The organism is Streptomyces sp. NRRL F-5755 (genome assembly GCF_001279365.1).
In the GTDB taxonomy this organism is placed as follows: domain Bacteria; phylum Actinomycetota; class Actinomycetes; order Streptomycetales; family Streptomycetaceae; genus Streptomyces; species Streptomyces rimosus.
The window spans coordinates 1-55,452 of record NZ_LGCW01000278.1 but is presented as its reverse complement, the minus strand read 5'-3'; the positions used below and the strand labels follow the sequence as shown (position 1 = coordinate 55,452).

The 55,452-nt window shown below is 73.6% G+C and carries 47 protein-coding genes; 26 read left to right on the top strand and 21 right to left on the bottom strand.

What is annotated here, in order from left to right:
• The 4 genes from ADK86_RS27245 to ADK86_RS27230 all read right to left on the bottom strand — a co-directional run.
• Nucleotides 1-710: DUF4142 domain-containing protein (locus ADK86_RS27245; protein WP_053698989.1), on the bottom strand; the 710-nt coding region annotated here is incomplete at its 3' end.
• 144 nt (nucleotides 711-854) lie between these two features.
• On the bottom strand, nucleotides 855-1,901 hold the full coding sequence (locus ADK86_RS27240) for a TIGR04222 domain-containing membrane protein (RefSeq protein WP_053698988.1): 1,047 nt from the start codon (nucleotides 1,899-1,901) through the stop codon (nucleotides 855-857).
• Nucleotides 1,902-1,903: 2 nt separating this feature from the next.
• Entirely contained in the window at nucleotides 1,904-3,280 is a 1,377-nt protein-coding gene (locus ADK86_RS27235) for a DUF692 domain-containing protein (protein ID WP_053698987.1), read from the bottom strand.
• Nucleotides 3,281-3,477: 197 nt separating this feature from the next.
• On the bottom strand, nucleotides 3,478-4,134 hold the full coding sequence (locus ADK86_RS27230) for a LysE family translocator (RefSeq protein WP_053698986.1): 657 nt from the start codon (nucleotides 4,132-4,134) through the stop codon (nucleotides 3,478-3,480).
• 112 nt (nucleotides 4,135-4,246) lie between these two features.
• On the opposite strand from ADK86_RS27230, the gene ADK86_RS27225 reads away from it, so the two are divergent.
• On the top strand, nucleotides 4,247-5,017 hold the full coding sequence (locus ADK86_RS27225; protein WP_107088572.1) for a nuclease-related domain-containing protein: 771 nt from the start codon (nucleotides 4,247-4,249) through the stop codon (nucleotides 5,015-5,017).
• Nucleotides 5,018-5,041: 24 nt separating this feature from the next.
• On the opposite strand, the gene ADK86_RS27220 is transcribed toward ADK86_RS27225, so the two are convergent.
• A complete protein-coding gene (locus tag ADK86_RS27220) occupies nucleotides 5,042-5,995 on the bottom strand; it encodes a LysR family transcriptional regulator (RefSeq protein WP_053698997.1) in 954 nt (317 codons plus the stop codon).
• A gap of 177 nt (nucleotides 5,996-6,172) precedes the next feature.
• Between ADK86_RS27220 and ADK86_RS27215 the strand changes: the two genes are divergently transcribed.
• The gene (locus ADK86_RS27215) at nucleotides 6,173-6,538 is read left to right on the top strand and encodes a darcynin family protein (protein WP_053698984.1); all 366 of its coding nucleotides are present in this window, start codon (nucleotides 6,173-6,175) and stop codon (nucleotides 6,536-6,538) included.
• A 67-nt stretch (nucleotides 6,539-6,605) separates the two neighbouring features.
• Here the strand turns inward: ADK86_RS27215 and ADK86_RS27210 are convergent, their stop codons facing one another.
• Nucleotides 6,606-7,373 (bottom strand): aminoacyl-tRNA hydrolase, encoded by a 768-nt coding sequence (locus tag ADK86_RS27210; protein WP_053698983.1) that lies wholly within the window; start codon nucleotides 7,371-7,373, stop codon nucleotides 6,606-6,608.
• Between the two features lie 95 nt (nucleotides 7,374-7,468).
• Between ADK86_RS27210 and ADK86_RS27205 the strand changes: the two genes are divergently transcribed.
• From ADK86_RS27205 to ADK86_RS42565, 3 genes are read left to right on the top strand one after another with little or no spacing between them, the layout of a single operon-like run.
• A complete protein-coding gene (locus ADK86_RS27205; protein WP_053698982.1) occupies nucleotides 7,469-8,146 on the top strand; it encodes an AIM24 family protein in 678 nt (225 codons plus the stop codon).
• 46 nt (nucleotides 8,147-8,192) lie between these two features.
• On the top strand, nucleotides 8,193-9,074 hold the full coding sequence (locus ADK86_RS42570) for an ATP-binding cassette domain-containing protein (RefSeq protein WP_107088571.1): 882 nt from the start codon (nucleotides 8,193-8,195) through the stop codon (nucleotides 9,072-9,074).
• Between the two features lie 2 nt (nucleotides 9,075-9,076).
• Nucleotides 9,077-9,745: a hypothetical protein gene (locus tag ADK86_RS42565; RefSeq protein WP_053698980.1), complete on the top strand. Its 669-nt coding sequence runs from the start codon at nucleotides 9,077-9,079 to the stop codon at nucleotides 9,743-9,745.
• A 9-nt stretch (nucleotides 9,746-9,754) separates the two neighbouring features.
• Here ADK86_RS42565 and ADK86_RS27190 read toward each other — a convergent pair whose 3' ends face one another.
• Together ADK86_RS27190 and zapE are read right to left on the bottom strand one after the other, a co-directional pair.
• Nucleotides 9,755-11,122, bottom strand: coding sequence for an alkaline phosphatase PhoX (locus ADK86_RS27190; RefSeq protein ID WP_053698979.1), 1,368 nt, complete (start codon nucleotides 11,120-11,122; stop codon nucleotides 9,755-9,757).
• A 130-nt stretch (nucleotides 11,123-11,252) separates the two neighbouring features.
• Nucleotides 11,253-12,338 carry a cell division protein ZapE gene (gene zapE, locus ADK86_RS27185; protein WP_053698996.1) on the bottom strand — a complete coding sequence of 362 codons (1,086 nt, stop codon included), beginning with the start codon at nucleotides 12,336-12,338 and terminating at the stop codon, nucleotides 11,253-11,255.
• Nucleotides 12,339-12,445: 107 nt separating this feature from the next.
• On the opposite strand from zapE, the gene ADK86_RS27180 reads away from it, so the two are divergent.
• A complete protein-coding gene (locus ADK86_RS27180; RefSeq protein WP_063789098.1) occupies nucleotides 12,446-13,372 on the top strand; it encodes a pyrimidine reductase family protein in 927 nt (308 codons plus the stop codon).
• A gap of 156 nt (nucleotides 13,373-13,528) precedes the next feature.
• Nucleotides 13,529-14,056, top strand: a complete 528-nt coding sequence (locus tag ADK86_RS27175) for a hypothetical protein (RefSeq protein ID WP_053698978.1) — start codon at nucleotides 13,529-13,531, stop codon at nucleotides 14,054-14,056.
• Here the strand turns inward: ADK86_RS27175 and ADK86_RS27170 are convergent.
• Nucleotides 14,022-14,753, bottom strand: a complete 732-nt coding sequence (locus tag ADK86_RS27170; protein WP_053698977.1) for an ABC transporter ATP-binding protein — start codon at nucleotides 14,751-14,753, stop codon at nucleotides 14,022-14,024. The genes ADK86_RS27175 and ADK86_RS27170 overlap by 35 nt on opposite strands.
• A gap of 324 nt (nucleotides 14,754-15,077) precedes the next feature.
• Nucleotides 15,078-16,199 (bottom strand): ABC transporter permease, encoded by a 1,122-nt coding sequence (locus tag ADK86_RS27165; RefSeq protein WP_053698976.1) that lies wholly within the window; start codon nucleotides 16,197-16,199, stop codon nucleotides 15,078-15,080.
• Between the two features lie 241 nt (nucleotides 16,200-16,440).
• Here ADK86_RS27165 and ADK86_RS27160 point away from each other — a divergent pair, with 241 nt between their 5' ends.
• The 4 genes from ADK86_RS27160 (at nucleotide 16,441) to msrB (ending at nucleotide 20,310) form a co-directional block, all read left to right on the top strand.
• Entirely contained in the window at nucleotides 16,441-17,688 is a 1,248-nt protein-coding gene (locus ADK86_RS27160) for a histidine kinase (RefSeq protein WP_078952297.1), read from the top strand.
• A complete protein-coding gene (locus ADK86_RS27155; protein WP_053698975.1) occupies nucleotides 17,685-18,344 on the top strand; it encodes a response regulator transcription factor in 660 nt (219 codons plus the stop codon). Before ADK86_RS27160 ends, ADK86_RS27155 begins: the two co-directional genes overlap by 4 nt.
• 135 nt (nucleotides 18,345-18,479) lie before the next feature.
• Nucleotides 18,480-19,883 (top strand): UDP-N-acetylmuramate--L-alanine ligase, encoded by a 1,404-nt coding sequence (gene murC, locus ADK86_RS27150; protein WP_053698974.1) that lies wholly within the window; start codon nucleotides 18,480-18,482, stop codon nucleotides 19,881-19,883.
• A 19-nt stretch (nucleotides 19,884-19,902) separates the two neighbouring features.
• On the top strand, nucleotides 19,903-20,310 hold the full coding sequence (msrB, locus tag ADK86_RS27145; RefSeq protein WP_053698973.1) for a peptide-methionine (R)-S-oxide reductase MsrB: 408 nt from the start codon (nucleotides 19,903-19,905) through the stop codon (nucleotides 20,308-20,310).
• A 70-nt stretch (nucleotides 20,311-20,380) separates the two neighbouring features.
• On the opposite strand, the gene ADK86_RS27140 is transcribed toward msrB, so the two are convergent.
• Together ADK86_RS27140 and ADK86_RS27135 are read right to left on the bottom strand one after the other, a co-directional pair.
• Nucleotides 20,381-21,286: a metallophosphoesterase family protein gene (locus tag ADK86_RS27140; RefSeq protein ID WP_053698972.1), complete on the bottom strand. Its 906-nt coding sequence runs from the start codon at nucleotides 21,284-21,286 to the stop codon at nucleotides 20,381-20,383.
• 306 nt (nucleotides 21,287-21,592) lie between these two features.
• Nucleotides 21,593-23,131, bottom strand: coding sequence for a PucR family transcriptional regulator (locus tag ADK86_RS27135; protein WP_053698971.1), 1,539 nt, complete (start codon nucleotides 23,129-23,131; stop codon nucleotides 21,593-21,595).
• A 214-nt stretch (nucleotides 23,132-23,345) separates the two neighbouring features.
• Between ADK86_RS27135 and ADK86_RS27130 the strand changes: the two genes are divergently transcribed.
• Complete coding sequence (locus ADK86_RS27130; protein ID WP_053698970.1) at nucleotides 23,346-23,879, top strand: type 1 glutamine amidotransferase domain-containing protein; 534 nt, start codon at nucleotides 23,346-23,348, stop codon at nucleotides 23,877-23,879.
• A gap of 18 nt (nucleotides 23,880-23,897) precedes the next feature.
• On the opposite strand, the gene treZ is transcribed toward ADK86_RS27130, so the two are convergent.
• Nucleotides 23,898-25,781 carry a malto-oligosyltrehalose trehalohydrolase gene (gene treZ, locus ADK86_RS27125; protein ID WP_107088570.1) on the bottom strand — a complete coding sequence of 628 codons (1,884 nt, stop codon included), beginning with the start codon at nucleotides 25,779-25,781 and terminating at the stop codon, nucleotides 23,898-23,900.
• Between the two features lie 49 nt (nucleotides 25,782-25,830).
• A complete protein-coding gene (locus tag ADK86_RS27120; protein WP_053698969.1) occupies nucleotides 25,831-26,757 on the bottom strand; it encodes a GNAT family N-acetyltransferase in 927 nt (308 codons plus the stop codon).
• Between the two features lie 262 nt (nucleotides 26,758-27,019).
• Between ADK86_RS27120 and ADK86_RS27115 the strand changes: the two genes are divergently transcribed.
• On the top strand, nucleotides 27,020-27,565 hold the full coding sequence (locus ADK86_RS27115) for a DUF1707 and FHA domain-containing protein (protein ID WP_053698968.1): 546 nt from the start codon (nucleotides 27,020-27,022) through the stop codon (nucleotides 27,563-27,565).
• A 42-nt stretch (nucleotides 27,566-27,607) separates the two neighbouring features.
• Here the strand turns inward: ADK86_RS27115 and ADK86_RS27110 are convergent, their stop codons facing one another.
• Nucleotides 27,608-28,306 (bottom strand): lipoprotein, encoded by a 699-nt coding sequence (locus ADK86_RS27110; protein WP_053698967.1) that lies wholly within the window; start codon nucleotides 28,304-28,306, stop codon nucleotides 27,608-27,610.
• Between the two features lie 267 nt (nucleotides 28,307-28,573).
• Between ADK86_RS27110 and ADK86_RS27105 the strand changes: the two genes are divergently transcribed.
• Nucleotides 28,574-29,017 (top strand): hypothetical protein, encoded by a 444-nt coding sequence (locus ADK86_RS27105; RefSeq protein WP_053698966.1) that lies wholly within the window; start codon nucleotides 28,574-28,576, stop codon nucleotides 29,015-29,017.
• Between the two features lie 41 nt (nucleotides 29,018-29,058).
• Here ADK86_RS27105 and lpdA read toward each other — a convergent pair whose 3' ends face one another.
• Nucleotides 29,059-30,528 (bottom strand): dihydrolipoyl dehydrogenase, encoded by a 1,470-nt coding sequence (gene lpdA / locus ADK86_RS27100; RefSeq protein WP_053698965.1) that lies wholly within the window; start codon nucleotides 30,526-30,528, stop codon nucleotides 29,059-29,061.
• A gap of 92 nt (nucleotides 30,529-30,620) precedes the next feature.
• On the opposite strand from lpdA, the gene ADK86_RS27095 reads away from it, so the two are divergent.
• A complete protein-coding gene (locus ADK86_RS27095; RefSeq protein ID WP_053698964.1) occupies nucleotides 30,621-31,499 on the top strand; it encodes a LysR family transcriptional regulator in 879 nt (292 codons plus the stop codon).
• Here ADK86_RS27095 and ADK86_RS27090 read toward each other — a convergent pair.
• The 3 genes from ADK86_RS27090 to glgX all read right to left on the bottom strand — a co-directional run bounded on the left by ADK86_RS27090 (nucleotide 31,481) and on the right by glgX (nucleotide 37,385).
• A complete protein-coding gene (locus tag ADK86_RS27090) occupies nucleotides 31,481-32,311 on the bottom strand; it encodes a M55 family metallopeptidase (RefSeq protein WP_053698963.1) in 831 nt (276 codons plus the stop codon). The genes ADK86_RS27095 and ADK86_RS27090 overlap by 19 nt on opposite strands.
• Before the next feature lie 116 nt (nucleotides 32,312-32,427).
• On the bottom strand, nucleotides 32,428-34,854 hold the full coding sequence (gene treY, locus ADK86_RS27085; RefSeq protein WP_053698962.1) for a malto-oligosyltrehalose synthase: 2,427 nt from the start codon (nucleotides 34,852-34,854) through the stop codon (nucleotides 32,428-32,430).
• 329 nt (nucleotides 34,855-35,183) lie between these two features.
• On the bottom strand, nucleotides 35,184-37,385 hold the full coding sequence (gene glgX, locus ADK86_RS27080; RefSeq protein ID WP_053698961.1) for a glycogen debranching protein GlgX: 2,202 nt from the start codon (nucleotides 37,383-37,385) through the stop codon (nucleotides 35,184-35,186).
• A gap of 238 nt (nucleotides 37,386-37,623) precedes the next feature.
• Here glgX and ADK86_RS27075 point away from each other — a divergent pair, with 238 nt between their 5' ends.
• The 6 genes from ADK86_RS27075 (at nucleotide 37,624) to ADK86_RS27050 (ending at nucleotide 46,337) form a co-directional block, all read left to right on the top strand.
• Nucleotides 37,624-38,424: a hypothetical protein gene (locus tag ADK86_RS27075; protein ID WP_063789097.1), complete on the top strand. Its 801-nt coding sequence runs from the start codon at nucleotides 37,624-37,626 to the stop codon at nucleotides 38,422-38,424.
• A 397-nt stretch (nucleotides 38,425-38,821) separates the two neighbouring features.
• Nucleotides 38,822-39,943, top strand: coding sequence for a copper amine oxidase (locus tag ADK86_RS27070; protein WP_107088573.1), 1,122 nt, complete (start codon nucleotides 38,822-38,824; stop codon nucleotides 39,941-39,943).
• A gap of 102 nt (nucleotides 39,944-40,045) precedes the next feature.
• Complete coding sequence (locus tag ADK86_RS27065) at nucleotides 40,046-41,311, top strand: SAV2148 family HEPN domain-containing protein (protein WP_030599613.1); 1,266 nt, start codon at nucleotides 40,046-40,048, stop codon at nucleotides 41,309-41,311.
• Nucleotides 41,312-41,626: 315 nt separating this feature from the next.
• Nucleotides 41,627-45,001: a BTAD domain-containing putative transcriptional regulator gene (locus ADK86_RS27060; RefSeq protein ID WP_053698960.1), complete on the top strand. Its 3,375-nt coding sequence runs from the start codon at nucleotides 41,627-41,629 to the stop codon at nucleotides 44,999-45,001.
• Complete coding sequence (locus tag ADK86_RS27055) at nucleotides 44,994-45,416, top strand: hypothetical protein (protein ID WP_159393973.1); 423 nt, start codon at nucleotides 44,994-44,996, stop codon at nucleotides 45,414-45,416. The genes ADK86_RS27060 and ADK86_RS27055 overlap by 8 nt, the downstream gene beginning before the upstream one ends.
• Before the next feature lie 150 nt (nucleotides 45,417-45,566).
• A complete protein-coding gene (locus ADK86_RS27050) occupies nucleotides 45,567-46,337 on the top strand; it encodes an exonuclease domain-containing protein (protein ID WP_030637219.1) in 771 nt (256 codons plus the stop codon).
• A gap of 31 nt (nucleotides 46,338-46,368) precedes the next feature.
• Here ADK86_RS27050 and ADK86_RS27045 read toward each other — a convergent pair whose 3' ends face one another.
• Nucleotides 46,369-47,259 (bottom strand): aminoglycoside phosphotransferase family protein, encoded by an 891-nt coding sequence (locus tag ADK86_RS27045; protein WP_053698958.1) that lies wholly within the window; start codon nucleotides 47,257-47,259, stop codon nucleotides 46,369-46,371.
• A 321-nt stretch (nucleotides 47,260-47,580) separates the two neighbouring features.
• On the opposite strand from ADK86_RS27045, the gene ADK86_RS27040 reads away from it, so the two are divergent.
• The 5 genes from ADK86_RS27040 (at nucleotide 47,581) to ADK86_RS27020 (ending at nucleotide 54,281) form a co-directional block, all read left to right on the top strand.
• Nucleotides 47,581-48,510 carry a carbohydrate ABC transporter permease gene (locus ADK86_RS27040; protein ID WP_053698992.1) on the top strand — a complete coding sequence of 310 codons (930 nt, stop codon included), beginning with the start codon at nucleotides 47,581-47,583 and terminating at the stop codon, nucleotides 48,508-48,510.
• Nucleotides 48,507-49,511: a carbohydrate ABC transporter permease gene (locus ADK86_RS27035; protein WP_234346051.1), complete on the top strand. Its 1,005-nt coding sequence runs from the start codon at nucleotides 48,507-48,509 to the stop codon at nucleotides 49,509-49,511. Before ADK86_RS27040 ends, ADK86_RS27035 begins: the two co-directional genes overlap by 4 nt.
• Nucleotides 49,511-50,872: an ABC transporter substrate-binding protein gene (locus tag ADK86_RS27030; RefSeq protein WP_107088569.1), complete on the top strand. Its 1,362-nt coding sequence runs from the start codon at nucleotides 49,511-49,513 to the stop codon at nucleotides 50,870-50,872. The genes ADK86_RS27035 and ADK86_RS27030 overlap by 1 nt, the downstream gene beginning before the upstream one ends.
• A gap of 381 nt (nucleotides 50,873-51,253) precedes the next feature.
• Nucleotides 51,254-52,486, top strand: coding sequence for a macrolide family glycosyltransferase (locus ADK86_RS27025; protein WP_053698957.1), 1,233 nt, complete (start codon nucleotides 51,254-51,256; stop codon nucleotides 52,484-52,486).
• Between the two features lie 568 nt (nucleotides 52,487-53,054).
• Nucleotides 53,055-54,281, top strand: a complete 1,227-nt coding sequence (locus tag ADK86_RS27020) for a S8 family peptidase (RefSeq protein WP_053698956.1) — start codon at nucleotides 53,055-53,057, stop codon at nucleotides 54,279-54,281.
• Between the two features lie 92 nt (nucleotides 54,282-54,373).
• Here the strand turns inward: ADK86_RS27020 and ADK86_RS27015 are convergent, their stop codons facing one another.
• Complete coding sequence (locus ADK86_RS27015) at nucleotides 54,374-55,306, bottom strand: glycosyltransferase family 2 protein (RefSeq protein WP_053698955.1); 933 nt, start codon at nucleotides 55,304-55,306, stop codon at nucleotides 54,374-54,376.
• Nucleotides 55,307-55,452 lie beyond the last annotated feature (146 nt).

Below are 55,452 nucleotides of genomic sequence, written 5' to 3'. Positions count from 1 at the left end.
GGCGGAGGCAGCGCATACGTCGCCGATGGGGTGACGGGCGTCGGTGTGGCGGCCGGCGCGTCCAGGGACGGCGGCGGGGCCGCGGGGCTCGGCGGCGGGGAGGAGGTGGCCGCGTCCTCGGCGATCGCGTCGAAGTCGACGAAGCCGGTGCGCTCCAGGACGAGGATGTGGTCCAGGACGGTGCGGTTGGCGTCGTCGGCCAGACTCCGCACCAGCGCGTTGCGGGTGGTGGCGCGCACCTGCGCGACGACGGTGAAGACCTTGCCGTGCGCGAGCCGCAGGATGTTCGCGAACTTCCGGTCGTACGCGGCCCCGCGCGCCGCGCTCAGCTCGGCCAGCCAGTGCCGCTGCTGGGCGTTGGGCCGGTCGGGCAGCGCGAGACCGAGCTGCGCCGCCACCTCGCGTACGTGCCGGTCGAGCGAGGCGTGCCCCTCGACGAGGTGGGTGCCCGCCTCCCGTACGGACGGCACGGTGCCGCGCGCCTGGGCCTGCTGGCCCGCGGGCAGCTCCCACAGGCCCGCCAGGCGTACGCGGTTGACGAAGTCACGGTCGAGCGCGGACAGCGGGCCGAACGAGGTCGCGACGGTCTGGGTGTCGACGCCCCCGTCCTGCCCCGGCCGGCCGGCGAACGACCAGATCGGGAAGAGCAGCGCGGCCAGGGTCGCGGCGAGCGCGGTGACGACGAGGCCGGTGCCGGTTACGGATCGCATGGTGCCTCCTGATGCGGCACCGCACGCTAGTGCGCCCTGTGTCGGCCCTGTCGCCCGTTCGGGGAAGCCCCGCCAACGGCCGCCCGGCGTTGGTACGTTGACCGGTTGCTCGGGGGCCGTGGGGGCTACGGACGCCGCGGGGGATCAGCTGCCCCCGCAGCCACCACCGCCGCCGCAGGAAGAGGAACTGCTGCCGCAGCTGGACCCGGAGCTGCCGCACGACGAGCCGCCGCCGCACGACGACCCGCCACCACACGACGAACTGCCGCACCCCGACCCCGAACCCGACCCGCCGCACGACGATCCGCACCAGGCCGTGTCCGGGCTGTCGTCCGGCACGTTCCAGCCGCAGCTCGCGTTCGACGAGCCGGTCGACGTGGTGGACGACGACCCGGAGTACGGCGCCGCCGAGGCGCCCGCACCCGCCATCGAATGCTGCACCTCGGTGAGGTGGTCGCGCAGTACGTCGTCCACGAGCAGCGCGGTGCTGCCGAGCGCCACGAGCAGCGCGGCGGACTGGGTCGCGTCGCTCACCAGGTCCGCCTTGTGCGCCGTACGGAACGTCCGTACCGCCGAGACACCGGCCCGCGTCACCCGCCTGCTCAGGATCTTCCGGCACACCACACCGGTCACGGTGCCGAGGAGGGCCGCGGGCAGGACCCGGACGACGAAGGGGGTCTCTCCGTTCGCGCCGGTGATGGCGCCCGTCAAGGTGAAGAGCAGGACGAGCACGAAGCCCGTCGCACAGATCCCCAACTGCCAGGCGGCGTACCGCCGCCACGGGCGCCCGGCGCGCGGATGCCGCATCAGACCGCGCTTCGCCAGCCGGTCGCCGATCGCCTGGACGGCGGGGGCCCGCATGACGTGGCGGCGCAGGGTGTCCAGCGCGCCGTCCGGAGTCCGCGCCAGCGAGTCCAGGACGGCCGTCTCGACCGGGTCGTACGCCACCGCCTGCCGCACGGACACCACACCGGGCCCGCCCACGGCGAGCCGGCCGTCCTGGTGCATCCCGGCGATCGCGGCGTCCGCGACCCGGGCGGGGCCGCCGGCGAGGAAGGCGATCTCCCAGAGTTCGTGTGCGGTCGCCTTGCGGCGCTCGGGGCGGGGCGTCGCACGGACGACATGGACGGTACGGGCGACGAGCAGCAGCGAGGAGGCGGCGATCACCAGGGTCACGAGCAGCGCGAGCATGTTCACCACCCCCGGCCCAGGGCGAGCCGTGCGGCCCGGACGAGCCGGTTCCCGGGCCTGCCCGGCGGTTTCGGCCCACAGCGGTCCCGCCACCACTGCGTCAGCTGACGGCGCGCGTCCGGGTCGGCGGGCCGGTTCTCGGCCAGCAGATGCACGGCGAAGTCCATGGCGTCCTGGCGGTAGCCGCCCTTCATGGGCCGGTGCCGCGCGTAACCGAGGAAGCCGGGCCGGTAGTCCGCGCCGAGGATGCCCGGCAGTTCGGGCGCGACCTTGGCGACCACGGAGGCCCGCTTGTCGGCCAGCGCCCGGCTCTGCACGAGCAGCCGCCGCCGGTCGAAGCCCTCCGGCGCCGGCGTCCCGGCCACCAGCGCGGAGAGCAGCGCGGCCTGCGCGACGGCCAGGCGCTGCCGGGCGGGGGTGGTCGTGGCCGGGTCGGTGGTCGGGACCGGGCGGATGGCTGTGGCCGGACCGGTGGTCGGGGCCGGGCCGGTGGCGGGACTGCCTTCCGTCGCGGGCTCCTGTGCGGCCCCGGACCCCCGGCGTGCCGGGACCGTCGGAGCCTCCTTCATCACCGTGCGGATCATGTCCAGTTCCTTGGCGAGTTCGCCGGTCGCGGGGAAGTTCTCGTCGCGCTCCAGGAGGACGCCGGGAGGGGTGGTGCGGGCGCAGAGTTCCGCCAGTACGTCCAGGACAGGGCGGGTCACCGGGTGGGCGTGGGTGTCGTGCCAGACCCCGTCCCGCTCGATCCCGCCCGCCACGTGCACATACGCGATGGCCTCGACCGGCAGCTCGTCCAGTGCCGCGGCCGGGTCCTCGTTCCGGTTCACATGATTGGTGTGGAGGTTGGCGACATCGATGAGCAGCCGTACGCCGGTGCGCTCGACCAGTTCGGCGAGGAACCGCCCCTCGGTCATCTCCTCGTCGGGCCAGGCGACCAGCGCCGCGATGTTCTCCACGGCGAGCGGCACGGGCAGCGCGTCCTGCGCGATGCGGACGTTCTCGCAGAGCACGTCCAGCGCGTCGCGGGTGCGGGGCACGGGCAGCAGGTGCCCCGCCTCCATCGCGGGGGAGGCGGTCAGCGGGCCCCCGGCCCGTACGAACGCGATGTGCTCGGTGACCAGCGGCGCGCCCAGCGCCTCGGCGCGTTCCGCGAGCGCGGCGAGCCGGGCCGGGTCCGGGCGTTCGGCGCCGCCGAGCCCGAGCGAGACGCCGTGCGGCACCACCGTCGTGCCCCGCTCGCGCAGTGCCTGCAAGGCGGGTGGGAGATGACCGGGACAGAGGTTCTCGGCGACGACCTCCACCCAGTCCACGCCGGGCAGTTCCGCCACCTCGTCGGCGATCTCGGGCCGCCAGCCGATGCCCGTACCGAGATGTTCCATGGGTCCCCCTCCCACTCGTGCACCCCCGTGGTGTTGGGTAGTCATCGCCCCGCCGGCCGGGAACCAATCCCGAAGGCGGCGGGTTCAGAGGATGATTTGAGCTTGCGACGGCGCATGCCACCGGGCGAGCGGCCCGGCCCCCGTCCCGCGCCGCGTCCACGGCGACGCGACGCCGTACGCCCCGCGTTCCGTATCGCTCAGCGCGCGGTCTCGACTCCGACCGCGGCGCCCAGCGCGAGCAGGACCCCGCCGGTTGCCTGGTCCAGGCGGCGGCGGACGCGGGGGCGCTGGAAGAGGGCGCGCGCCCGGTGCACCGCCAGGGCGATGCCGCCGAGCCAGAGCAAGCCCAGCAGGACGTGGACGGCGACCAGCAGCAGCGTCGTGGCCACGACCGGCGAGCCGTGCGGGATGAACTGCGGCAGCAGCGACATGTACACGACCCCGACCTTCGGGTTCAGGACATTCGTCAGCAGGCCGGTGCGGAACGCCCGCAGCGGCGTCTGCCGGCCCGCGTCGGCGATGCCGGATTCCGGGCCGGCGCCTTCCGGCCGGTCGCCTCCCGGTGCGCGGCGGCGCGCGCTGCGCAGCGCCTGGAAGCCCAGCCACATCAGGTACAGCGCCCCGGCGATACGCAGCGCGTCGTACGCCGTCCGCGACGCCGACAGCATGGCGGTCAGCCCGACCGCGCCCGCCAGCCCCCAGACGACACAGCCCGCGGCGATGCCCAGCGCGGAACACAGCGCCGCCCGCCGCCCCGAGCCGAGGGAGGTCCGCAGCACCACGGCGAAGTCCGGCCCCGGCGAAACGGTCAGCAGGACGGCCACCGCGGTGAAACCTATGAGAGAGGAGAACACGGAAGATAACCGTACGTTGTCCGCTGACCTCGGCTTTCCCGGGGCCCGGCGGTCGTACCCCTTGCCCGGGAGCCGGGTGCCTGCTCCCATGGCCATCGGGGGGTGAGGGGACATGAGCGACATCCGTCATCAGCCCGGCGCGGAGGACGGGTCAGGGGCCCAGGTGCCCGCCGACGCCGTCACGGACCTCGGTGCCGAGGGGACCGGGGAGGGGAAGCGGGAGGCGCGGTACGCGAGCGACCCCGACCGGCTGTTCCTGCCGCCGGACGACGATCTCGCCCCGAACCGCCCGGGAGAGGCCCTGCGGGTCCGCCTCGCGGAGGAGCCGCGCGCGAGGGCCGCGCTGTGGTGGGCCCGCCTGCTCGGCCGGCGCCCGCCCCAGGACGACTGGCACCGGCAGCTGCTCGGCGAACAGGCCGTCGGTACGGCCCTGGACCTGCTGACGGCGGGCGGCTGGTACGTGATCCACTCCGTGCCGATGCCGCCCGCGGCGGTCATCGGCCATCTGCTCATCGGCCCCGGCGGCGTGCTGTGCGTCGGCACCCACTACGTGCGCGGCGCCCGGGTGCGGGTCGCCGAGGACGCCGTCCGCGTCAGCCGCGGCCACCAGGCGTTCCCGTACGTCCGGGACATCCGGCAGGAGGCCCGGCGCGCCTCCTACGTGCTGACCCGGAGCTGCCGCTTCCGCGTCGAGACCCGGCCGGTGCTGGCGTTCGTCGGCGCGGCGGACGTGACCCTGGACCCGGCCCTGCGCGGCGTACGGGTCCTGCGGGACGAACGCGAGGTGCCCTCGCTCGGGCAGCTCGGCGGGGTACTGGCCCCCGCCCGAGTGGAGCGCGTCTACACGGTCGCCAGGAACCGCCGTACATGGCTGGCGGCCTGAACGGGCCCGCGCCTCACACTCCCGTCAAGCTCCCGGACTCCCAGGCTCCCCGACAGTTCGGCGAACCGCGTCGCGCAACCAGTGATGCGCCCCGTCGGCCGCGTGGCGCGGATGCCAGGCCATGCCGATGGTCACGGGCGGCAGCGGCAGGGGGACATCGAGGAGGTGCAGGCCGAGGGCGGTGGCGGCGTCGGTGAACGGTGAGGGGGTGGCGCCCGGCAGGGCGATGGGGATGAGGCAGACGACATCGCTGCGGGCGGCGAGGGCCATCGCGGCCAGGTGACTGGGGAGGACGGCGGTGACCCGCCGCTGGAGGCCGTGCCCGGCCAGGGCGGTGTCCAGCGGGCCGGTGAACCGGCCGCGGCGGCTGACCGCGACGTGCTCGGCGGCGGCGAGCCGTTCCGGGGTCAGGGGTTTTTCGGTGAGGGGGTGGCCGGGCCGGACGGCCGCCACCATCCGGAGGGTGACCAGTTCCTCGACCTGGGTCTCGGGGTCGACATGGTCGATGGCGCCGATCTCCAGGTCGATCCGGCCGTCGCGCAGGGCCGGCTGGGCTTCCAGCTCCTCGGCCCGCAGGCGCAGCGAGACCCCGGGCGCCTCCTGCCGGGCCAGTTCCAGCAGGCCGGGGACCAGCGCCGCGCCCACGATGTCGGCGGCCTGGATCGTGAAGGTGCTGCGCAGCGCGGCGGGGTCGACGCCGGTGCCGGGGGAGAGCAGTTCTCCCAGGCGGCGCACCACCGTGGCGGCTTCGTCGCGCAGGGCCTGGGCGCGCGGGGTGGGGACCATGGTCTGCCCGGCCCGGACCAGCAGAGGGTCCTGGAGGATGCGCCGCAGCCGGGCGAGCGTGCGGCTCATGGCGGCGGGGGAGGTGTGCAGGCGCGCGGCGGCGCGGGTGACGCTGTGCTCGGCCAGCAGCGCGTCCAGCGCCACGGCGAGGTTGGCGTCGATGACCGGCTCGGGTCTGGCTGGACTGTTCACACCGTTCCCACTGTTCGGGCTGTTCACCAGCGTCGTTCCATTTCGGGCAATGATCCCTTGCCGATGTTCCCATTGTGGCAACGCCGGGCGCCTCGCAGGATGAAGACGTACCGGTTCCGGTACGTCCCACACGGTCTTCACGACCGCTCTCACCTGCCCTTTCGGAGGCAATTCACCATGTCCGCAGAGGAAACCGCGCCGCCCGTCACCGCCTTCCTGCTCATCAAGACCATGCCCGAGTGGCTCGCCATGACCCCCGAGGAGCGCGTGCACGCCCTCGACACCGAGGTGATGTCCGTGGTCAAGGCCAGGACGGCCGGCGTACGGTCGCGCTTCTACGACACGGAGTTCTACTCCACCCGCGTCACCGACGTCTGGGTCTGGGAGGCCGACGACCACGAGGCTTACCAGCTCCTCATCGACGCGCTGCGCGAAACCCCGTTCTGGGACCGCTACTTCGAGGTCGTCGACATCCTCGTCGGCACCGAGAACGGCTACGCCCGTACCTACAACGTCGATCCCGTCGCCACCGTCAGCACCTGATACACCGCCCGCACCGGGCGACTGCCGATGCCCTCCCGCCCCACCCGGCCGGAGGGCTTCGGCCGTGTCAGCAGCCTCCGGCAGACGGTTCGAGCCGCGCCCGCAGCGCCGGATGGTCGGCGACGACCGTGCACGAACCGGGAGCGATCTCCGTGAACCCCGCGTCCCTGACCATCGGCAGCCCGTCGTGGATCAGCCGCTCCCACTGGTGCGGCGCGGCGGACCGTACGGACAGGGGGAAGCCGGCCTCCCGCCAGGACGTGCGCTCGGCCGGGGTCAGCTCCCACCACGCGAGCTGTGCGCCGTGGCCCGCCTGGGCCATCGCCTTGCCCGCCGACATGTCCAGCTCGGGGTTGAGCCACAGCACCACGCCGCCGGGATCGGGCGTTTCGGGGGCCCGCGGGTCGTCCAGGTGCGTTCCGGAGACCTGGAGCCGGGCCAGGTCCTTGGGCCAGCCGTCCAGCGGGACCGGCGGGAAGACCCGTACCTCCGCGTTCGCCCCGCGCACCGTGATCCCCGGCAGCGCCTCGGCCCGGCGCCATTCCGCGCCGCGCGCCCGGCGCACGACCTTGCGGATACGGGCGTCCTGCCAGTCGCGTACGGCTGCCGCCCACTCGCCGTCGCCGGTCGCGCGCTCGTCCGCGAGCAGCACCAGGACGGCCCGTGCCGCGGTCTCCAGCGCGTCCGTGCGGGCGGGGGGCGCGTCCCGCTCGATCCGTACGACGAGGGGGAGGACGTACTGCGGGGCGGCGTCCCGGTCGGACTCCGCCGGGCGGGTCGCGTCGGCCGGGGTGCCGGCCGGATCGCCGGGGCCGGTGAGGTCGGTGCTGGTCACACGGACAAGTGTGCCAGCAGCCCGGCCGGACCCGCCGGGGGCCGCCGCGGGCCGTGCCTTGGCGGAGCGGATCGTTCCGGGTGATGATCCTCCCTATGCACAGCGACCTCTTCGCCTCCGAAAACGTGGTCACACCGGCCTCCGCGCCCGGTATGACCCTGCAGAACGCCAAGTCGATCAAGTACACGGTGGACGGCGAGTGCTTCGCCCGCCAGGGCTCGATGGTCGCCTACCGCGGTGACCTGCAGTTCGAGAAGAAGGGGCAGGGCGTCGGCAAATTCATCAAGCGGGCCGTGACCGGCGAGGGCCTGGCCCTGATGGCGGTGCGCGGCCGGGGCGAGGTCTGGTTCGCCCACGAGGCCGCCAACTGCTTCGTCGTCGAACTCGCCCCCGGCGACGGCATCACGATCAACGGCCGCAACGTGCTGTGCTTCGACCCGTCCCTGTCGTACGAGATCTCCACGGTCAAGGGCGCGGGCATGACCGGCGGCGGCCTGTTCAACTCGGTCTTCACCGGTCAGGGCAAGCTCGGCGTGGTGTGCGAGGGCAACCCCATCGTCATCCCCGTCTCCCCGCAGGCCCCGGTGTTCGTGGACACGGACGCGGTGGTCGGGTGGAGCGCGTCGCTGAAGACCTCGCTGCACCGCTCGCAGAGCCTCGGCTCGATGCTGCGCGGCGGCTCCGGCGAGGCCGTCCAACTGCGGCTGGACGGCGAGGGCTTCGTGATCGTACGGCCCAGCGAGCTGCGTCCCGAGCGGGCGAGCGGGAACTGACGGTGGCGGCCGGGGGCGGGAACGGCCAGGGGACGGCGGGGCGCCGATGAGGCTGGACGGGGTCGGGCGGCGCTACGGAGTGCGCGGCCCATGGGTGCTGCGGAACGTCGATCTCGACCTGCCGCGGCGCTCCCTGGTGCGCGTGGAGGGGCACAACGGCAGCGGCAAGTCCACGCTGCTGCGGCTGCTGGCCGGGATCGACGCGCCCAGTACGGGCCGTATCACCGGCCGCCCGCGCACCGCGTACGTCCCCGAACGCTTCCCGGCCGCGCTGCCGTTCACCGCCGTCGGCTACCTCACCCACCTCGGCCGGGTGCACGGTCTGCGCGGCCGTACGGCGGCCCGCCGCGCCACGGAATGGCTCGACCGCTTCGGCGCCGCCGGCCACGCCCGTACGCCGCTCGCCGAGCTGTCCAAGGGCACCAGCCAGAAGGTCGCGGTGACGCAGGCCCTGCTCGCCGAGCCGGATCTGCTCGTCCTGGACGAGGCGTGGACGGGCCTGGACCCGGCGGCGCGCGAGACCCTCGACCGGGCCGTGGCGGAGCGCGTCGCGGCGGGCGGCACGGTCGTCTTCGTCGACCACGACCCGCGCCGCCTGGAGGGCGCGGCAGACGCGCGGTACCGGGTCACGGGCGACCGGCTGGACCGGCTGCCGGATGAAGCGGAGGGTCCGACGGAAACCGGCGGCCTCCACGGCCCCCGAGTGATCATCGAGGCGGCGGCACCCGCCGGTGCCACCGCTCTCGCGGACATCGCCGGCGGCCTTTTGGGCCGGCCCTCCGCCGCCCCCGGCCCGGACGGTACGACGGTCCGGCTGACCGTCGCCGCCGCCCACTCCGACGCGCTGCTGCGCGCCCTGCTCGCGGCACATCCGCCCTGGCACATCCGCACCGTCACCCCGGCCCCGCCTCCCGACGAAATCCGGTAACCGTGATTCCGCTCCTGCGCTACCACTCGGCCCTGCTCCTGCGGTCGCACCGCTGGCTGCCGCCGGTCCTGCTGTACGCCGCCTTCCTCGCCGTCGGTGTGCAGCCCGGCGGGCCGGTCCTCGACTCGTACGGGTTCGCCGCGATCGGCCCGCTGCCCCTCGCCGCCTGGCTGTGCCGGCTCTGCGTCACCGGCGAGCCGCCCGCCGCCCGCGCCTGCGCCGCCGCGGCCGCCGGCCCCGGCCGGGCCCACCTCGCCCGGGTCCTGACCGGCGCGCTGTCGGCGACGGTCCTGGCCCTGGCCGGCACGGTGTACGTCGCGCTCGGGTCCGACCCGCACGCCTCCGACCACCACACCGCCGTCCCCGAGGCGCCCGCGTTCTGCGCAGGGCTGCTGGCCGCGCTCGTCTCCGTCCTGCTCGGCACGGCCGTCGGGGCCCTGTGCAACTGGCCGGTGCTGCGCAGCACCGGCTGGTCGGTCCTGTCCGGCCTGTCGGCCGCGCTCCTGCTGCTGGTCGGGAGCGCCTCGCCCGCCAACGCCGCGGTGTCCGGCCTGGTCACCGGCTCCGCCCACGGGACGGTCACCCTGCCCTGGCTGCCGTTGCTGGGCACGGTCGTGATCGCGGCGGCGGCCACCGCCGTGGCCTGCCGCCTCAGTTCGCGCCGGAGCTGAGGCCGCGCCTCAGTCCTCCCAGGGCCCGGTCACCGCGAACGTCGTCCCCGGCGTATAGCAGTTGACGTACATCGTCCGCTGATCCGGGGAGAACGTGACGCCCGCGAACTCCCCCCACTCGGGCTTCTCCGGGGTGCCGATGTTCTGCCGCCCGCGCGCCACCGGGTACACCGTGCCGCGCCGGGTGAGGCCGAACACGTACTGGGCCCCGTCCCCGTCCTCGCACACCATGAGGCCGCCGCCGGGGGCCAGGCAGATGTTGTCGGGGGACTCGCCGGGCAGCTGTATGTCGGTGTCCGGACCGAAGACGACCACGAGGGTCAGGCGGCGCGCGTCCGGGTCGTACCGCCACACCTGCCCGTAGTGGTCGGCGGCCGAACCGTCCGCGCTCCGCGCGAAGCTGGACACGAAGTAGACACAGGAGCCGCCCCAGTAGCAGCCCTCCAGCTTCTGCGCGTGGGTGATGCCGCGCGGCCCGAAGTCCTGGAAGCGGACGGGCGTCTGCCGGGCGAGCGGGTCGGGGACGTCCACCCACTCCACGTGATCGAAGCGGGTGCCCGTCTCCTGGACGGCGGACAGGTCCTTGACGTCCGGCAGGCGCAGCGCCTGGAGCCGTCCGCCGGCCCGCAGGGAGCCCCGCCCGCCGAGCGGCCTGGCGGGCCGGAAGCGGTAGAAGAGGCCGAACGGTTTGTCGAAGGCGTCCTCGGTCTCGTAGACCGTGCCGTTGCGGGGATCGATCGCGACGGCCTCGTGCTGGAAGCGGCCCAGGGCGGTCAGCGGCACGGCGCCGGTGCGGCGCGGATCGTACGGATCGACCTCGAAGACGAAGCCGTGGTCCTTGGTGTACCCGTCCTGACCCGCCCGCAGCTCGGTCTCCTCGCAGGTGAGCCAGGTGTGCCAAGGGGTGGGCCCGCCCGCGCAGTTGGTGGAGGTGCCCGCGATGGCGACGCGCTCGGAGAGCACGCGCTGGTGCCGGTCCAGCTCCAGCGCCGTACAGCCGCCTTCGCCCGCCGGGTCGTAGGTCAGGCCGTCGACGGCGGGGACGGGGGCCCGGGACTTGCGCCGGTTCTCGTGGTTGCGTACGAGGTGCACGCGGCCGTGCCGTCCGGGGAAGGCCGCCATGCCGTCGTGGTTGCCCGGTATCCGGCCCTCGCCCGAGGGCAGTGGGGCGCCCTCGCGGGACAGCACCCGGTACCGGAAACCCTTGGGCAGGTCGAGCAGCCCGGCCGGGTCCGGGACCAGGGGGCCGAAGCCGTGGCGGCCCGCGCCGTGCGCGGCGGCGGTGCCGGTGAAGAGTTCCGTGACGCTGCCGGCGAAGGCGATCGAGACGCCCACTGCACCGGTTCTTGCCAGGACCTGACGACGTGTCGCGGACATGGGCAACTCCCTGCTGGCGGACAGGTGGTGTCGACCCGCATGTGTGTACCACGCACGTCGGCCGCCGGGAACCGGCCGCGCGCGGGCCGGAATCCGGCCCGCCGCCGCTGTGCTGCCCCGAGGACGCGCTCTACGCCTCCGTCAGCGGCTTGGCGTCCCGGGCCAGCGCCGTGAGCCGGGAGATGGCGCGGAAGTACTTCTTCCGGTAGCCGCCCTTGAGCATGTCGTCACTGAAGAGCGCGTCGAACGGCTTGCCCGCGGCCACCACCGGCACCTCGCGGTCGTAGAGGCGGTCCGCGAGGACGACCAGCCGCAGCGCGGTGGACTGGTCCGGCACCGCCTGTACGTCGGTCAGGCAGACGGCCGTGATGTCGTCGCACATCGCCCCGTACCGGCTCGGGTGCACCTTCGACAGGTGCTCCAGCAGGGCGGGGAAGTCGTCGAGCGAGGCGCCGGGCGTCCGGTGCGCGACCCGGGCGACGGTCGCGTCGTCGAACGGCGGCGGGGCCTCGGGCAGGCCGCGGTGCCGGTAGTCCTCGCCGTCGATGCGCAGCGTCCGGAAGTGGGCGCTCAGGCCCTGGATCTCGCGCAGGAAGTCCGCCGCGGCGAAGCGGCCCTCACCGAGCTTGCCGGGCAGCGTGTTGGAGGTCGCGGCGAGCGCCACGCCCGCCTCCACGAGCTTGCTCAGCAGGCTGGAGACGAGGACGGTGTCGCCGGGGTCGTCCAGCTCGAACTCGTCGATGCACAGCAGGCGGTGGCCGCTGAGCGTCTGCACGGTCTGCTGGAAACCGAGGGCACCGACCAGGTTCGTCAGCTCCACGAAGGTGCCGAACGCCTTGCGCGCGGGGTCGGCCGGGGTCGCGTGCCAGAGGGAGGCCAGCAGGTGCGTCTTGCCGACGCCGTAGCCGCCGTCCAGGTAGACGCCGCGCGGACCCGAGGGGGCCGCGGCCTTCTTGGGGCTCCGGCCGAACCAGCGCCGCTTGCCGCCGGACGCGTCCGTACCGCCGCCGATGCCCGCGGCGAAGTCGCTCAGGGTCTGTACGGCCGCGGCCTGGCTGGGCTGGTTCGGGTCCGGGATGTACGTCTCGAAGCGCGCGCTCTGGAACCGCGGCGGCGGCACCATCTCCGCCACCAGGCGGTCGGCCGGGACCTGCGGCGCGCGCTCGGTGAGCGCGACAGGGGCGGTTCCGGCCCCCTCGGCCGGCTGCCCGGCTATGGGGGAGGACTGGGGCGACGAGGGCTGCGAAGACGACACAGCCGTCCAGCCTAGCCGCTGTGCGGGAGGACTCGGCCGGGTGAGCGAGGCATGTCACACTGCCGCCTATGCGACGCCTGTTTCCCATTCCCGCCCCGTACGTACGGTCCGCCGATTTCCCGGACACCGCCGGCACCGAGAATTCCGCCGCGCCCGCGTCCGCCCCGGGAACATCACCGGAAGGCAATACCGGAACCGTACCGGGGACCGGGGAGGTTTCCGGTGCCGCCGATTCCGGTACGGCGGATTCCGGCGCCGCCGATTTCACCGACCGCCGGTGGAGCCTGGACGAACTGGCCGACCTCTACGCGTATCCCCGTACCGATGACGGCGCGGGCTGGCTGCGCGCGAACATGGTCTCCTCGCTGGACGGCGCGGCCCACCACGAAGGCCGCTCGCAGCCGCTCTCCAGCGACGCGGACATGCGGATCTTCGGCGTGCTGCGCGGGCTGGCGGACGCGGTGGTCGTCGGCGCCGAGACGGTGCGCAAGGAGGGGTACCGGCCCGCGCGCGCCCGCGAGGCGTTCGCCGCGCGCCGCGCCGCGGCCGGGCAGGCCCCCGCCCCCGCCATCGCCGTGGTCACGGCGAGCCTGGACCTGGACTTCTCCCGGCCGCTGTTCACCGAGCCGCTGGTGCCGACGGTGATCGTGACCGGTTCCGGGGCCGACGAGGCCCGGGTACGGGCCGCGCGCGACGCCGGGGCCGAGGTGGTCTTCGCAGGTGAAGGGGGAGCCGTCGATCCGTCGCGGGTGGTCGGCGCGCTCGCCGCGCGGGGGCTGGTCCGGCTGCTGACGGAGGGCGGGCCGCGTCTGTTGGGTCAGTTCGCCGGAAGCGGGGCACTCGACGAGTTGTGCCTCTCGCTGGCACCGCTGGTGGTCGCCGGTGACGCGTCGCGCATCATGAACGCGCCGGTGACGACCGTTCCGGAAACGTTCGTACTCGCGTCCGTACTGGAGGAGGCCGGTTTCCTGTTCACCCGTTACCGTCGGTCCTGAACAAAGGGCGGAATTGCTCGTTCCGCTTAGCTTCCGCTGGGCACACTAAAGGCCAAGGCCCCGTGTGGCGACGGGGCAGGATGGTTTCTGTCGGTTTCGCTCCGCGGACCGCGAGAGAAGAGAAGAAGGGCGCCCGCCGTGTTCACGAGTGTATTGATGATCGAGAAGTCGCTGACGCCCGCCGACGTGGAGTTCGTCACCACGCTGCACGGCGACGACCAGGTCTCCTTCGTCGTCCTCATGCAGCCGCGCGGCAAGCAGGACCGCCTGCTCAGGGCCATCGACGATGTGGCGCTGGGCGAATTCGAGGACGCCGTGCGCGAAGGCGACGAGCCGGAGGGCGCCCGGGCGGAGCCGCCCGCCGAGCGCGCCCTGTCCCACACCCTGGGCGCCCTGCGGGCGGCCGGCGCCGAGGCCGTCGGGCAGATCGTCGAGGACCACCCCCTGGAACTGCTGCGGTCGGTCGTCGACGAGACCGGCGCCGACGAGGTGATCGTGCTGACCGCCCCGCACTACGTCGAGGAGTTCTTCCACCGCGACTGGGCCTCGCGCGCCCGCCACAAGGTCGGCGTGCCCGTACTCAAACTGTTCTCGCACGCGGCCGACGACCCCGCCCAGGAGGTGGCGCAGAACCCGTCCCAGGGCCCCGTCACCGGTGGGGGAGGGGACTCCGCCGGGAGCTGAGCCGCCCGTCCCGTACGTCCGCGACCGCGTCCACCGCCTCCAGGTGGGCGCGGTCGTGCGTGACCAGCACCGTCGCGGTGCCGCGGCGGTGCGTCAGCGTGGTGAGCAGGTCCAGGACCGCGGCGCCGCGCTCGTGGTCCAGGGCGCTGGTCGGCTCGTCCACCAGCAGGACGGCCGGCTCGTTCATCAGCGCGCGGGCGATGTTGACCCGCTGCCGCTGGCCGCCGGAGAGCTGGTGCGGGCGGCGCCCCGCCTGGCCGGCCAGCCCCACCGCGTCGAGCAGCTCCAGCGCCCGCTCCCGCGCCTCCCGCACGGGCCTGCCGTCCAGGTGCGCCATGACCTGCACCTGCTCCACGGCGGTGAGGGACGGCAGCAGATTGGGCTGCTGGAAGACCATGCCGACCCGGGTACGGCGCAGCGCGGTCAGCTCGGCCCGGCTCATCCCCGCCGTGTCCGTACCGTCGATCACGACCCGGCCGCGGTCCGGGGCGATCAGGGTCGCGGCCACCGCGAGCAGGCTGGACTTGCCGGACCCGGAGGGGCCGATAACGGCGGTCACGCTCCCGGCGGGCACGGTCAGGCTCACGTCGTCCAGGGCGGTCAGGCGGGCGGCGCCGTCCGGGTAGGTGAGGGTGACGCCGGTCAGGGCGAGGCCGGCGGACGGCCGGATTCCGGCCTGGGGGACAGATGCGTTCATGGTGTCCGTCGCTGGGTCGTCGGGGCCGGACGGAGGTGCGTCCGGTCATTCGATGGGGGGTGTTCCGGTCCGCCGGGCGGAACGGAACGGGAGTTTCCGGGAGCGGAATCCGCAATACGGAGCGGTGTACCGACCGCGGGGGAATTGCTGCCGGAACAGACCGGCGGGATGTGCCGAAAGGCGGAGATGGTCTCACTGCGACTGGCCTTACCGAAGGCGGTCCCCGGATATCGGCCGTGCCGGAATTCGCCGGGTCCGCCCGGGGAATGTCCGGGCGCTCCGTCCGGGAAAGCACCGCGCGTGCCGGCCGGAAAGGCGGCGGGCTCATCGCGCGCTGCCCAGCGCGGTCAGCGGGTCGACGGCGGTGATGCGGCGGATCGACAGTGCGGCGCCGACGGCCCCCAGCGCGATCATGATCAGGGCCGGGACCAGCACGGTGGCCGGGTCCAGCACGAACGGTACGGCGCCGCCGACCGCCGCGCCGACCCCCGCCGCGACCGCGGTGCCCACGCCCGTACCGGCCACGAGCAGGACCACCGCCTGCCCCAGCGCGTCGCGCAGCAGATACCGGGTGGAGGCACCGAGCGCCTTGAGCACGGCCACGTCGCCGCTGCGCTGGATCGTCCAGACCGTGAAGAACGCGCCGATCACCAGCGCCGAGATCGCGAAGAGGAAACCGCGCATCAACTGGAGCGAGCCGTTCTCGGCGGTGTACGAGCCGATGGCGCGCAGCGCTTCGCCGGTGGTGACCGTACGGGTACCCAGCTGCCGGTCGGCGTCGCCCAGACCGGCGTCCGAGGAGGTGGAGAGGGCGACCACGGTGGCCGAGGCGGCCTCGCCGCCGGAGGCCCGGGAGGCGCCGCCGTGCCCGGAACTCCCGGCCGCCCCCGCCCAGTCGTCCAGCGACGTCCAGACCACCGGCGTGTGGCTGAACATCGCCTCGCCCGCCACCGCCGCGACCGTCAGCGCGCGCCCGTTCAGCGCGAGCCGGTCACCGGCCCGTACGCCCAGCTTGTCCGCGGCCTTCGCGGACAGGACGGCCGCACCGTCCGCGACCCGCCCGGCGCCGGGCGCCAGGCGCGAGCCGGGCCGTACCCCGAAGGCGGACAGGGCCGCGGTGCGCTGCCCGTCACCGTCGCCCGCCGCGGCCTTGACCGTGCCGATCCCCAGCGGCTCCGCCGACGTGACGCCCGGCACCCGCGCCCACGCCTCCCAGGACCGCCGCTCGACGCGGGAGTCCGCGAAGGACACGTCGCGGCCGTCCGCCGGGGCGGCGAAGGCGAGGCGGTCGGCGGGCAGCGAGGTGATCGCCGAGGTGTTCTCCCGGCCCAGGCCCGCCGTCAGGCCGGACAGCAGCCCCACCAGCACCGTGATCAGCACGATGACGGTGCCCATCAGGGCGAACCGGCCCTTGGCGAATCTCAGGTCTCTCCAGGCGACGAACACGGGGCCCGGCCATCCTTCCGTCCGGCGCCGGGCCCGCTGCCCGGCGGCTCGCCCCCACCGTCGCCGCTGCCGGGGCCGCCGCGCATCGCGCCGCGGAGTGGTTCCCCGTCATCGAAAGGCGAGGTCGGCGCTCCACCTTTTGATTGATGCCGGTACGGGTTCCGGCGCCTAGCCTGGAGGGGCCGTGACTCCGCACTCCCTGACCCCAGCCCTGCGGGTGCTGCGCAGCTGCCTGCACCTGATGGTGGCCGCACTGCTGGCGCTCGCCGCCGTACGGGCCGTGGCCGACCACAGCGCGAACGCCCCGGCCGTCGTCGGCGCGGCCGTCCTGCTGCTCGCCGTGTACGCCGTCGGCCCCACGCTGCCCCCGGTCCGTACCTCCACGGCCGCCGCCGCGCTCTGGCTCGCCGCCGTCATGGCGGTGTGGGCCGTCCTGCTCGTCCTCACGCCGCTCGGCGTCTGGCCGGCCTTCCCGCTCTTCTTCGTGCAGCTCCACCTGCTGCCACTGCGCTGGGCGCTCCCGGCGGTCCTGGTCACCACCCTCGTCGCGGTCGCGGGATTCGGCCGGCACACCCACACGCTCACCGTCGGCACGGTCATCGGCCCCGTACTGGGCGCTGCGGTCGCGGTCGCCGTCGTCCTCGGCTACCAGGCCCTGTACCGGGAGAGCGAGCAGCGCCGCCGCCTCATCGAGGAGCTGACCGCGGCCCGCAGCGACCTGGCGGCCGCCGAGCACGCCGCCGGGGTGCTCGCCGAGCGCGAGCGGCTGGCCCGCGAAATCCACGACACCCTCGCGCAGGGCCTGTCCAGCATCCAGCTGCTGCTGCGTGCCGCGGAACGAGCCGTTCCGTCCGGGCCGGACACCGCCACCGCGCTCGGCCACATCCAGCAGGCCCGGCAGGCCGCCGTCGACAACCTCGCCGAGGCCCGCCGTTTCGTACGGGCCCTGAGCCCGCCCGACCTGGAGGCCGGGTCGCTGCCCGCCGCACTGGAGCGACTGTGCGCCACCACCGCCCGCTCCTCCGGCCTGGCCGTGCACTGCCAGGTCTCCGGGGCCCCCGTCGAACTGCCCGCCCCGCACGAAGTCGCGCTGCTGCGCATCGCCCAGTCCGCGCTGGCCAACACCGTCCAGCACGCGGGCGCCGCCCGTGCCGAGCTGACCCTCTCCTACATGGACACCGAAGTCGCCCTCGACGTGGTGGACGACGGTACGGGCTTCGCACCCGACCAGGTGCCGGGGCCGGGCTCCGGCACCGCCGCGGGCACCGGCTTCGGGCTCGCCGCGATGCGCGCTCGCGCCCGCGCGCTGCGCGGCACGCTGGCCGTGGAGTCCGCGCCGGGCGAGGGGACGGCGGTCGCCGTCACGCTGCCGTATCCGGAGCCGACGGGCGTGGCCGCCGAGGGCCCCGTAACCCGCCACCCCGACCCCGACCCCGCCCCCGAGCCCCTCCCCGAGCCCGATTCCCCTACCGGACAGGCCACCGCGTGAGCCACCTCCCCGACCCCGCCACCCGCCCCGATCCCATCCGTCTCCTCCTCGCCGACGACCACCCGGTCGTACGGGCCGGGCTGCGTGCCGTCCTGGAGACCGAGCCGGGCTTCGAGGTCGTCGCCGACGTGCCCACGGCCGAGGAGGCCGTCGAGCGGGCCGCCCGGCCGGACGTCGACGTGGTCCTGATGGACCTCCAGTTCGGCGGCCGGATGCTGGGCTCGCAGGCCACCGCAGCCATCACCGCCCGCGCGGGCGCCCCGCACGTGCTGGTCCTGACCACGTACGACACCGACGCGGACATCCTCGCCGCCATCGAGGCCGGCGCCACCGGCTACCTCCTCAAGGACGCGCCGCCCGAGGAACTCGCCGCCGCCGTCCGCGCCGCGGCGGCCGGCAAGTCCGCCCTCGCACCGACCATCGCGCTGCGCCTGATGGACCGGATGCGGGCGCCCGCAGCGGCCCTGTCCCGCCGGGAGACCGAGGTGCTCCAGCTCGTCGCCGACGGCCTGTCCAACTCCGCGATCAGCAAACGGCTCTTCCTCAGCCAGGCCACGGTCAAGTCCCACCTGGTGCACATCTACGCCAAGCTGGGCGTCGACTCCCGTACGGCGGCGGTCGCGGCGGCCACCGCGCGCGGGCTGATCCGGCGCTGACCCCGCGCCCCGGCCCGCCCGGCACCGACTGTCGGTGCCGGGTGCGAGAATCGTGCGCGTACGGATCACAGAGATCACGGATCACAGACCGCAGAGACCGCGGATCACAGAGACCGACGAGCAGGAGACTGACGCATGGCACCGTCCCCGGGCATCCCCGACGCGATGGACCGACCGCACTTCATCGGCATCGGCGGCGCCGGGATGTCCGGCATTGCGAAGATCCTCACCCAGCGCGGCGCCCAGGTCGCGGGCAGTGACGCCAAGGAGTCGGCGACCGCCCGCGCCCTGCGCGACCTCGGCGCCACGGTGCACATCGGCCACGCCGCCGACCACCTCGCCGAGGACGCCACCAGCGTCGTCGTCTCCTCCGCCATCCGCGACGACAACCCGGAGCTGGCCGCGGCCCGCGAGCGCGGCATCCCCGTCGTGCACCGCTCCGACGCGCTCGCCTCCCTCATGGACGGCCTGCGCCCGATCGCCGTGGCCGGCACCCACGGCAAGACGACCACCACCTCCATGCTGGCCGTCTCCCTCGCCTCGCTGGGCCTGTCCCCGTCGTACGCGATCGGCGGCGACCTGGACGCCCCCGGTTCCAACGCCGAGCACGGCAGCGGCGAGATCTTTGTCGCCGAGGCGGACGAGAGCGACCGCAGCTTCCACAAGTACGCCCCCGAGGTCGCCATCGTCCTCAACGTGGAGCTGGACCACCACGCCAACTACGCCTCCATGGACGAGATCTACGAGTCCTTCGAGACGTTCGCCGCCCGCATCCGCCCCGGCGGCACCCTCGTCGTCTCCGCCGACCACCCCGGCGCCCGGGAGCTGACCTCCCGCCTCGCCGGCCGCCTCGACATCGGGATCGTCACCTACGGCGAGGCCGAGGACGCCGACGTACGCGTCCTCAAGATCAACCAGCGCGGGCTGACCAGCGAGGTCACCGTCGCCCTCGCCAACGGCAAGATCCTCACCTTCACCGTCTCGGTCCCCGGCCGGCACTACGCGCTCAACGCCGTCGCCGCCCTCGCCGCCGGCACCGCGCTCGGCCTCCCGCCGCACAACCTGGCCTCCGCGCTCGGCACGTACAAGGGCGTCAAGCGCCGCCTCCAGCTCCAGGGCGAGGCCGCCGGCGTCCAGGTCATCGACTCCTACGCCCACCACCCCACCGAGATGACCGCCGACCTGGAGGCCATCCGCGGCGCCGCCGCCGGCTCCCGCGTCCTGGTCGTCTTCCAGCCGCACCTCTTCTCCCGCACCCAGGAGCTGGGCAAGGAGATGGGCGAGGCCCTCGCCCTCGCCGACGCCTCCGTGGTCCTGGACATCTACCCGGCCCGCGAGGACCCGATCCCCGGCATCACCAGCGCCCTGATCATCGACGCGGCCCAGGCCGCCGGCGCCCGGGTGACCGCCGAGCCGGACAAGACCGCCGTCCCCGAGGTCGTCGCAGGAATGGCGCGGCCCGGCGACCTTGTTCTCACCATGGGCGCGGGCGACGTGACCGAACTGGGCCCGCAGATCCTCGCGCGCCTGCAGAGCTGACCCGAGGGAGAGGGACCGTATGCCGTACGAGATCGACAAGCCGGACGAGCAGTGGCGCGCCGAGCTGACCCCGCAGGAGTACCAGGTCCTGCGCCAGGGCGGCACGGAGCCCGCCTTCGTCGGCGAATACACCGACACCAAGACCGCGGGCGTCTACTCCTGCCGCGCCTGCGGCGCCGAACTGTTCCGCTCCGAGACCAAGTTCGAGAGCCACTGCGGCTGGCCGTCCTTCTACGACCCCAAGGACACCGACGCCGTCGAGCTCCTGGAGGACCGCTCCCACGGCATGGTCCGCACAGAGGTCCGCTGCGCCCGCTGCGGCTCCCACCTCGGCCACGTCTTCGAGGGCGAGGGCTACCCCACCCCGACCGACCAGCGGTACTGCATCAACTCGATCTCGGTGCGGCTGAGGCCGGACGGGGGCTGAGGCCGGGGCCGCCGGGTCCGGCGCCGAGCCGGTCCGGCGGCCGTACGCGGCGTGGCGCCCCGCGGCCCCGTCAGAACTGCGGCGCCCGAGCCACCGCCGGCAGAATCTGCACCTGCTGCCCCGGGGCGGCCTTGCGGCGGCGCCATTCGCGCGGGTAGCCGAGCGAGACCTCGATGTGCGGGATGCCGTCCACCTCGATGGTGCGCGGGATGTGCAGATGGCCGTAGACGACGGAGGCGGCGCGGAAGCGGCGGGGCCAGTCGGCGGTGGCCTGGGTGCCGCACCACAGGGCGAATTCCGGGTGCCACAGCGGCTCGGTGGGTTCGCGGACGATCGGCCAGTGGTTGACCAGTACGGTGGGCAGGTCTTCGGGGATCTCGGCGAGCCGGGCCTCGGTGGCCGCGACGCGGGCCCGGCACCATGCCTCCCTGGTCGGGTACGGGTCCGGGTGGAGGAAGAACTCGTCCGTGCAGACCACCCCGGCCTGCTCGGCTACGGCCAGCGCCGCTTCCTTGGTGTGGGTGCCGGGCGGGCGGAAGGTGTAGTCGTACAGCGCGAAGAGCGGGGCGATCACGGCCGGGCCGCCCTCGCCCTCCCAGACCGGGTAGGGGTCCTCGGGCGTCAGCACGCCCAACTCCCGGCACATCGCCACCAGGTGCTCGTAGCGCTGGACGCCGCGCAGCTGTACGGGGTCGTTGGACGGCGTCCACAGTTCGTGGTTGCCGGGCACCCAGATCACCTTGGCGAAGCGTTGGCTGAGCACGGTCAGCGCCCAGCGGATGTCCTCGACGTACTCACCGACGTCCCCGGCCACCAGCAGCCAGTCGGCGTCCGAGGCGGGCCGCAGCCGGTCGACGATGGCGCGGTTCTCCTCGTAGCGGATGTGCAGGTCACTGATGGCCATCAGCCGGCCGGGCGCCGCCCCGTCCCGGTCGGCCTCGGCGGTGCGGTCTCCTTCGGAGCATGGGGTCTGCATCCCCTGACGGTAGGACAGGAGAGGGGGGTGGGGACATGCAGGGGGGTGGGCTGTTGGACACATCGGGCCTGCGGAGGCGGTGGTGAGGCCGCTCGGCGTAGCGGGAATGGCCGGTCCCAGGGCCGTCCGCCGGGGCGCGGGAATGTCCGGTCGCAGGTCTGTCCGCTGGGGCGCGGGAATGTTCGGTCCCAGGTCTGTCCGCTGGGGCGTGGTGGCGGCCCGTTAGGCGGTCCGCCGGGGCGCGGTGGTGCGCCGTCAGGCGGTCGCCGGAGGCGGGTCTCAGGGCCGCCCGGGCCCGCCGGGGGCTCAGATCCGCCCCGGCCCACCGGCCGTAAGGTCGCCGCCGCTTCGGATGCGGGTGGCCAGCCACAGGTCGAAGCGGTCGTCGGGGTCGTCGAGCCGGCGGCCCGTCAAGTCCATGGCCTTGTCGAGGCGGTTGCGTACGGTGTGCCGGTGCACGCCGAGGCGGCGGCTGGTGGCGTCCCATGCGCCGCCGGTCTCCAGCCAGGCGGCGAGCGTCGTCAGCAACTCCTCGCCGTGGTCGGCGAGATCGAGTGGGCCGAGGACGGCGTCGGCGTATCCGTGCAGCGTGCGGCGGTCGCCGAGGTCCAGCAGCAGTCGGCTGGCCGCGCTCTGCCGGGCCTCCTCGGGCACCCCGCTCGCCCGGCTGACGCCCAGCAGCCCGGCCGCCTGGCGCAGGGAGACCCGTACGGTGTCCGGCGGGGCGAGCGGGCCGATGCCCGCGGGGCAGTGTGGCGCGAACCGGCCGAGTACGTCCCGTACGTCCAGGCCCGCGCCCACCACGGCCTCGATGAGCCCGCTCTCCGCGACGCGGACCAGGCCGCCGGGGACGGCCAGGGCCAGGTCGGCGGCGATGTCGTGCGGACCGCTGTCCGCCGGGCCCGCGGCCGGGGGTTCGACGACCACGCCGCGCACCCGGTCGTCGTGCAGGCCGGCGGCGGCGAGGATGCCGTGGGCGCGCCCCGCCGGGCCTTCTTCGTCGGACAGCAGCTCCGCCAGTAGCGCAGACCTGCGGCGGCGCTCCGGCTCGTCCATAAGGTGGCGGCGCTCCAGCTCCAGAGAGAGCAGGGAGACCAGGCCGGGCACCACAGCGCGCGCTGCCGCGTCCGGGGAGCCTGCGAGCAGCAGCAGGCCGCGCAGCCGCCGGGCGCCGAGCGGCTGCACCTCAAGCTGGCGGCCACCAGCCGTACTGGACGCGCTGCCGCGCAGGCCGCGGGCGGCGACCCGTTCCACGAGGTCCCGCGCGGCCGGTGGCGGGGCAGGCTGCCCGCCGCCCGTGGCGAGCAGCCGCCCGAGCGGGTCGAGCACCGTGGCGCCGACTCCGGTGGCGGCGGTCCACTCCTCCAGCATCGGTTGCAGACCGCTGTCCGTCGCCGCCGCGGTGAGCCGCCGCTGTGTGGCGAACGCGCGCTGGAGCACCGCGCGCTGTTCGTCGGCGCGCGCGTCGAACACCGCCTTGGTGACGGCGATGAACGGCACCTCGTCGGGCACCGTCAGCAGCGGCAGACCCGCTTCGCGCGCGGCGTCGACCAGTGGTGCGGGGGCTTTCTGGTACGGGAGTCCGCGGCCCAGCCCTAGCGCCAGGCAGGCCGCCCCGCCCTCGGTCACGTCCTGTACGTACGCCCGGCAGGCCGCCGGTTCCATCGGCAGCACCAGGCCGATCGTCATCAGCAGCTCGCCGCCCTGCAGCCACTTGCCTGGATACAGCAGGTCGGAGACGGTCGCGGCCTCGACCGTACGGTCCAGCTGCCCGGCCGGGACGTCGTAGGTGACGGACAGGTTCAGTTCCGGCCGGGCGAGGAGGTCGGCGATACGCAGGGGCATGGACACAGTGTCCATCAGGTGAAGCCGCGATGGACGGTCGGGATACAGGGGCGGCTGCCCTGTTTGCGGGGTGACGCATCCCGGTACCCGCTGTCCCAGGACGTATCACCTCCCATTTGGCACGTTTTTGCCCGGTTGTGACCGGGGATGCGAAAAGAAGACCGCAGAGGGAACATCCCTTCCCACGCAAGACGAACGCAAAGGATGAACGGCCATGCAGGTGGCGTTTCTCGTAGCACCCGAAGGCATCGAGCAGGTCGAGCTGACCGAACCGTGGCAGGCGGTGATCGACGCGGGCGGCACCCCGAAGCTGGTCTCCACCGAGTCCGGCCGTGTGCAGGCGTTCAACCACCTGGACAAGGCCGACACCTTCCCCGTCGACCGGACCGTGGACCAGGCGCAGGTCGGCGACTTCGACGGGCTGGTGCTGCCCGGCGGCGTCGCCAACCCGGACGCGCTGCGGATGGACGAGAAGGCCGTGGCGTTCGTCCGCGGCTTCTTCGACGCGGGCAAGCCGGTCGCGGCCATCTGCCACGCGCCGTGGACGCTGATCGAGGCGGACGTGGTCCGCGACCGTACGCTGACGTCCTGGCCGAGCCTGCAGACGGACATCCGCAACGCCGGGGGCACCTGGGTGGACGAGCAGGTCAAGGTCTGCACCGGCGGTCCGAACACGCTGATCACCAGCCGTAAGCCGGACGACCTGAAGGCGTTCTGCGAGACCTTCGTCGCGGAGTTCCAGCGCTGATCCCCCGTCCGGGGCGCGTCACTCCTCCTTCAGCACCGCGGCCGACTCGGGCGGCAGCCTCAGGGCGCCGTCCGGGTCGGCCGCCATCGCGTCCGCATCCGGCCATGCCGCCAGCACCCGCCCTCGGGTCCCGGGCACCTCGGCCGTGCCCTCCCCGGCCAGACGCACCACCACCCGCACCGCCCCGCGCCGCACGCACAGCCAGCGGGCCTCCTCGTCGTACGTGACCTCGGTCCGTGTCATGTCCGGGTCGGTCAGCTCGGAGTGGGCGGCGCGTACCGCCAGCAGGGCGCGGTACCAAGCCAGCAGGGCGGCGTGCGGCTCGCGCTCCGGCTCCGACCAGTCCAGGCAGGAACGGTCCCGCGTCGCCGGATCCTGCGGGTCCGGGATTTCCGACGCCCGCCAGCCGTGCGCGGCGAACTCGCGGCGGCGCCCGTCGCGTACCGCCTCGGCCAGCTCCGGGTCCGTGTGGTCGGTGAAGAACTGCCACGGCGTACGGGCCGCCCACTCCTCGCCCATGAACAGCATCGGCGTGAACGGGGCGCACAGCACCAGCGCGGCGCCGCAGGCGACCAGACCGGGGGAGAGGCCGGCGGCCTGCCGGTCGCCGAGCGCCCGGTTGCCGATCTGGTCGTGCGTCTGGGCGTAGGCCAGCAGGCGGTGGGCGTCGGTGGCGCGCCGGTCCAGCGGGCTGCCGTGCCGCCGGCCGCGGAAGCTGGAGTACGTACCGTCGTGGAAGAAGCCGCCGGTCAGCGTCTTGGCGAGGGCGGCGAGCGGCGCACGCGCGAAGTCGGCGTAATAGCCCTGGGACTCGCCGGTCAGCGCCGTGTGCAGGCTGTGGTGGAAGTCGTCGTTCCACTGCGCGTGCAGACCGTAACCGCCGCCGGAGCGCGGCGCGAGGACGCGCGGGTCGTTGAGGTCCGACTCGGCGATCAGGAAGAGCGGGCGGCGCAGGTGTGTGGCGAGCGCGTCGACCGCGCCGGACAGGTCGGCGAGGAAATGGCGGGCCCGGGTGTCGTGCAGGGCGTGTACGGCGTCGAGCCGCAGCCCGTCGAGCCGGTAGTCCCGCAGCCAGGCGAGTGCGCTCCCGATGAAGTACGCGCGCACCTCGTCCGACCCGGGCGCGTCGAGGTTGACCGCGGCGCCCCACGGGGTGTGGTGGGTCTCCGTGAAGTACGGCCCGAAAGCGGGCAGATGATTGCCGGACGGGCCCAGGTGATTGTGGACGACATCCAGGACGACGCCCAGACCGTGCCCGTGCGCGGCGTCCACGAGGCGCTTGAGGCCGTCCGGACCGCCGTACGGTTCGTGGACCGCCCAGGGCGCGACGCCCTCGTACCCCCAGCCGTGCGTCCCGGGGAACGGGCACACCGGCATCAGCGCCAGGTGGGTGATGCCCAGGCCGGCGAGGTGGGGCAGATGCTCGACGGCCGCGTCGAAGGTGCCGGCGCCGGTGAACGTGCCCACGTGCATCTCGTACAGCACCGCCCCCGGCAGGGGCCGCCCGGTCCACGGGTGCCGCCAGGCGAATCGATCGTGCTCGACGACCGCGCTCGGCCCGTCCGGCCCTTCGGGCTGCCGGGCCGAGCGCGGGTCGGGCAGGAGCGGCCCGTCGTCGAGGCGGAAGCCGTAGCGGTCGCCGTGGCGGGCCGGTACGTCGGCCCGCCACCAGCCCGGACGCCCGGGGTCGCGCTCCATGGGGACGTGCTCGGCGGACACGGCCCCGGTGGGGACGTATCCGGTCGCCACGGCGTGTCCCGTGGTCAGCGCGCCGTTCGCGGCGCGGTCGCCCGCCGTGCCGCTGCCGCCTTCCTCTTCCGTCGCGCCGTCCGCGCGCCCGTGGGGCGATACGAAATGCAGCGCGACCCGTTCGGCGTCCGGTGCCCACACCTCGAAGAGCACGGCTGTCCTCCTTCGTCCGGCGCACGGACGAAGAAAGCCCCGTCCGGCCTCAGATGAAGCATGCCCGCTCCTGCGTCATCGGGTAGCCCGCCCTGGCGAAAGCCGCCGCCATCGGGACGTTCGGCTGGTCCGTTTCGGCGAGGATCGTCCGGGCGCCCTCGGCCGCGAGGTGGCGGGTGCAGTCGACGAGCAGGTCGTAGCCGTACCCCCGGCCGCGGTGCTCCGGCACGAGGCCGATGAACCCGATGACCGGCGCCTGGTGGTTACGGGCCGGTACGTGCAGCCCGACGACCTCGCCTCCCCGCCCCGGATCGGCGGTCCAGGCGACCCGCCACCAGTCGCGGGGCGACGGGCACCAGTTGAAGAAGTCCAGCTCCTCCCGGGCGGCCTGCTCCACACCGCCCTCGGCGATCGCCTTCCGGGCGTGGGCGTCCAGCGAGCCGGTCTCGACGCGCCGCAGAACGTCCAGGATCACACCGTCGTCCGGCTCCGGCCGGAACACCAGCCGGCCCGGCGGCTCGGGCAGGCCGCAGGCGGGCGTCCAGGTGTAGCGGAACCGCTCGACGAGCGGTGTGAGCCCGGCCGCGGCGGCCGCGTCCATCCGGGCGTGCGCGGCGTCCCGTACGGCCTCCTGGTCGCGCCAGCCCGGCGGCAGCAGCAGTATGTACTCGGAGCGCAGGGGTGCGGTGCGCAGCAGCCTGGCCGCGGCGTCCGACTCGCCCGGCGCGAAGTCGAACCAGTCCAGGGCGGCCGGGCGGGTGTCGTCCGGCCCGGCCCACCAGGCGGCGCGCGCCACGACGACGCCGCCGCGCAGCGCGACCCAGGTCCACTCGGGGCGGTACAGGCCGCCCTGGGCGAGGGTCGCGTAGCGACGCCCGAAGGGCGAGTGGCCGACGAGACCGGCGGTGGGGTCGTCCAGTGTGTGGAAGAGATGCGCGTCGCTCTCGCTGAGCGCGCGGAAGACCAACTCGGCCATGATGTCCTCTCGGAAGGCAAGGATCGCGCTCCCGATCGGCTGAGATCAGCCCAGGACGGCCCGGCGGACGGGACGGGAGCGTGCATACAGGTGCGTCGACACGGCTCTCGCCTCCTTTCCTTCTCGCGGGCCGATGGTGACCGTAGCCGGAGGACGGGCGGGGCACCAGGGATTTACGGCGGGACCGCCACCGGCCGCGGCCGCCCCGCGCACCGGCCTCCGCGGCTGGACACCGGCCCGCGGGCGCCGGACAATCACCCGCATGACATCGCTGGAGTTCCCGGCCCGACCGGCGCGCCCGTCGGAAGCCGACCGGGAACGCGCCTTGGAACTGCTGCGCGAGGGCGCGGCGCAAGGCAGGCTGTCCCACGACACCTTCCTGCGGCGGCTGGAACTGGTGCTCGGCGCCCGCCAGCATGCCGAACTCGTCGCCGCCACCGCCGATCTGGCCTCCCGCGGCCGGGTCGAGGGCGCCGTACTGCGCGCGGTGGGCAAGGCGTCGGCGTTCAACATCATGATCCGCCGGGCCTGGCGCCGCGAACGGCTGCCGAAACTCCTCCTGCCCGCCCCCGGCCCTTTCCCCCTCCTCATAGGCCGGGCCCCCGGCTCCGGCCTGCGCCTCAACCACGACACCGTCTCCCGCTCCCACGCCGAACTGCGCAACGCCGACGGCGCCTGGCTCCTGCGCGACCTCGGCTCCACCAACGGCACCTGCGTCAACGGGCGCCGGGTGGTGGGGGAGGTGGGGGTGCAGCCGGGGGACCACGTCGCCTTCGGGAGCGTGGGGTACGTCCTTACGCAGGGTTAGGCGGCCCGGACTTACGTAGGCGGCCCGGACCCGGCCGGAGGGTCAGGACACCGGTGCGACGGACTTCTTGGCCATCTCGTAGGCCGGGAGCATTTCCTTGTGCTCGGTGTTGTCGAACCCGCCGAGATGGACGACGGCCGCGCCCTTCGGCGTCACCACCGCGAATGCCCGTTCCTGCTGGGGCTCGTCCCTCAGGGGGCTCTTCGTCGTGTAGGAGACTTCCGCCGCGGGCAGTTCGCCGGCCTTGGTGTCGCTGAATTCCTTCTTGAGGACCCTCGGCTGCTCGCCGGTGAATTCCTCCAGCACCTCGCGCGGCGACTTCTTCGTCGGGTCCGTGGCCCACACACGGATGAATCCGATATTGCCCGCCGGTTTGGCGTCGATCTCGCAGGCACCCCTGGCCGACTTGTGGCCCATGAACTCGCCCAGCAGCTTCCCGTCTTCGGGCTTGAGGCCCTTGGGCTGCCACATCTTCGCCACGTCGAACGACACCGGCAGTTCGCAGAGGCTGCCGGCGGGCCCGACCCGGGTGCCCTTCTTCCACGCGTCGGGCGAGCCGGCCGCCGCCTTCTCGTCCTTCTTCCCGTCGTCCTTCTTCGCCGCCTGAGCCGAGGCCGCGGCCGAAGCGGAGGGTGAAGTGTTCTCGGCGGCGTCACCGCCCTTTTCGGGAGTGGCCGAGCAGCCGGCGAGCACACCGATGGTGAGCACGGCGGACACCGCGCCCCACTTGTACTTACCCATACCGTCTTTCCGTCATAAAAAGGTCTACAGGCGCAGTAACTTAACCCGGCGGACGCGGGGTGCCAAACCGTTATTCATGCCCGGAAGTTCCCGCCCTACTGGTGATCCACTACGGGCCCGCGCGAGGCGCCCCCGAGGCGGGCCGGGGCCGCGTTTCGTCCGGCCGGACGACGGACCGGCGGCGGACGGGCCGGATGCTGGTGACGGCCGTTCGCGCAACGCGTCCGAAGGCCCCGTACGCCATTGAGCCGTGAGGAAAGGTCCGTCATGAGTACGCGCGCCCCGCGCCCCGCCACCGTCCCCGCCGACCGCCTGGCCCACCCCCGCGTCCGGCAGGCGCTGCGCACCACACGACTGCTCGTCGGCTGCTACGCGGCCCTCAGCGTCCTCACCCTGGGTGCCGTCGTGCTGCTGCGCGACCACCCCGGTACGGTCACCGACGCCGTGTGGGTCCGCACGGTCATCGTCGTCGTCACGTCCCTGCTCATGGTCGCCTTCGCCGCCCGCACGGCCCGTGGCCACGGCCGGTCCTACCTCCGGCTGCGGGTGGCCTCGGCCGTCATGGTCGCGGTGATCGCGGCCGTCGTGGTGCTGCCCGGAGCGTTTCCGGCGTGGCTGAAGATCGAACAGGGGGCATGCGGGGTGCTGCTGGCCGGCGTTGTCCTGTTCGCCAACGGTGCGCGGGTACGGGCGGTGTTCGCCGGCCGCTGAGGCAGGCTCGTACGCCCGTCCCGTACGCCCGCCCCTGCCCCTCAGTGCTGATGCAGCCCTCTCCCCGCCAGCGTCAGGAACGTCTCACCGACCGCTTCCGACAGCGTCGGATGCGCGTGGATGTGCTGCGCCACATCGGACGGTTCGGCGTCCCAGGCGACGATCAGCTGGCTCTCCGCGATCATCTCCGAGACGTGCGGGCCGACCAGGTGCACGCCGAGTACGGTCCCGGTGGCCTCGCCGCCCGCGCCGTCCGCCGCCGCGACGACCTTCACGATGCCGCCCTGTCCGTGCACCATGCCCTTGGCGACCGCCGTCAGCGGCATGGTGTTGACCCGCACCTCCAGGCCGCGGGCGCGTGCCTCCGCCTCGGTCAGGCCGACCGATGCGGTCTGCGGCGAGGAGTACGTCACGCGCGGCACGGCCGCGTGGTCCACCGGCCGGGACGGCACGCCGGCCAGCGTCTCGGCGACCAGCAGACCCTCCGCGAACGAGGCGTGCGCCAGGCCGGGTGAGGGCGGCGGCAGCAGGTCGCCCACCACGTGGATGCCGGGTACGGCGGTCTCCAGGCGGGACCAGTCGGCGGGCGGCACGAAACCGCGCTCGTCGGTGGTGAGTCCGGCCGCGGCGAGGTCCAGGCCGTCGGTCACCGGCACCCGGCCGACCGCGACCAGCAGGCGTTCGGCCTCGACGGTCTCCTCGCCGCCGCGGGTGCGTACGGTGGCCCTTACACCGGACCCCGTCACCTCGGCCCCGGTCAGCGTCGAGTCCGTACGGACCGTGATCCCGCGCTTCTTCAGGCCGCGCGCCAAGTGGCGGCTCACGTCCTCGTCCTCCAGGGGCAGCAGTCGTCCGGCGGCCTCGACGAGGGTCACCCGGGCGCCCATCGACCGGTGGAAGGACGCGTACTCGACGCCGATCGCGCCGCCGCCCAGCACCAGGACCGAGTCCGGCAGACCGGGCGCGAACAGGGCGTCGTCGCTGGTGACGACGGTGCGGCCGTCCGGTACGAGGCCGGGCAGCAGGCGCGGGCGGGAGCCGGTGGCGAGCACGATGCCGCGCCGCGCGGTGAACTCCCCGCCGTCCGGCGCCTCGACGTACACGGAGCGCGGGCCGGTCAGGCGCGCGCTCCCGCGCACCACACGCACCCCGGCACGTTCCAAGTGCCCCTCCACGCCCCGGTGGTTGCGCGTCACGATGTCGTCCCGGGTGGCGGTCAGCGCGCCCCAGTCGACGCTGTCGAGCGTGGCCTTCACGCCCCAGCGCTCGCGCGCCTCGGCGATGCCGTCCACCAGTTCCGCCGCGTGCAGCATCGCCTTGCTCGGGATGCAGCCGCGGTGCAGACAGGTCCCGCCGACGAGGTCCCGTTCGGCGAGGACCACCCGCAGTCCGAGGGAGGCGGCCCGCAGGGCCGTGCTGTAGCCGCCCGTGCCGCCGCCGATGACCACCACGTCGGTCTCGCCGCCGCGCGCGGCCCCCGTTCCCGTGCCACCGCTGTTCATGTCGCTCATGCGGCCAGCCTCCGCCCCCGCCCGCCCATGAGTCCAAGGCAATGTTTCCATGGGGGCGATGAGCATCGTTCATGGGGAGAACGGGGGGCCGTATGAGTCTGCGGCAGATGGAGTACCTGGTCACCGTGGTCGCGGAAGGCTCCTTCACACGCGCTGCCGAGCTCCTGCACGTGACCCAGTCGGCGCTGTCCCACCAGATCAAGGCCCTCGAACGGGAGGTCGGCGGTCCGCTGCTGGAGCGGATGAAGCGCGGCGTCCGGCTGACACCCATGGGCCGCGCCTACCTCCCGCACGCCGAACTCGCCGTACGCAGCGCCGAACAGGCCCGCCGCGCCGCGCTGGCGTCGGGCGCGGCCCGGAGCGGCGAACTGCACATCGCGACGGTGCACGCGCACGCCATCGGCGTGCTCCCGGCGGTCTGTGTGCGCTGGGGGCGTGAGTACGGCGGCGTGCGCCTCGTCCTGCACGAATACGCCACCACCGACGAGCTGTACGAGCACATGGAACGCGGCGTCGCCGACGTGGCGGTCGGGCCCCGGCCACCGAAGTGGCCGGGGCCGGTCACGGTCGTGGGGGAGGAGCGGATGGTGCTGGTCCTGCCGCCCGGCGACCCGCTCGGCGGCCGTACCGCCGTACGCATCGAGGAGGTGGCCGACCGCCCTTGGGTGCGCTGCGCGCTGGAACCGGTCGTGGCGGGCCGGCGGTGGCTGGACGTGGAGTGCGAACGGGCCGGCTTCACGCCCCGTACGGCCGTCCGCACCCAGCACACCTCGACGGCGGTCCGCATGGCGGCGGCCGGCGTCGGCGTCCTCCTGACCGCCGCCCACGAACTGACCGGCCTGGACTGCACCGCCGTCCCCACCGACCCGCCGTGGCGCCGGGAGATCACCGTCTTCTCCCGGGTGCCGCCCACCGGCGCGGCCGAGCACTTCGTCGACCTCCTCCGGGAGGCTCAGCAGTACGGCTGCTGATGCGTGAGCGAAGCCGCCACCCACATCCATACGCCGAAGAGCCGGTACAGGTCGGTCAGCGCCCCGCGCGCCCGTACGGTCCGGCCGTCGACCGAGGTCACGCCCGGTATCCCCAGCAGCGTCGCGGCCACCGAGGCCGACTGCCAGCGGACGGTCAGGGCGCACGGGTCCGGCGGCGGCTCGGGGGCCCGGAGCGGCGTCGCGAGGGCGGCGGCGACCGTCTCTTCGATCGCCCGGCGGGCTACCGCGTCCGGGAGCAGCTCGGCGGCGAAACGGTCGTGCGCCTGCTTCACGGCGACGGTGGCGATCGCGTCGTCCCACTCCTTCGTCTCGGCGCAGGCACCGTCGTCACCGGTCAGGGCCACCACGGGCACCCCGAGGGCCGCCGCGGCGGCCTGCGCCAGGCCGATTTCGCCCACGGGGCGGCCGTCCAGCCAGATGTCCTCGATCTCGTGGCCCATGAAGCTGTGGCTCAGCACGCCGAGCGTGCCCGCCCGCGCGTGGTAGCCGACGCAGACCACGGCGTCGTGCCCCGGCGTGAGCCCTTCGAGCATGCCCATCTGCTTGGGCTTGCCGCGGATGAGCCGGGCCGCCGGGTGCAGGGCCTCGGGCAGCAGGTTGCGCATGGGCCCGTGGGCGTCGTTGACGACGATGTCCGTGGCACCGGCCGCGACGGCGCCACGGACGGCGGCGTTGACGTCCTCCGCCATCATCAGCCGCCCGCGCTCGTAGTCCCGCCCGCCCGGCTGGACGTCGTCGGCGTCGACGAGCCCCGTGACGCCCTCCATGTCCGCGCTGATGTAGATACGCACCGTACGTACTCCTCAGACTCGACCACTGGGCAGACGACTGCCGTTCCCCCTCCGGTTCCGCACCGGGCGGCCGTCCCGCGGTCGTGTCCGTACGCCTCGTCCGTACGCCTCTCCCGTCAGCCCTCTCCCACCAGCAACGCCACCGGATACCGCGCCAGCAGCTCGCGCAGGCAGACCACCGGTTCGCGGAGCTCCCGGCCGGTGAGCAGATCGCGCCAGGGGCCCGGGCCCGGAAGGTGCAGTTCCGTGTTGCGCCAGCCGCCGTCCTCGGCCAGCCGGAGGGAGAGGCGCGTGGCCACCGTCACGGCACGTCCGGCGCGGGCGAAGGCCAGGCAGTGCCCGGCGGCCTCGCCGTCGGCGTGCAGGGGGGTGTACGTGCCGCCGACGCCGAACCAGTCGGGATGGTCCCGGCGGAGGCGCAGCGCTCTGGCCGTCAGCAGCAGCTTCTCCGCGGAGAGGTCCTGCGGGTCGGCTCCGCCGTCCAGTTCGGTGAGCAGGTCGGCGCGCAGCCGCGGCGGGCGGCGGTTGTCCGGGTCCACCAGCGCGGTGTACTCGGTCTCGGTGCCCTGGTAGAGGTCGGGCACGCCGGGCATCGTCAGATGGAGCAGCGCCGCGCTCAGCACGTTGGCGCGGATGTACGGTGCGAGATCGGCGGCCAGCTCGGTGAGCGGGGACGCCGCCGGCCCGCACGGCCCCGCGCGCAGGAATTCGCCGACCGCCTCCTCGTACTCGGCGTCCTGCTCCGTCCAGGACGTGTGCAGCCCGGCCTCCCGTACGGCCTTGAGCACCGACGGGATCAGCCGTTCGGCGGACGGTTTGCCCAGGCCGAAGGCGGTCTGCCAGGCTGTCCACGCCAGGTGCTGGTCCGGCGGCTGCGGGCCCTCGCCCGGCCCTGCGGACACCCGGCGCAGCAGGTCCCGCCACCGCTCCGGGCACTCGGTCAGGACCGCGATCCGCGCCCGTACGTCGGCGCTGCGCTTGGTGTCGTGCGTCGAGAGCACCGTCGAGGTCAGCGGCCAGTCCCGCTGGATACGGGCGCAGTACGCGTGGAAGGTGTCCACGCCCACCGTGGGCGCGCCCGGGTCGGCGCCGACCTCGCAGGCCGACAGCAGCGGCACATAGCGGTAGAAGGCGGTGTCCTCCACGGACTTGGCGCGCAGCGCGGAGGAGGTCTGGGCGAAGCGGGCGCAGAAGTCCTCGCAGTCCGGGCCGTCCCCGAGCAGGCCGAGCGCCAGGTCGCGCACCAGGTCCACGGCCAGCGCCTCCTGCGGCGAGCGGAAGACCGTACGCGCCCGCGCGGCGGCCTCGGCCAGCATCGCCGCGTCCTGCTCGCCGCGCCGCGGGTCGCGCGCTCCGGCGCGGTCGGTGGCGTACGGGCGGTAGACGGGCAGCCGGACCAGCAGCTCCCGGACGGCGGTGCGCAGGGCCCAGGGCGCGTGGTCGCCCTGGTGGGACGCCCGGTCGCTGATCCGCCCCGCGGTCCGCACCAGCCGTTCGACCTCGGCGGCGAGATCGTGGGTGACGACCTCGTAGGCGGCGCGGCGTACCGTTTCCTCCCAGTCGCCGCCCGCGTCCGCCAGCGGGGCCACGAAGTCCCGGTAGACGGTGAACAGGCGGCCGGAGCCGAGCGGGCAGACGAACAGGCCGTCGAGGTGCCGCAGCGCGTCGTAGCCGGTGGTGCCCGCGCACGCCCAGCCGTCCGGCAGCCGCTCCCGGCCGGTCAGGATCTTCTCGACCACCGTCCAGCGCCCGCCGGTGGCGGCGTGCAGCCGGGCGAGGTAGTTGCCCGGGGCGGCCAGGCCGTCCGGGTGGTCGATGCGCAGCCCGTCGACGACGCCCTCGCGCAGCAGCCGCAGGATCGTCGCGTGGGTCGCCCCGAAGACCGCCTCGTCCTCGACCCGTACGCCGATCAGCTCCGAAATGGTGAAGAAACGGCGGTAGTTGATCTCGCTGCGGGCCAGCCGCCACCAGGCGAGGCGGTACCACTGCGCGTCCAGGAGGCGCGGCAGCGAAAGCCGTTCGGTGCCGGGGCGGATGGGGAAGGCGTGGTCGTGGTAGCGCAGTACGTCGCCGTCGACCCGGATGTTCCCCAGCTCGTCGCCCAGCCGCCCGCCCAGCACCGGCAGCAGCACGCGTCCGCCGTGCCCGCCGTCCCAGTCGATGTCGAACCAGCGGGCGTACGGACTCGCGGGGCCGTCCCGCAGCACCGCCCAGAGCGCGGCGTTCAGCGACTCCGGCGCGGGCACGGCCATGTGGTTGGGCACGGTGTCCACCACCAGCCGCAGTCCATGCGCCGCGGCCCTCGCGGCCAGCGCGCGCAGCCCCTCCTCGCCGCCCAGCTCGGCCCGCACCCGCGCGTGGTCCACCACGTCGTAGCCGTGTGTGGAACCGGGCACCGCCTCCAGAACAGGGGAGAGGTGGAGGTGCGAGACGCCCAGCGCGGCAAGGTACGGCACGGCCTTCTCGGCCGCGGCGAAGGGCAGGTCCGGCTGGAGCTGGAGCCGGTACGTGGCGGTGGGTGGCGCACTGGATTCGGCCGTCATGGGAACACCCGTACCCGCCGGACGGCTTGTTGTTTCATCCGGCCCGGGCCGCCCCGGCGCCGAAGCACGGCGTACGCACGATCCGGACGGCCCGGATGTACGCGCAGGACAGCCCCGGGCGACGACCCCCGCCGGTTCCCCGACCGCCGGCCCCCGCCCATAGGCCCCGCACGCTGCCGGGGCCGGGCACCCCGCCTACGCCGAACGGACCTCTCGCCCGGGCCGTACGACAGCACCGGGAACCACCGCAATGGCCGAGCCGGCCGTACGGCCCACGGCGTACCCCGGCCGGCGCCATGGACCGGTGTCAAGGACCGGCAGCCCGGCCCCTAGGCAGGCCGTTGCAGCACCAGCATGCTGCGGCCCGGCAGCGCGAGGCGGTCGCCGGCCTGAGCCTTGATGCCGCCGCCGTCGGCGACCGCCTCCGGGTGGGCGGTGTCCACCACCGCCTGCCACTGGCGGCCGTGGTCGACCGGCACGGTGAACTCCCGCTCGTCCGCGTGCGCGTTGAACATCAGCAGGAACGAGTCGTCGGTGATCCGCTCGCCGCGCGGGCCCGGCTCGGTGATCGCGCTGCCGTTGAGGAAGACCGTCAGCGACTTGGCGTGCGCCGCCTGCCAGTCCCGCTGCCGCATCTCCTCGCCCTCCGCCGTGAACCAGGCGATGTCGGACAGCTCGTCGTGGGTGCCCTCCATGGGGCGGCCGTGGAAGAAGCGCCGCCGCCGGAAGACCGGGTGGTCGCGCCGCAGCCACACCATCTGCCGCACGAAGGCGAGGAACTCCTGGTCCTCCTTGCGGACGGCCGCGAGCTCAGGGTCCTCCTCGGCTTCGGTCCCGGCCTCGCCCTCGGCCTCCGTACCGGCGGCGCCGTCCCCGTCGGTGTCCGGCCACCGCACCCACGTCAGCTCGTTGTCCTGGCAGTACGCGTTGTTGTTGCCGCGCTGGGTGCGCCCGAACTCGTCGCCGTGGCTGAGCATCGGCACGCCCTGCGACAACATCAGGGTGGCCATGAAGTTGCGCATCTGGCGGGCCCGCAGCTCCTGTACGGCGGGGTCGTCCGTCGGCCCCTCGGCGCCGCAGTTCCAGGACCGGTTGAAACTCTCGCCGTCCTTGTTGTCCTCGCCGTTGGCCTCGTTGTGCTTGCCGTCGTAGCTGACCAGGTCGCGCAGGGTGAAGCCGTCGTGGCAGGTCACGAAGTTGATGGAGGCGAGCGGGCGCCGCCCGTCGCCCTGGTAGAGGTCGGAGGAGCCGGTCAGCCGGGAGCCGAACTCGGCGAGGGTGCGCGGCTCGCCGCGCCACAGGTCCCGTACGGTGTCGCGGAACTTGCCGTTCCACTCGGTCCACAGCGGCGGGAAGTTCCCCACCTGGTAGCCGCCCTCGCCCACGTCCCACGGCTCGGCGATCAGCTTGACCTGGCTGACCACCGGGTCCTGCTGCACCAGGTCGAAGAACGACGACAGCCGGTCCACCTCGTGGAACTGCCGGGCCAGCGTCGCCGCCAGATCGAAGCGGAACCCGTCCACCCGCATCTCCTGCACCCAGTAGCGCAACGAGTCCATGATGAGCTGGAGGACGTGCGGGCTGCGCATCAGCAGCGAGTTCCCGGTGCCGGTGGTGTCCATGTAGTAGCGCGGGTCGTCGGCGACCAGCCGGTAGTACGAGGCGTTGTCCAGGCCGCGGAAGGACAGCGTCGGGCCGAGGTGGTTGCCCTCCGCCGTATGGTTGTAGACCACGTCGAGGATGACCTCGATGCCGGCCTCGTGCAGCGCCCGTACCGCCGACTTGAACTCCAGCACCTGCTGCCCGCGGTCGCCCCAGGACGCGTACGCGTTGTGCGGGGCGAAGAAGCCGATGGTGTTGTAGCCCCAGTAATTCGCCAGCCCCGCGTCGACGAGCCGGTGGTCGTGCACGAACTGGTGGACCGGCATCAGCTCCAGGGCCGTGACCCCCAGCCCGGTCAGATGGTCGATGACCGCGGGGTGCGCCAGCGCCGCGTAACTGCCGCGCAGGTCGTCCGGCAGGTCCGGGTGGAGCATGGTCAGGCCCTTGACGTGCGCCTCATAGAGCACCGTCTCGTGGTAGTCGGTGCGCGGCGGGCGGTCGTCGCCCCAGTCGAAGTACGGGTTGATCACGACCGACGTCATCGTGTGCGGCGCCGAATCGAGGTCGTTGCGGCTGTCCGGCCGGCCGAAGTGGTAGCCGTACACCGCCTCGTCCCAGTCGATGCTGCCGCTGACCGCCTTCGCGTACGGGTCCAGCAGCAGTTTGGCGGAGTTGTGCCGGTGACCGCGTTCCGGCTTGTACGGGCCGTGCACCCGGAAGCCGTACCGCTGCCCCGGCATGATGCCGGGGAGGTAGGCGTGCCGTACGAACGCGTCGGTCTCCCGCAGTTCGACGGCGGTCTCCGAGCCGTCGTCGTGCAGCAGTGACAGCTCGATGCGTTCCGCCGTCTCGGAGTACACCGCGAAGTTGGTGCCCGCACCGTCGTACGTGGCACCCAGGGGATACGTCTGTCCGGGCCAGACCTGCATGCGTCGACTCTTCCACTTCCTCGATGGGCGTCGCGACGCCTGGAGGCATCACGTCGGTCGTGCGTCGCCGTGTTCGATTGCTGCGTACGGTGCTGCGCTCGTCTCCTGTTTCAACCTGCCCAATTCGGCTGGTTTTTCGCGCGATCTGCGCCGAAAGGCGGGCAACCCGCGGTGAAGTCGGATCGTCGTACAGGACGACCGATGTGTGCCGAGCACCATGAGGCAGCAGGGGGGAACAGTGCGCAACATGATGCACCGCCACCTGGGCAAGGTGGTGGCGGGCGCGGCCGTGGCGCTGGCGGGCACCGCCGCGCTGGCCGCGGTGACCCTGCCCGGGGACGCTGGGGCGGCCGGCGGGGGGAGCCGGGCAGCCGTGGCGGCGGGCCCCGAGGCGCAAACGGGCCAGGTGCGGCCGGGGGCCGTCGAGCGCGCCCCCGCCGAGGGACGTGAGGGAATCGGCCGGGACCCGCTCACGGACGACGAGATCGCGCGGGCGCAGGCCCTGGCGGCGCCTCCGGCGTTCCGCGGCGCGACCGAGGACGTACGGGGCAGACGCGGGCCCGAGCGGCTGACCACCGATCTGGCCGAGCTGGGCCCGGACGAGACCGGCCGCGCCGACGCGCCGCGCCGGGCGAACGTGTCGTTCTACGACTACCGGTCCGACGCGTACGTGACCAAGACCGTCAACCTCGCCACCGGGAAGGTCGAGAAGACCGACAGCCGGCACGGTGTGCAGCCGCCGCCCGACCGGGCGGAGAGCGAGGAGGCGGCCGGCCTGCTGATCGCGGCGCCCGAGGGGGCGGGCCTGCGGAAGGACTACAAGCACGCCACCGGAAAGGACCTCACCGGCCCCGGCCAGCTGGCCGTGACCGGCTTCGTCTACCGCGGAGCGGCGGAAGGACCGGCTCCGGAAAAGCTGCGCGCCTGCGGGCAGCACCGCTGCGTGCGGCTCTTCACCAAGGTGCGCAACGGCCAGTGGATCGACACCCGGCGCTACGTGATCGACCTGAGCGCGCGCACGGTCGGCCGGCTGGACTGAGCCGTCCGCGAGCGCGCCGGTCCGGCGCCTCCGTCCGGCCCGGCCGTGCGGCCGCCCGGCAGCAACCGTGCAGCATCCCGCACCCGCGTACTCGGAAGCCTCCACGGCTTCCGTCTCACCGTCGTACAGGAGCGTTTCCATGCACGAAAGATCCTTCCGCCGTGCCCGCGTCCACCACGGACCCGCCCGTGTCCCTGTCCGTACCCCGGTCCCGGCCCGCCGGGACCGCGCCCGGCGCACCGCGCTGCTCGCCGCGCCGCTGCTGCTCGGCACGGCGGCACTGACGGCCGGACCGGCCGCCGCCCAGGCCGCGCCGGCGGCCCCCGCCCCCACCGCCGCAGGGTGCAGTACCCCGTACAGCATCACGCAGACCCTCGAAGGCGGCACCACTTGGCGCATGTGCTGGCACTACGAGGCCAACGCCGGGCTGGTCCTGGACAACGTCTCGTACCAGCCCAAGGGCGAGCCCCGGCCCATCCAGGTGCTGACCACCGCGAAGCTGGCCCAGATCCACGTCCCGTACGACGACGGCGGCAACGAGTACGACGACCTCACCGGGCAGAGCTTCGCGCAGGGCCTGCAGACGCTGGACCCGGGCGAGTGCCCCGGCGGCACCATCAAGGCGGTCAAGGTGCCGGGCGCCTGGGACCCGCAGCACCCCTACGTCAACGGCCTGTGCGTCACCACCCGCGCCCGCGGCCACGCCTACCGCCTGGGCCGCTACCTCGGCGAGACCACCAAGATCCAGCAGGTCCAGGGCAAGGACCTGCTCGTCTACACGGTCAACAAGACCGGCTGGTACGAATACATCGTCGAGTGGCGCTTCTCCGCCGACGGCACGATGAACATGCAGGTCGGCGCCACCGGCACACTCTCGCCCGCCGACTACGACGCGGGCGACGGCCGCGGCTGGCCGATCGGCAAGGGCGCCAAGGACTACGCCACCAGCCACAGCCACAACGTCTTCTGGCGCCTGAACTTCGGCCTGGACGGCTCGTCGGCCAACCGCGTCGAGCAGTTCGACTCGACGACCACCCCGGGCGGCGCCGGGCAGGCCCCCAGGACGAAGACGGTCCGCACCCTGGTCGCCAAGGAGCTGGCGGGCGACGCCGGGCCGACGCGCTGGTGGCGGGTGGTCAGCAACGTCGGCAAGAACAAGGACGGCCACCCCCGGTCGTACGAGATCGTCCCCGGCCGCTCCAGCAAGTACACCGGGCGCGCCTTCACCAAGCACGACGTGTACTTCACCGAGTACAACAAATGCGAACAGTTCGCCAGCAACAACCTGGCGAACTGCGGCACCGGCGCGGGCAGCAGCGTCGACCGGTGGGTCAACGGGCAGCCGCTCCGCCACCCCATCGCGTGGGTCAACATCGGCTACCACCACATCGCCCGGGACGAGGACCAGGAGCCCATGCCGGTCCACTGGCAGGGCTTCCAGCTCGCCCCGCGCGACGTGACCGCTATGAATCCGCTCACTCCGCCCGAGCTTTCCGGACACAACGGTCACGTCGAATAAGGGGAGTTGGCGCCGGACTCGATCCATCCTGCTGCACCGCCTCCCGGACCCGCAGTAGTCTGCCTTGATCGTTGGCACGGGGGTTCGGAAGGCGGTGTGCGGGTGAGCTCGGGCGGGCTGGAGTTGCCCCCTGGTGACGATGGCCATGACGGCCAGGACGGTCATGAGGGACCCGACGGCGGCTCCGCCGACGTTCCGCCCGGGGCGGTGTCCCTGGCCCGGCCGATGGAGATCGGCGCGGAGCTGGACTGGGGCGCCGAGGCATGGAGCGAGGTGCGCACGCGCGCCCGGCGGGCCGGGCGCGCCTACATCTGGCTCAACCTCGTCGAACAGCGGCTGCGGGCCGTCGTGGCGGCGGTGCTCTGCCCCGTCTACGAGCCGGTGCACGGCGACGAGTGGGTCATCGCCGCCGCCGGGCCCACCGGGCAGGAGTGGGTCCAGCGCGCCGTGGCGGTCCGCGAGGTCAGCCGCCGCAAGGGCTATCTGCTCGACCCCGCGGACGACAACATCCTCAGCTTCCTGACGCTCCCGCAGCTGCGCGAGCTGATGGTGCAGCACTGGCCCTGCTTCGAGCCGTACTTCGACGACCGCAGGGAGGTGGAGCTGGCCCTCGACGAACTGGAGGTGGCCCGCAACATCGTCTCCCGCAACCGCGCCCTGACCGGCACCGTCCTCGCCCAGGCGGAGAGAGCCTCCGCCCGGCTGCTGGACATCCTCGGCTCCGGCATCGGCACCCGCACCGCCGGCCGGCTGCCCATCGACGCCGTCGAGGACCTGGTCGGCGACCGGTACGCGGACGTCGTCGGCGTCCACACCGACCGGGTACGCCTCCAGCGGCAGCTGCCCGCCGAGGACCTCTTCGGCGGCGCCCGCCGCCTGGACGCCATCGGCATCGGCCTCAACCTCCTCGTACAGAACTACTCCGGCCGCCGCATGGTCCGCCTCGCGGAGTCCGGCTGCCGCGTCCGCCTGCTCTTCCTCAACCCCGCCAGCAGCGCGGTCCGCCGCCGCGAACGGGAACTGGGCCTGAAGAAGGGCGAGATGAGCCGCTCCATCGAAATGAACATCCTGCACATGCGGCGCGTACGGGCCCGGCTCCGCGACCCCGGCGCCTTCGAGATCCAGGTCTTCGACGAGACCCCCCGCTTCACCGCCTACCTGGTCGACGGCGACGGCCCGGACGGCGTGGCCGTCGTCCAGTCCTACCTGCGCCGCAGCCGCGGCATGGAGTCACCGGTCCTCGTCCTGCGCGGCGGCGGGCGAGAGGTGCTGCGCCAGGGGGCGGACCGGGAAGAGGATCACGGGCTTTTCGAGACGTATCGGGAGGAGTTCGAGAACGTTTGGGCGGATAGTCGGCCGGTTTCTTGAGGGGGGCAGGTTGTGGCTTTGGTGGCGGCCTGTACGGCTGTTCGTTGGTGGTGGAGGACCTGCCGCTCCTCGGCCACCGGCCTGCTGAAACGCTTCTCCAGTACGTCCAGGGCATGGGCGCGGCCGTAGCGCCGCCCGAACGCCCCCACCTCCCAGAAGTCCGGCGCCGTCATCCGCTCGAAGTCGGCCCGCGTGGTGCCGTACTCAGGGCGGTGGAAAGCGGCTCGCGGGCGGCCAGGGCTTCGAGGACGGGCAGAACGTGTCAGCCTTGCAGGTGGCGGCCGGTGCGGCCGGGGGCCCGGGTACCGTTGCGGCATGCGATTCGGCGTGCTCGGGCCGGTGGGAGTGTGGGCGGCGGACGGACGGCCCGTACGGGTACCCGAACGGAAGGTGCGGGCTCTTCTGGCCGCGCTGCTCGCGCACCAGGGGCGGCCCGTCGGCGCCGCCCGGCTCATCGACGCCCTGTGGGACGAGCGGCTGCCGGCCAACCCCGCCGGTGCCCTTCAGGCCAAGGTTTCGCAGCTGCGCCGCGCCCTGGAGACGGCCGGGCCGGGCGGCCGTGCGCTGGTCGCCGCCCGTCCGCCCGGCTACCAGCTGGACGCCGCCGCCGACGCGGTGGACGCGGGCCGGTTCGCCGCGCTGACGGCCCGCGCGTACGAGAACCCGGACCCGGGGGAGCGCGCCGCGCTGCTCACCGAGGCGCTGGGCCTGTGGCGCGGCCCGGCCTTCGCCGGGTTCGAGGACGAACCCTTCGCGCGGGCCGCGGCCGACCGCCTGGAGGAGCAACGGCTGACGGCCCTGGAGGCACAGGCCGCGGCCCGGCTGGAGCTGGGCGAGCACGGCGCGCTGACCGGCGAACTGGCCGAGCTGGTGGCCCGCCACCCGCTGCGTGAACGCTTGTGCGCGCTGCACCTGCGCGCCCTGTACGGAGCGGGGCGGCAGAGCGAGGCCCTGGCCGCGTACGCCGCCCTGCGCGAGCGGCTGGCGGAGGAACTGGGCGTCGATCCCGGGCCCGAGCTGACGGCCCTCCACCAGGCGATATTGGAACAGGACCCCCGGCTGGCGGGTGTGAGCCGCGCGGAGGGGGAGGCGGAACATCGCCCTCCGGTCCGCTCCGCCACCGACGCCCCTCCCGCCGCACCGCCCCGCACCAACCTCCCCGCCCCCCTCACCGAACTCGTCGGGCGGGACGCCGCGGTGCGTGACGTCCGCGCGCTCCTGGAGGCGGGCCGGCTGGTGACGCTGACCGGGCCCGGCGGGGTGGGCAAGACGCGGCTGGCGCTGGAGGCCGCGCAGCGGCTCGCGGACGACTCCAGCCGGTTCCCGGACGGCGTCCTGCTGGTGGAGCTGGCGGCTCTGGGACGGCCGGGCGGCGCGGACGGGCACCGTACGGCGGCGTGCACGGCCGCCGAAGTGGCCGAAGCGGTGCTCGCGGTGCTGGGCGTACGCGAAGGCGCGGCCTCCGGCCCGGCCGTCGAGCGTCTGGCGGGCGCGGTGCGCGACAAGCGGCTGCTCCTGCTGCTCGACAACTGCGAGCACGTCGTCGACGCGGTCGCCGAGGTCACGGCGGACCTGCTGGCAGCCGCTCCCGGCCTGCGGGTGCTGGCGACCAGCCAAGAGCTGCTCGGGCTGGCCGGCGAGCGGGTCCTGCCGGTGCCGCCCCTGGAACAGGCCGACGCCGTCGCCCTCTTCGTGGCGCGCGCGGCAGCCACCGCGCCCGGCTTCGCACTGGAGGGGGCGGACTCGTCGGATGCGCTGGGCTCACCGGACTCCCCGGACGCGCTGGACTCGCCCGTCGGGAGCAGCGCGGCGGCCGTCGCGGACATCTGCCGCCGCCTCGACGGCATCCCGCTGGCGCTGGAGCTGGCCGCGACCCGCGTACGAGCCCTCGGCGTGCGGGAGCTGAGCGCGCGGCTGGACGACCGGTTCCGGCTGCTGGGCGCGGGCCGCCGCGGCGCGCCGCCGCGCCAGCAGACCCTGCGCGCGATGATCGACTGGAGCTGGGAGCTGCTGACCGCCGATGAGCGGACCGTACTGCGACGGCTCGCCGTGCACGCCGACGGCTGCACGCTCCGGGCGGCCGAGGAGGTGTGCGCGGGCGGCGGCGTACGGTCGGGGGAGGTGGCGGCCCTGCTGGCGCGACTGGTGGACCGCTCCCTGGTGGTGGTTGCGGAGGGCCCGTACGGCCCGCGCTACCGCCTGCTGGAATCGGTGGCCGCGTACTGCCTCGAACGGCTCCGCGAGGCGGGCGAGTGGGAGACGGTACGGCGGCGCCACAGCGTCCACCACACCTCATTGGCCGAACGCGCGGAACCCTTCCTGTACGGGGAGCGGCAACGCGAATGGCTGGCGCGGCTCGACGCGGAGACCGCCAACCTGCGTACGGCCCTGGACAGCGCGGTCCAGGAGGGCGCGGCGGAGCGCGCGCTGCGCCTGGTCAACGCCCTGTCCTGGTACTGGTTCCTGCGCGGCCGCCTCGGCGAGGCGGGGCGCGCGCTGGCGATGGCACTGGACGCGGCGGCCTCCTCCTCCATACCCGACGGGCTGCGGCTGCGGGCCAAGGTCTGGCAGGTCGGTATGGCCTCGCTGGCAGGCAGTGACACCGATCCGGTGGCGCGGGCCGACGCCGTACTGAAGCAGTACGGGGACGAGCCGGCCCCCGGTGCGGGGGACGGGACACCGGCGGACCACGCCTGGGCCCTCTGGTTCCTGACCTACGCCCAGGTCGGACTGGGCGACCCGGCAGTGGCCCGCGAACGGCTGTCGCGCGCGTTGGCGGCCTTCCGGACGCTCGGCGACCGCTGGGGGACGGCAGCCGTCCTCAGCAGCCGCGCCCAGGGGCAGTACGCGGCTCCCGGCGCCGTACGCGAGGGAACTGCGGCGCGTCGGCGGGACGCCGAGGAGAGCGCGGACCTCTTCCGGGAACTGGGCGACCGGTGGGGCCAGTTGCAGGCGGCCGAAGTGCTCGGGACGCTGGCCGAGATCAGCGGCGACTACGAACGCGCCGCTCGCCTGCACCGGGACGGCCTGCGCGGCGCCGAGGAACTGGGCCTGTGGATCCAGGCGTCGTACAAGCACTCCGGCCTCGGCCGCATCGCCCTCCTGACCGGCGACCTGGAGGGGGCCCGCGAACACCACGAGCGCGGGCTGCGGCTGGCCGCCGAGCAGTCGCACCGGCGCGGCGAGATGTTCGCCGAGACCGGCCTCGGCATCGGCGCCCGGCGCGCGGGCCGCCTCGACGACGCCGAACGGCACCACGCGCGCTGGCTGGAGTGGTGCCGCAGCCGGGACGGCGACCCCGGTACGGCCCTGATCCTGGCCGAACTGGGCTTCACCGCCGAACTGCGCGGCGACGCCGCAACGGCCCACCGCCTCCACCTCGACGGCTACGAGGCGGCCCGCGCCACCGGCGACCCACGCGCGCTCGCCCTCGCCCTGGAGGGCCTGGCCGGCGCCCGCTCCCTCGCCGGCCACCCCACCCACGCCGCCCGCCTCCTGGGCCACGCCACCGCCACCCGCGCAGCCATGGGCACCCCACTGCCACCCGCCGAACGCTGGGACGTGGACCGCATAACGGCCCGCATACGAGAGGCCCTGGGAAGCGACACCGCCTTCACCACGGCCTTCGAAGAAGGCACCACGATGACGGCCGAGGAACTGGTGCGTGAGGTGGCGGGCGGCGGTGCGTGAGGTGCCGTTACCCGGCGGCTCGGCGCACGCGGTCGTACGGGTGGGACGCACGGTACGCCGCCCGGCAACGCCGCGCAGCAGGTTCGTCCGCGAGCTGCTGCGACACTTCGAACGGCACGGCTGGCCGGGCGCCCCGCGCCATCTAGGGTCGGACGAGGTCGGACGCGATGTACCGGATTACATGGACGGGCACGTGGCCTGGGAACCCGTGCAGCCGGAGGCCGTGCACAGCGACGCGAGCCTGGTGCGCACCGCCCGGCTCGTACGGCAATTCCACGAGCTGACGGCGGGAACTGCGCTGCGGCTGGCCGCCTTTCTGGGCTGGGATCCGGCGGCCGGGGCGGTGGGCGAGGTGCGGGCGGCGCGTCGGTGGGTCGCCGCTCATCGAGGTGGGCTGGAGTGCTTGCTGAGGTGAGGTGGAGCGCTTGCCGAGGTGAGTGCGCGGGGTGGGGAGACGGGCGGGTGCCCGGTGGGAACGGTCGAAGGGCGGGCGGGGGCGGGGCGTTGTCAGTGTCGCGTGGGAGAGTAGGGGAACACGGGGGAAGCAACACCGAAGGAGGCCGTCATGGGCTGGCATCAAGGGCTGCTCGTCAGCTTCGACTTGGAGACCACCGGCACGGACGTCGAGCACGACCGCATCGTCACCGCCGCGCTCATCAGGCTGGAGGCGGACGGCCGGGAGGCCCTGCGGGAGACCTGGCTGCTCGACCCCGGCGTGCCGGTCCCCGAGGAGGCCGCGGCCATACACGGCATGACGACCGCTCATGTCCAGGAGCACGGCCGGGCCGCGGCGGACGGCATAGAGGAGATCACCCAGTCCCTCGCCGGCGCGCTGGAGGCGGGCATACCGCTCGTGGTGATGAACGCGCGGTACGACCTCTCGCTGCTGGACCGCGAGTGCCGCCGGTACGGCCTGCGGACGCTCGCCGAGCGGCTCGGCCGCCGGCCCGCGCCGGTCATCGACCCGCTGGTGCTGGACAAGCACGTCGACCCCTACCGCAAGGGCAAGCGGACGCTCCAGGCCCTCTGCCTGCATTACGGCGTCCCGCTGGAGGCCGCGCACGAAGCGGGCGCGGACGCGGTGGCCGCGGCCGGTGTGGCGCGGCGGATCGGCGAGCGTCACCCGGCGGTGGCCGGGACGGCCCCGGCGGCGCTGCACGCCCTTCAGGAGAAGGCGGCAGCCGAGCAGGCCGCCTCGTTCCAGCGGTATCTGCGCCGCTCCGGTGACCCGGCGGCGATAGTCGAGGCGGCCTGGCCGCTGATCCCGTACCAGCAGTCGCGCGAGCGCGCCGAGGACCTGCCGGTTCAGGCGTCGTCCTCGGGCGGCGGCAGCTGAGGCCGGGGACCGGGGCCGGGCCGCCGGGGCGTCAGAAGGGATACCACCGTACGGTCGTGTCGCCCTCGCGCAGCGAGGCGATCCGGCGGCGGAATTCGTCGAGGGCGGCGGGGTTGCCGGGGGCGTGCTGGGAGACCCAGGCGCAGCTGGCCGTCTCCCGGGAGCCGCGCAGCACCGCACAGCCCTCCCAGTCGCGCACGTCCCAGCCGTAGACCCGCACGAACGTCTCGTACGCCGCGGCGGGCAGGCCGTAGCGGTCGCGGCTGAGGGCCATCACGACGAGATCGTGTTCCCGCAGATCGGAGGAGAAGGTTTCGAGATCGACGAGCACCGGGCCGTCGGGGCCCACATGGACGTTACGGGTCAGCGCGTCACCGTGGACGGGGCCGCGCGGCAGATGCGGTTCCAGCGCGGTGGCGGCAGCGGCGAACGCGTCGCGGCGGCCCCGCAGATACTCGGCGTCCCGCGCCGAGACCGCGTCGCCGGCCAGCCGCAGCCAGCGCTCCACACCGCCCAGCAGATCACGCCGGGGGAGGGTGAACGGCGGCTCGGGCAGCGCGTGCACCAGGCGCAGCAGGGCGGCCAGGTCGGCCGGTTCGGCGGGGCGTACCGGCTCCGGCAGCCGCTCCCAGAACGTGACCGGGTGACCGTCGACCAGCCGGGCCGTCGGCTCGGCCGCGCGCACGGCCGGCACGCCCTGTTCCGCCAGCCACACGGCGACGCGCAGCTCCCGCTCGGCGCGCTCCAGGAGTTCGGCGCTGCGTCCGACCCGTACGACCGGACCGTTGCCGCCCAGGGCGAAGACCGCGTTCTCGCCGAGTGACAGCAGCCGGGCGTCGGCGGCGGCGTCGGGCCGCCCGGCCGCTGCCAGGACGCCCCGGGCGTGCGCCTCCGTGAACGGGGTGGTGCTCGGTGCGGTCATGCGGGCGGCCTCCTGCGGTGCGTGATCGGCACCAGTGTCGCAGGTACCGGCCCCGGGCGGCCGGGTGGTGCCCGGTGCTTGACTGCGGCGGGTGCCGTCATGACGATGACGGCGGCCACCTGCCCCGTTCCGCCCGGGCAGGCGTGGTCCGTTCGTGGTGGTCGGTGGCGTCCTGGGCGGAATCGTTCGCGGTCGGCGGTGCCGTCCGGGTGAGCAGACGGGGGAGTCGCGTTGGGTCCACAGGGTCCGGAAGGCCCCGGACGGAGGCGAGGGCGTACGGAAGCAAAGGGGGCGAGGGCGGCGAAGGGGGTGAAGGCGGCAGTGGCCGTCCGCGGCTCGGCCCACCGTTCCGCCCACCGCTCCGCCCACCTGTCCGCGCGCGGTACCTGGTTCCTGGTGGCGCCCGCGCTGATCCCGATCCTGGTGCTGAGCGTGGGCCCGCTGCTGTACGGGATCGGGCTGGCGTTCACCGACGCGCAGTCGGGGCGTACGGAGGCCACCCGGTGGGTCGGCCTGCTGAACTTCTCCGACCTGCTCCAGGACACCCTGTTCTGGGACTCGTTCCGGGTCGGCCTGGTGTGGGCGGTGGGCGTCACGGTCCCGCAGTTCTTCCTCGCCCTCGGGCTGGCGCTGCTGCTCGGCCAGGACCTGCGCATGCGCTGGCTGGCCCGCGCCCTCGCGATCATCCCCTGGGCGATGCCCGAGGTGGTGGTGGGCATCATGTGGCGGCTGGTCTACCACCCGGACGCGGGCGTCCTGAACGAGACGCTGCGCAGCCTCGGGCTCGGCCCCGACGAGGGGGTGGACTGGCTGAGCGGTACGGCCACCGCCCTGCTCGCCGTGGTCGTCGTCGGCATCTGGGCGGGCATGCCGCAGACCACCGTCACGCTCCTCGCCGGGCTCCAGAACGTGCCGCGCGAACTGCACGAGGCCGCCGCGATGGACGGCGCCGGGGCCTGGCGCCGCTTCCGTACGGTCACCTGGCCCGCGATCAAGCCGGTGGCCCTGGCCATCTCGGCACTCAATTTCATCTGGAACTTCAATTCCTTCGCGCTGGTCTTCGTGCTGACCGACGGCGGTCCCGGGGGCCGCACCCGGCTGCCGATGCTGTTCGCGTACGAGGAGGCGTTCCGGTACGGACAGTTCGGTTACGCGGCCGCGATGGGGCTGGCCATGGTCGCGGTCATCGCCATCCTGCTGGCCGTCTACCTCTCGCGACGGCTGAGGGGAGAGGGGGAGGAGGCCCGATGACCCACGATTCCCCGCCCGGTGACCACCCGTCCCCCGATTCCTCGCCCCGTAAGTCCCCGTCCTCCGATTCGTCGTCCCGCAAGTCCCCGTCCCCCGATTCGCCGTCCCGTAAGGCCCCGTCCTCCGACTCCCCACCCCATAAGGACCCGTCCCCCGGGAGTCGCCCGGTCACCCGCCGTACCGTCGGCCGGGCCGGGCAGTATCTGGCCCTGCTCTGCTACCTCGTCTTCCTCGCCTTCCCCTTCCTCTGGCTGGTCTCCACCGCCTTCAAACCGCCGCGCGAGCTGGGCAGCCTGCATCCCACCTGGATTCCCCGGGCGCCGACGCTGGACAACTTCCGTACGGCCTTCGACGAGCAGCCGCTGCTCCAGGCCGCCGCCAACAGCCTGCTCGCCGCCGCCGTCTCGGCGCTGGTCGCGATCGTCCTGGCGACCCCGATGGCGTATGTCCTCGCCCGTCTCCGCACCCGCTTCGCGCAGGCGGCGACCGGGTGGGTCGTGGTCAGCCAGGCCTTCCCGCTGGTCCTGGTGATCATCCCGCTCTTCCTGGTCCTGAAGACGCTCCACCTGGTGGACGCCCGGGCCGGGCTGATCCTGGTGTACGTGGTGTGGTCGCTGCCGTTCGCGCTGTGGATGCTGACCGGCTACGTACGGGCCGTACCGCCGGAGCTGGAGGAGGCCGCGGCGGTGGACGGCGCGGGGCGGCTGCGCACCCTGATGTCCGTCACCGGGCCGCTGCTGGCGCCCGGGATCGTCGCGACGGGCCTGTTCGCGTTCATCACCGCATGGAACGAGTTCTTCTTCGCGCTCGTCCTGCTCAAGTCGCCGGAGAAGCAGACGATGCCGGTCGTGCTGACCCACTTCCTCGGGGCCGAGGGCGTCGCCGACCTCGGCCCGCTCGCGGCGGCGGCCCTGCTCGCCACGCTGCCCAGCCTGCTGCTGTTCGCCGTCATCCAGCGCCGGATCACCGGCGGCATGCTGGCCGGGGCGGTGAAGAACTGATGCGCGCGCCCCGCGGCGGCCCCGGACCCCGTACCGCACCCGGCGGCAACGGCTTCCGCAACGGCGGTCCCCGCCGCCGTACCCTCCTCGCCGCCGCGGCAGCCGTGCCTGCCGCCCTGCTGCCCGGCTGCTCGGGCGGCGACGGCCGGCGCGACGGCAGAGGCCGAAGCGTGCTCCGCTTCCAGTCGCTGGCCTGGCAGAAGGAGTCCGTGGACGCCAACAAGCAGCTGGTCGCGGAGTGGAACCGGCTGCACCCGGACCTTCCCGTCCAGTACGTGCAGGGGGCCTGGCCCACCGTCCACGACCAGCTGCTCACCTCCTTCGAGGGCGGCGAGGCGCCGGACATCATCCACGACGCGTCCGACGACCTCGCGGACTTCGCCTACGGCGGCTACCTCGCCGACCTGACCGGCCTCCTCCCGCCGCGCCTCAAGGCCGACATCCCGGCGCGCAGCTGGGAGTCGGGGATGTTCGGCGGCCGGGTGTACGGCATCCCCTTCCTCCAGGAGCCGCGCGTCCTGATCGCCGACGGGGTGAAACTGCGGCGCTCCGGGGTACGCGTGCCGGCCGCCGACGCGCCCTGGACATGGGAGGAGTTCGGGGAGGTGGCGAAGGAGCTGACGGGCGGCGGTGGCTACGGCGTCGCCTGGCCGCTGAAGGAACCGGTCTCCGTCACGCTCAACCTCGCCCTGTCCACCGGCGGCCGGATCTTCCGGCGCCGTCCGGACGGCCGGGCGGAGGTCCGCTTCGACGCCGCCGACCAAGTGGTGCCGCGCACCATCCACGACCAGGTCAACGTGGTCCGCAGCGCGGCCCGTACGACCCTGGGCATGGGCGGCGCCGACACGCTGCCCGGCTTCTTCGCCGGCCGGTACGCGATCCTGCCGCTCGGCTTCTCCTACCGGCAGCAGATCGCGCAGCAGGCGCCGAAGGACTTCGAGTGGACGGTGCTGCCCGCGCCCCGGGGGCCAGGCGGCGCGGACCAGGGCGTCAGCCCGCAGACCCTGTCGATCGCGGCGGACTGCCCGCGCAAGGAGGAGGCGATGGCCTTCGTCGACTTCCTGCTCAGGCCGCCCAACATGGTCCGGCTCGCCCTGGGGGACTGGATGCTGCCGACCGGGCGGGAGGCCCTGAAGGCGCCGGAACTGCACGAGGACCGGCACGGCTGGGCGACGGGCACGGCGCTCGCGGACACGCTGCGGGCCGCCCCCGCGCAGTCGGTGCGCGGCTACCCGGAGTGGAAGGACAAGATCGCGACGCCGGGGTTCCAGGAGTACTACAGCGGCGCGATCGACCTGGACGAGCTGCGCCAACGCCTCGTCCACGACGGGAACCTGGTGCTGGCCCGGTACCAGCGCTGACGGCTGCGCACCACGCCCGGCGGCCCGTACGGGTGCGGCTGTTCTTGGGGCGCGTCCGTACCGTGCCGGCGTGGCTGTCCTTGGTATGCGCCTCCGTACCGCCGGTGCGGCTGTCTTTGGCACGCGTCTCCGTACGCACCGCTGCGGCTGATCCTGGTACGCGTCTCCGTATCGTGCCGGTCGCCGCCGCCCCTGGTACGTGTCTCCGTACGTACCGCTGCGGCTGCTCCTAGAACGCGCCACGCAAAACGCGCCCCGTACGTACCGCTGCCGCCGCCCCCAAACGCGCCCCGTACCGCACCGCCCCCGCTGCCCCGTACCCGAACCGGCGGCTCGTACATCGATTGCGCGAGACGCGCCGTCTCGCTTACGGTTCCGGACATGAGTCCTTTATCGACCACCCGCGCCCACCGGCCCGCCCACATCGCGATGTTCAGCATCCCCGCCCACGGGCACGTCAACCCGAGCCTGGAGGTCATCCGGGAACTCGTCGCCCGGGGGCACCGCGTCACCTACGCCATCCCGCCGTCCTTCGCCGAGATCGTCGCCGCGGCCGGGGCCGAGCCGAAGGTCTGGAACTCGACGCTGCCCACCGACGAGGACCCGGCGCTGTGGGGCACGGAGCTGCTCGACGCCTTGGACCTGTTCCTCGACGACGCCGTCCAGGCCCTGCCGCAGCTCGCCGCGGCCTACGAGGGTGACGAGCCGGACCTCGTCCTCCACGACACCACCGCCTACCCCGCGCAGGTCCTCGCCCACCGCTGGGGCGTGCCCGCCGTGCAGCTCGCCCCGCACATGGTCGTCTGGGACGGCTTCCAGGCCGACATGGGCGAGCAGATGAGCGTCGACATGCACGGCACCGAGCGCGCCCGGGCGTACTACGAGCGCTTCCGCGCCTGGCTCGACGAACAGGGCATGTCCGAGGTCACCGACCCCGAACGGATCGCGACCGAGCCCGCCTGCGGGCTCGCCCTGATCCCGCGCGCCATGCAGCCGCACGCCGACCGCGTCGATCACGCCAGGTTCACCTTCGTCGGCGCCTGTCAGGGCGATCGCGGCCATCAGGGCGACTGGCGGCGGCCGGACGGCCTCGCCGCGGACACGAAGGTGCTCCTCGTCTCGCTCGGCTCCTCCTACACCAACGAGCCCGGCTTCTACCGGGAGTGCATCGAGGCGTTCGGCGGCCTGCCGGGCTGGCATGTGGTGCTCCAGGTCGGCAAGCACATCGAGATCTCCGAACTCGGAGCGATCCCGGACAACTTCGAGGTGCACCACTGGGTGCCGCAGCTCGCCGTGCTCCGGCAGGCGGACGCCTTCATCACCCACGCGGGGATGGGCGGCAGCCAGGAGGGGCTGGCCAACGGGGTGCCGATGGTGTGCGTACCGCAGGCCGTGGACCAGTTCATGAACGCGGACATCCTCCAGGGGCTCGGGGTCGCCCGGCATATCCCGAAGGCGGAGGCCACGGCGGGCGTCCTGCGCGAAGCGGTGCTGGGCCTGGTGAACGATCCGCAGGTGGCGGCCGTTTCGGAACGGATCCGGCGGGAAGTGGCGGCGGAGGGCGGCGCGAAGCGCGCGGCGGACCTCGTCGAGGCGAAGCTGCCCCAGGGGTGAAGTGGGTGTTCTGTAACGGAATATCGGCGCATTCCCAATAAGTAGGACGCGCGGTACGCGGTTTCCGTCGCATGGCGTGCCGGAGGAAATGCGGTGCGTGAATGGGGGATTAGGCCGGGGGTGGCGCAAAGTGAGTGGCGTCACCCCCGGACGGGGGCGTGCCGATGATTGAGGCGCGCGTGAACCGGGGATTGTTGACCCGTAAAGAAACCGGTGGCGACCCAACGCCCGGCTTCGCGCCGCAACGTCGGGCGGGGCGTGCGGCATTCGGTCCGCCGCTCTCCGTACCGCCGGTAGCCGAGCGGCCCGTACCGCCGCTGACCTGCGCCATGTTGCCGCGGTGTCAACGGAGTTGACCCGCCGTCCGACGGTGCGAGGGCGCATTTGACCCCTTCTGCGGTCCTTTGCAATTACGCAACGTTGTTGTCTATCTCACAACGCCCGGTCGGCCTTGAATTGGCCGCGTCAATCCGACAGGGTTTCGAGCCAGCCCGGCGGAGATCTTGTTCTCCGTCCGGGCTGTTGCGCAACGTTTTCCCCCCACACCCCGAACGAGGAGAACCCTCGAATGGCTCACGCTCACAAGCGTTCCAGCAAGAAGCGGCTCGTCACCGCGATATCCGCGGTGGTCGCGGCCGGCGGCATCGCCACCGTCACCGCGGTCACCGCGGGCGCGTCGCCCGCCGAGGGCAAGGTGTACGGCGCCGAGGCCAAGGGCGCCGTCAGCGGCAGCTACATCGTCATGCTCAAGAACTCGGTCCGCGGCGCCGCGGTGCAGGCCGAGCAGAACAAGGACCTGGCCGGCAAGTACGGCGGCGAGGTCAAGCGGTCCTACTCCGCCGCGCTGAACGGCTTCTCCGCCACCGGCCTCAGCGCCGAGGAGGCCCGCCAGTTGGCCGCCGACCCGGCCGTCGACAAGGTCGTGCAGAACAAGAAGTTCCACGTCAACGCCACCCAGGACAACCCGCCGTCGTGGGGCCTGGACCGCATCGACCAGGCCGGCACCCAGGGCGACAAGAAGTACACCTACCCCGACAGCGCGGGTGAGGGCGTCACCGCGTACGTCATCGACACCGGTGTGCGCACCTCGCACAAGGACTTCGAGGGCCGCGCGTCCTCCGGCTTCGACGCGGTGGACGGCGACAACGACGCCACCGACGGCAACGGCCACGGCACCCACGTCGCGGGCACCATCGCCGGCAAGGCGCACGGCGTCGCCAAGAAGGCCAAGATCGTGGCCGTGCGGGTGCTGGACGACCAGGGCTCCGGCTCCACCGAGCAGGTCGTCGCCGGCATCGACTGGGTCACCAAGAACCACAAGGGCCCGTCGGTCGCCAACATGTCGCTGGGCGGCGGCGCCGACGAGGCGCTGGACGCGGCGGTCCAGAAGGCGGTCGCCTCCGGCGTCACCTTCGCCGTGGCGGCGGGCAACGAGTCCACCGACGCGGGCCAGGGCTCCCCGGCGCGGGTCAAGGAGGCCATCACGGTCGCCTCCAGCACCAACACCGACGAGCAGTCCGACTTCTCCAACTACGGCAGCGCCGTGGACCTGTACGCGCCGGGTTCGGACATCACCTCGGACTGGAACGACAGCGACCAGGGCACCAAGACCATCTCCGGTACGTCCATGGCCACCCCGCACGTCGCGGGCGCCGCCGCGGTCTACCTGGGCGCCCACAAGGACGCCAAGCCGGACGCGGTCGCCAAGGCGCTGACCGACGGCGCCACGGCCGACAAGATCAAGAACGCGAGCCAGGGCACGCCCAACAAGCTGCTGAAGGTCGGCGAGAAGTAACCTCCCCGTCCGTTCGGCTCCGGCCGCCGGCCGTCGCGCTCGCCCCCACGGGGCGCGACGGCCGGCGTCGTGCCGTCCGCGGCCGGAAGGCTTCAGCCGCAGTACCGCCGCGCCGTCGACTCCCGCTGCGGCGCCTCCAGCAGCCGCAGCCGGCCCTCCACCTCCCGCGGCACGGGGCGCCGTTCGCGCAGCACCCACGGCAGCCCGCCGACCGCCTCGGCGAACGCCCGTACCGACACCGCGTCGCGGGGCACCGTCGAGACGAGCGTCCGCGTCCGGCGCACGGCGGCCGGCAGCGGTCTGCGCAGCCAGGTGAACCACAGCGTGTTGCGGATGCCCTGGCGCCGGCGCAGCGTCGCGTCGCGGTGCGGTGACGCCCGGTGGTGGACGGTGAGCCGGTCGGCGTACGCGAGCCACCAGCCGTCGGCCGCGAGGTCGGCCGCGAGCAGCTCCTCCTCGCCGCCCAGCACCAGCCGGGGCGAGAAACCGCCCGCCGCCCGGAAGGCGTCGGCCCGCAGCACGGTCGCCGCCGCGAGAAAGGAACCGAGCGCCGGCCCGGGCAGCCAGGACGGCGCGGGCAGCGGCGAGTGCCGCAGCTCCTGCACGATCGGATCCTCGACCGGCTCGCCGGGGCCGCCGTCCGCCTCCGGGGCGTCCGGATGCGGATGGACCATGATGCGCGCGGTCACCGCGCCCAGCCGCCCGTACGCGTCCAGCAGATCGGCGGCCCCCGCCAGCGCGCCGGGCTCCCACCACGAATCGTCGTCGCAGAACGCCAGATACGGCGTGGTCGCCACCCGCGCGGCCAGATTGCGCCCCACCGCCCCGGTGTTGTGCGCCAGCGGAATGAGCCGCGGCGCGAGGGGATGGCGGCGCACGGCGGAAGCGCTGCCGTCCGTGGAGCCGTTGTCCACCACGATGACCGGCGGCTTCTCGGGCAACTCGGCGAGCCGGTCCAGGGTGTGCAGCAGGTCGTCACTGCGGTTGTGGGTAATGACGATGACGGTGGTGCGGGGGTCGGTCACGGGGGGCTTCCTCGGGTTGGTGGGTGGGCTTGGCTTGGTGGGCATGGCGGGTGGGGGCGGTTCCGTATGGCGGTGGGGGCTCGGCGGCGGGCCGTTCGCCGGACCACCCGACGCCGGACCGACGCCACCCCCGCGCAGGCCCACCA

Excerpts from the sequence above, each read along its gene's own strand:
- ADK86_RS27240 (WP_053698988.1), bottom strand. The coding sequence starts at position 1,901 with ATGCTCGCGCTGCTCGTGACCCTGGTGATCGCCGCCTCCTCGCTGCTG.
- ADK86_RS27235 (WP_053698987.1), bottom strand. The coding sequence starts at position 3,280 with ATGGAACATCTCGGTACGGGCATCGGCTGGCGGCCCGAGATCGCCGAC.
- ADK86_RS27225 (WP_107088572.1), top strand. The coding sequence starts at position 4,247 with ATGAGCGACATCCGTCATCAGCCCGGCGCGGAGGACGGGTCAGGGGCC.
- ADK86_RS27215 (WP_053698984.1), top strand. The coding sequence starts at position 6,173 with ATGTCCGCAGAGGAAACCGCGCCGCCCGTCACCGCCTTCCTGCTCATC.
- ADK86_RS27205 (WP_053698982.1), top strand. The coding sequence starts at position 7,469 with ATGCACAGCGACCTCTTCGCCTCCGAAAACGTGGTCACACCGGCCTCC.
- ADK86_RS42570 (WP_107088571.1), top strand. The coding sequence starts at position 8,193 with ATGAGGCTGGACGGGGTCGGGCGGCGCTACGGAGTGCGCGGCCCATGG.
- ADK86_RS27190 (WP_053698979.1), bottom strand. The coding sequence starts at position 11,122 with ATGTCCGCGACACGTCGTCAGGTCCTGGCAAGAACCGGTGCAGTGGGC.
- ADK86_RS27180 (WP_063789098.1), top strand. The coding sequence starts at position 12,446 with ATGCGACGCCTGTTTCCCATTCCCGCCCCGTACGTACGGTCCGCCGAT.
- ADK86_RS27175 (WP_053698978.1), top strand. The coding sequence starts at position 13,529 with ATGATCGAGAAGTCGCTGACGCCCGCCGACGTGGAGTTCGTCACCACG.
- ADK86_RS27170 (WP_053698977.1), bottom strand. The coding sequence starts at position 14,753 with ATGAACGCATCTGTCCCCCAGGCCGGAATCCGGCCGTCCGCCGGCCTC.
- ADK86_RS27160 (WP_078952297.1), top strand. The coding sequence starts at position 16,441 with ATGGTGGCCGCACTGCTGGCGCTCGCCGCCGTACGGGCCGTGGCCGAC.
- murC (WP_053698974.1), top strand. The coding sequence starts at position 18,480 with ATGGCACCGTCCCCGGGCATCCCCGACGCGATGGACCGACCGCACTTC.
- msrB (WP_053698973.1), top strand. The coding sequence starts at position 19,903 with ATGCCGTACGAGATCGACAAGCCGGACGAGCAGTGGCGCGCCGAGCTG.
- ADK86_RS27140 (WP_053698972.1), bottom strand. The coding sequence starts at position 21,286 with ATGCAGACCCCATGCTCCGAAGGAGACCGCACCGCCGAGGCCGACCGG.
- ADK86_RS27135 (WP_053698971.1), bottom strand. The coding sequence starts at position 23,131 with ATGCCCCTGCGTATCGCCGACCTCCTCGCCCGGCCGGAACTGAACCTG.
- ADK86_RS27130 (WP_053698970.1), top strand. The coding sequence starts at position 23,346 with ATGCAGGTGGCGTTTCTCGTAGCACCCGAAGGCATCGAGCAGGTCGAG.
- ADK86_RS27120 (WP_053698969.1), bottom strand. The coding sequence starts at position 26,757 with ATGGCCGAGTTGGTCTTCCGCGCGCTCAGCGAGAGCGACGCGCATCTC.
- ADK86_RS27115 (WP_053698968.1), top strand. The coding sequence starts at position 27,020 with ATGACATCGCTGGAGTTCCCGGCCCGACCGGCGCGCCCGTCGGAAGCC.
- ADK86_RS27110 (WP_053698967.1), bottom strand. The coding sequence starts at position 28,306 with ATGGGTAAGTACAAGTGGGGCGCGGTGTCCGCCGTGCTCACCATCGGT.
- ADK86_RS27105 (WP_053698966.1), top strand. The coding sequence starts at position 28,574 with ATGAGTACGCGCGCCCCGCGCCCCGCCACCGTCCCCGCCGACCGCCTG.
- lpdA (WP_053698965.1), bottom strand. The coding sequence starts at position 30,528 with ATGAGCGACATGAACAGCGGTGGCACGGGAACGGGGGCCGCGCGCGGC.
- ADK86_RS27095 (WP_053698964.1), top strand. The coding sequence starts at position 30,621 with ATGAGTCTGCGGCAGATGGAGTACCTGGTCACCGTGGTCGCGGAAGGC.
- treY (WP_053698962.1), bottom strand. The coding sequence starts at position 34,854 with ATGACGGCCGAATCCAGTGCGCCACCCACCGCCACGTACCGGCTCCAG.
- glgX (WP_053698961.1), bottom strand. The coding sequence starts at position 37,385 with ATGCAGGTCTGGCCCGGACAGACGTATCCCCTGGGTGCCACGTACGAC.
- ADK86_RS27070 (WP_107088573.1), top strand. The coding sequence starts at position 38,822 with ATGTGCTGGCACTACGAGGCCAACGCCGGGCTGGTCCTGGACAACGTC.
- ADK86_RS27060 (WP_053698960.1), top strand. The coding sequence starts at position 41,627 with ATGCGATTCGGCGTGCTCGGGCCGGTGGGAGTGTGGGCGGCGGACGGA.
- ADK86_RS27050 (WP_030637219.1), top strand. The coding sequence starts at position 45,567 with ATGGGCTGGCATCAAGGGCTGCTCGTCAGCTTCGACTTGGAGACCACC.
- ADK86_RS27045 (WP_053698958.1), bottom strand. The coding sequence starts at position 47,259 with ATGACCGCACCGAGCACCACCCCGTTCACGGAGGCGCACGCCCGGGGC.
- ADK86_RS27035 (WP_234346051.1), top strand. The coding sequence starts at position 48,507 with ATGACCCACGATTCCCCGCCCGGTGACCACCCGTCCCCCGATTCCTCG.
- ADK86_RS27030 (WP_107088569.1), top strand. The coding sequence starts at position 49,511 with ATGCGCGCGCCCCGCGGCGGCCCCGGACCCCGTACCGCACCCGGCGGC.
- ADK86_RS27025 (WP_053698957.1), top strand. The coding sequence starts at position 51,254 with ATGAGTCCTTTATCGACCACCCGCGCCCACCGGCCCGCCCACATCGCG.
- ADK86_RS27020 (WP_053698956.1), top strand. The coding sequence starts at position 53,055 with ATGGCTCACGCTCACAAGCGTTCCAGCAAGAAGCGGCTCGTCACCGCG.